Below are 56658 nucleotides of genomic sequence, written 5' to 3'. Positions count from 1 at the left end.
GCGCGGCCGCCGCCACCACCACCAGCAGCGGCACCAGGGTGAGGAAGCCGAGGGCGGCGAAGCCCATGGCCCGGTGCATCAGCTCGATCTCGCGGCCCCGGCTCCAGGCCAGCCCGGCGGGGGAGCCCAGGAACCGGTCGTGCAGCTGCCGGAGGGTCGAGGTCACACCCCATCCCCTACCCGGACGGCCCCGCCGGGTCCCGGAAGCCGCGCCGAAGTGGGGCCGAAGGGGTGGCTCCCCGCCGGCCGGCGGGGACGAGCCGGGAGGGCCGCCCCGTCGCGCCTCAGCCCTCCCCGGCGCCCTCCCGGGCCTCGCGCAGGTCCTTCACCCGCTTGATCTTGCCGACCGAGCGCTCCAGGGTCTCCGGCTCCACCACCTCCACCCCGACGGACACCCCGACGCCCTCCTTGACCGCGCGCGCCAGCTCCGCTGCCGCCGCCCGCCGCTGCCCGGCATCGGCCTCCCGGCGCGCCTCCACCCGCACCGTGAGGGCGTCCATGCGCCCCTGCCGGGTCAGCCGGAGCTGGAAGTGGGGGGCCAGGGCGGGGATGCGCAGGAGTATCTCCTCGATCTGGGTCGGATAGAGGTTCACCCCGCGCAGGATGATCATGTCGTCGCTGCGGCCCGTCACCTTCTCCATCCGGCGGAAGGCGGGCCGCGCGGTGCCCGGCAGCAGCCGCGTCAGGTCCCGGGTGCGGTAGCGGATCAGGGGCATCGCCTCCTTGGTGAGGGAGGTGAACACCAGCTCGCCGAGCTCGCCGTCCGGCAGCACCGCCCCGGTCAGCGGGTCGATCACCTCCGGGTAGAAGTGGTCCTCCCAGATGTGCAGCCCGTCCTTGTGCGAAGCGAACTCCTGGGCCACGCCCGGTCCCGTGACCTCCGACAGGCCGTAGATGTCGACGGCGTCGATGCCGAGCCGGTCCTCGATCTCCCGGCGCATCTCCTCGGTCCAGGGCTCCGCGCCGAAGACGCCCGTCCGCAGGGAGGTCGAGCGCGGGTCCACACCCTGGCGCTCCATCTCGTCGAGCAGGGTGAGCATGTAGGAGGGGGTCACCATGATGACCTCCGGCCGCAGGTCCTGGATCAGCCTGACCTGGCGGTCCGTCATCCCCCCGGAGGCGGGGACGACCGTGCACCCCAGCCGCTCCGCGCCGTAGTGGGCGCCGAGGCCCCCGGTGAACAGGCCGTACCCGTACGCGATGTGCACGATCTGCCCCGGCCGGGCGCCCGCCGCGCGCAGCGACCGCGCGACCACGTCGGCCCAGGTGGCGAGGTCCCCGTCGGTGTAGCCCACTACCGTCGGCCGGCCGGTGGTGCCGCTGGAGGCGTGCAGTCGGCGGACGTCGGGGCGGGGGACGGCGAACATCCCGAAGGGGTACTGGCCGCGCAGGTCCGCCTTGGTGGTCAGCGGGAAGAGCGCGAGATCGGCCAGGGAGCGGCAGTCGTCGGGATGCACCCCCGCCTTGTCGAAGGCCTCCTGGTAGAAGGGCACGCGGTCGTAGACCCGGTGCAGGGTAGCCCGGAGCCGCTTGAGCTGGAGCGCCGCCAGCTCGTCGCGGCCGAGCCGCTCTCCTTCGTCGCCGTCGGCGGCCCCGTCGGGACCGCCGTGATCGTCGAGATCCGTGTACGCCGCCATTGCCGTCACCTCATCAAGGACCGACCCAATCCAACCGAACGTTCATTCGGTAGAGTGCCGGACCCCGACCCGCAAATCAATGACTCGAACGAGTGATCGTCTGTTGGGATGGGGTCCATGCATGTATTCACCACCTACGACGGAACCGAACTCGCCCACCACGTCCAGGGTGACGGCGAACCGCTGGTCTGCCTGCCCGGCGGGGCCATGCGGGCGTCCCGCTACCTCGGCGACCTCGGCGGGCTGGCCTCCGGGCGCCGGCTGATCCGCCTCGACCTGCGCGGCACGGGCGACTCCGCGCTCCCGGCGGACGAGTCCACGTACCGCGCCGACCACCAGGTCGCGGACGTCGAGGCGCTCCGCCTCCACCTGGGCCTGGAGCGCATGGACCTGCTGGGCCACTCGGCGGCCGGAAGCCTCGCCATGATGTACGCGGGCGCGCACCCCGAGCGGGTGGGCCGCCTCGTCCTGGTCACCCCCGTCCCCTGGGCGGCCGGCCTCCCCGTCACCGCCGAACAGCGCCTGGGCGCGGCCCGGCTGAGGGCGGGCCGCGAACCGTACGACACGGCGATGGAGGCCTACGGGCGGATCCTCGCGGGCGCGGACCGGGACGGCGACTGGGACCTCACGGCCCCGCTCTTCCACGGGCGCTGGGACGCGGCCGCCCGGGCCCTTCACGCGGCCGGGGCGGCCGAGCGCAACGCGAAGGCCTCCCTCGCCTTCGCGGGCGAGGGGGCCTTCGACCCGCCGGCCCTCCGCGCCGCGCTGGCGCGGTTCACGGGGGAGGTGCTGGTCCTGGCGGGCGAGCTGGACGGCAGCCCGCCGCCGGAGGTCGCGGCGGAACTGGCGCGGCTCTTCCCCGCCGGGGTCCTCGACGTCCAGCCCGGCGCCGCGCACTTCCCCTGGCTGGACGACGGCCCCCGCTTCGCCGCCCGCGTCGAACGCTTCCTGGCCACGGGGGCGTGACGGGGGCCTGGCGGGGGCCTGACGGGGCCTGGCGGGGCCTGGCGGACGCCTGACGGGGCCTGGCGGGGGTCTGGCGGGGTCGGGCAGGGGTGAACCGGGGCCCGGCCCCCGCCGACCCGCCGGGTGCGGGCGGCGCGGGGGCGCCCGTCCGTGTCCGGCGCCCGCTCCGGCCGCCCCTATCCCCGCCCCGCCGCATCCGCCTCGGTGGCCACCGCCTTCGCCCAGCGGTAGTCCGCCTTGCCGCTCGGCGAGCGCTCGATGGACGGGGCGATCACCAGCTGGCGCGGGATCTTGTACCCCGCCAGCCGCGTCCGGCAGTGCCGCTGGATCTCGTCCAGCGAGGGCTCCGGCGCGCCCGCCCGCACCTGCACCACCGCGGCCACACGGCTGCCCCAGGTCGGGTCGGGGACGCCGGCGACCAGGGCGTCGTACACGTCCGGATGGGACTTCAGCGCCTGCTCGACCTCCTCCGGATACACCTTCTCGCCACCGGTGTTGATGCACTGCGAACCGCGCCCGAGGACGGTGACGATGCCCTCCTCGTCGACCGTCGCCATGTCACCCAGCAGCACCCACCGCTCCGCGCCCTTCCGGAAGAAGGTCTCGGCCGTCTTCACCGGGTCGTTGTAGTAGCCCAGCGGAACGTGCCCGCGCTGGGCGAGGCGCCCCGGCACACCCACCGCCACCGGCTCGTGCGTCACCGGGTCCACCACCTGCGTACGGTCGTTGACCTGGAGCCGGAACCCCTTCTCCGGTCCGGAGTCGTCCGTGGCCCGCCCGTTCGAACCCGACTCGGACGAACCGAAGTTGTTCAGCAGCACCACGTTCGGCACCAGCCGCCGGAACTCGGCGCGCACCGATTCCGACATGATCGCCCCCGAGGAGGAGACGCTGAACAGCGAGGAGAGGTCCGTCCCCTTCAGCGGTCCGTTCAGGGCGTCGATCAGCGGTCGGAGCATCGCGTCGCCCACCAGCGACACGCTCGACACCTTCTCCTTCTCGATCGTGCGCAGCACCTCCTCGGGGACGTACTTGCGGTGGATCACCACCCGCTGCCCGTAGTTGAAGGCGATGAACGAGGTCAGCGTCGACGTTCCGTGCATCAGCGGGGGAGCGGGGAAGAAGGTGAGCCCCGCGCCCCGCGCCGCGACCCGCTCGGCCAGCTCCTCCGGGCGCTTGACCGGCTCCCCCGAGGGCTCGCCGCCGAACAGGCCCGCGAAGAACAGGTCCTCGGCCCGCCACATGACCCCCTTGGGCATGCCGGTCGTGCCGCCGGTGTAGATGATGAACAGGTCGTCGGGGCTGCGCGGCGGGAACCCGCGCTCCGGCGACCCGGCCGCCTCGGCGTCCGCGTACGCCACGGGCGCGATCGCCGGCTCCGGCGCGCCCGGCGGCGTGGCGCCGACCCGGACCAGGTGGCGCAGCCCCGGCGTCTGCGGCAGCGCCGCCGCGACCCGCTCCGTGAACTCGCCCTCGAAGACGAGCGCGGCCAGGTCGGCGTCGTTGTAGAGGTAGACGAGCTCCTCCTCCACGTAGCGGTAGTTGACGTTCACCGGCACGAGCCGCGCCTTGAGGCAGGCCAGCACGGTCTGGAGGTACTCGACGCCGTTGTAGAGGTGCAGCCCCACGTGCTCGCCGGGCGCCAGGCCGCTGTCCGCCAGGTGGTGCGCGACGCGGTTCGCGGCCGCGTCCAGCTCCGCGTACGTCAGGCGGCGCTCGGCGCCGGTCCCGGGGTGGTCGACGTACACCAGGGCCTCGCGGTCGGGGACCACGTCCACGACCGATTCGAACAGGTCGGCAAGGTTGTACTCCACCGTTCCTCCTCCTGACCCGGACCGGGCGGCCGGTCTGCTCGGCGGTCATTAGAGCGCCGCCCGGCGCAACTGGGAAGGGCGCCCGCCAAGAAAACTGACTGGTCGTCAGAAAACCCTTGTACTGCACCCGGCCCTCCTGCAACCTGTTCTAGGTCTCGAGACGGGAGGACGGCAATGGGTGGGACGGAACACCTGACCGTGGACCGCCACGGCGCCACGCTGGTGCTCACCATGAACAGGCCGGAGGCGAAGAACGCGCTCTCGCTTCCCCTGCTCGTGGGGCTCCACGACGGCTGGCTGGAGGCGGACGCGGACGACGGGATCCGGTCGGTGGTCCTCACGGGCGCGGGCGGGGACTTCTGCGCCGGAATGGACCTCAAGGCGCTGGCCGGGCAGGGCATGGCGGGCGACGCGTACCGGGACCGGCTCAAGGCCGACCCCGACCTGCACTGGAAGGCGATGCTCCGCCACCACCGGCCGCGCAAGCCGGTGATCGCTGCGGTGGAGGGCCACTGCGTGGCCGGCGGCACCGAGATCCTCCAGGGCACGGACATCCGGGTCGCCGGGGCCGGGGCCACCTTCGGCCTCTTCGAGGTCAGGCGGGGGCTGTTCCCGATCGGCGGCTCGACGGTACGGCTGCCCCGGCAGATCCCGCGCACGCACGCCCTGGAGATGCTGCTCACCGGACGCCCCTACTCGGCCGAGGAGGCGGCGCGGATCGGACTCGTCGGGCGGGTGGTGCCCGACGGGACGGCGCTGGAGGCCGCGCTGGAGACCGCCGAACGGATCAACGCGTGCGGGCCGCTGGCCGTCGAGGCGGTGAAGGCCTCCGTCTACGAGACGGCCGGCATGACGGAGAGGGAGGGCCTGGCCGCCGAACTGGCCCGGGGCTGGCCCGTCTTCGACACGGCCGACGCGAAGGAGGGGGCGCGGGCCTTCGCCGAGAAGCGGGCCCCGGTCTACCGGCGGGCCTGACCCGTGGCCGGGCGCGGCCGCCGATGCGGGTCCGGTCCCCCACCCGCCCGTCCCCGTTCCCCGGAGCTGCGCCCGGGACCTCCGGCCCCCCGGCCCCCCCGGACCTTCCGGACGCCCGGACGCCCGGACCCCCGGACCTTCCGGACGCCCGGACCTCCGGACCTTCCGGACGCCCGGCCCCCCGGACCTTCCGGCCCCCCGGACCTTCCGCACGCCCCGCCCCCGGACGCCCGCCCCCCCCGGGACGCCCGGAGAGGCGCGCCCCGGCCCCGGGCGGGCGCCCCCCTCTCCGGGGCCGCGCCCCGCCCTCCGCGCCCGCGGCCCGAACCCAGGGGCTGCGGCCGAGCCGCACGATCCCACCCCCGGGGACCCGCCTGCCGGGGCCGTGCCCCGAGCGAGCCGCCGGGGCGCGGCCCGGGGTCGTGCACCGGCGCGGTCCCGGGCCTTCCGTCCCGTGTCCCGTACCACCGTCCGAGCATCGGAGACCCTCCATGACAGCCGCGTCCCCGCCCGAGGTGCTGCGTGCGCCCCTCGTCGTCGAGTTCCCCTTCACCCGCTCCCTCGGGCCCGTCCAGAGCGCCTTCCTCACCGGGCTCCGCGAGCGCGTCGTCCTCGGCGTGCGGACCTCCGGCGGCGGCGTGATGGTGCCGCCCGTCGAATACGACCCCGTCACCGCCGAGGAGCTCCGCGAGCTCGTCGAGGTCGCGCCCACCGGGACCGTCACCACCTGGGCCTGGAACGGCGAGCCCCGCCCCCAGCAGCCCCTCGCCACCCCCTTCGCCTGGGTGCTGGTCCGGCTCGACGGCGCCGACACCGCCCTCCTGCACGCCCTCGACGCCCCCGGACCCGACGCCGTGCGCACCGGCATGCGGGTCCGCGTGCGCTGGGCGGCCGAACGCACCGGGGCCATCACCGACATCGCCTGCTTCGAACCCGACGCGGAGACCGGTCCCGAAGGGACCGCCGCCCCGCACGACGGCGCCTTCGCCGACCCCGTCACCGGCATCGTCGCCGCGGCCCGCCTGGACTACACCTACAGCCCCGGCCGCGCCCAGACCGCCTACATCAACGCCCTCTCCGAGCGGCGGACCGTCGGCGAGCGCTGCCCCTCCTGCCACAAGGTCTACGTCCCCCCGCGCGGCGCCTGCCCCACCTGCGGGGTCGCCACCACCGACCGGGTCGAGGTGGGCCCGGCCGGCACGGTCACCACCTTCTGCATCGTCAACATCAAGGCGAAGAACCTCGACATCGAAGTCCCCTACGTCTACGCCCACATCGCCCTCGACGGCGCCGGCCTCGCCCTCCACGGCCGGATCGGCGGCATCCCGTACGACCAGGTCCGCATGGGCCTGCGCGTCGAACCCGTGTGGACCGACGGCGGCCGCTACCCCGACCACTACCGCCCCACCGGCGAACCGGACGCGGACTACGACGCGTACAAGGAGCTCATCTGATGCCCGGGAGCACGCGCCACGCCCGCGAGGTCGCCGTCGTCGCCTTCGCCCAGAGCGACCACCTGCGCCGCACCGACGAACTCAGCGAAGTCGAGATGGTCATGCCGGTCCTGCACCGGGTGCTGGCCGACACCGGCCTGAAGACCGGCGAGATCGGCTTCACCTGCTCCGGCTCCAGCGACTACCTCGCCGGCCGGGCCTTCTCCTTCACCATGACCCTCGACGGCGTCGGCGCCTGGCCGCCGATCTCCGAGTCGCACGTCGAGATGGACGGCGCCTGGGCCCTCTACGAGGCCTGGGTCAAGATCCAGACCGGCGAGGCCGACACCGCGCTCGTCTACGCGTACGGGAAGTCCTCCCCGGGCTCCGTCCGCGACGTCCTCACCCGCCAGCTCGACCCGTACTACCTCGCACCCCTGTGGCCCGACTCCGTGGCCCTGGCCGCCCTCCAGGCGCAGGCGCTCATCGACGCGGGGGAGACCGACGAACCGGCCCTCGCCGCCATCGGCGCCCGCAGCCGGGCCGCGGCCGCCGCCAACCCGCACGCCCAGCTCCGCGGAGCCGTCCCGCAGGGCGGCTACCAGGTGGCGCCCCTGCGCACCGGGGACTGCCCGCCCATCGGCGACGGGGCGGCCGCCGTCGTCCTGGCCGCCGGCGACGCCGCCCGCCGGCTGTGCGCGCGGCCCGCCTGGATCACCGGCATCGACCACCGCATCGAGGCCCACGGCCTGGGCCTGCGCGACCTGACCGACTCCCCGTCCACCCGGACCGCCGCCGAGCACGCCGGGCTCTTCGACGCCCCGGTGGACACGGCCGAACTGCACGCGCCCTTCTCCTCGCAGGAGGTCGTCCTGCGCAAGGCGCTCGGCCTCGGCGACGGGGTGGCCGTCAACCCCTCCGGCGGCGCCCTCGCCGCCAACCCCGTCATGGCCGCCGGCCTGATCCGCATCGGCGAGGCCGCCGCCCGGATCCACCGCGGGGAGTCCGACCGGGCCGTCGCCCACGCCACCTCCGGGCCCTGCCTCCAGCAGAACCTGGTCGCCGTCCTGGAAGGGGACCGAGCATGAGCGGACCGGGCACCACGGGCAAGGAGCCGGTGGCCGTCGTCGGCGTCGGCCAGACCCGGCACGTCGCCGCCCGCCACGACGTCTCCCTCGCCGGCCTGGTCCGCGAGGCCGCGGTCCGCGCGCTCGCCGACGCCGAACTGACCTGGGCGGACATCGACGCGGTCGTCATCGGCAAGGCCCCCGACTTCTTCGAGGGCGTGATGATGCCGGAGCTCTACCTCGCCGACGCCCTCGGCGCGGTCGGCAAGCCGATGCTGCGCGTGCACACCGCCGGCTCGGTCGGCGGTTCCACCGCGCTCGTCGCCGCCAACCTCGTCGCCGCCCGCGTCCACCGCACCGTCCTGACCCTGGCCTTCGAGAAGCAGTCCGAGTCGAACGCCATGTGGGGGCTCTCCCTCCCCGTCCCCTTCCAGCAGCCCCTGCTGGCCGGCGCCGGCGGGTTCTTCGCCCCGCACGTGCGCGCGTACATGCGGCGCACCGGCGCGCCCGACACGGTGGGCTCGCTCGTGGCGTACAAGGACCGGCGCAACGCGCTGAAGAACCCGTACGCGCACCTGCACGAGCACGACATCACCCTGGAGAAGGTCCAGGCCTCGCCCATGCTCTGGGACCCGATCCGCTACTCCGAGACCTGCCCGTCCTCGGACGGGGCCTGCGCGATGGTCCTCACCGACCGGGCGGGCGCGACCCGCTCGCCCCGGCCCCCCGCGTGGGTGCACGGCGGAGCGATGCGCAGCGAGCCGACGCTCTTCGCGGGCAAGGACTTCGTCTCGCCGCAGGCGGGCAAGGACTGCGCCGCCGACGTCTACCGGCAGGCCGGGATCACCGATCCGCGCCGGGAGATCGACGCGGTCGAAATGTACGTCCCCTTCTCCTGGTACGAGCCCATGTGGCTGGAGAACCTGGGCTTCGCGCAGGAGGGCGAGGGCTGGAAGCTCACCGAGGCCGGGGTCACCGAACTCGACGGCGACCTCCCGGTCAACCCCTCCGGGGGCGTCCTGTCCACCAACCCGATCGGCGCCTCCGGCATGATCCGCTTCGCGGAGGCGGCCCTCCAGGTCCGGGGCCTGGCGGGGGAGCACCAGGTGCCCGGCGCCCGCCGGGCCATGGGCCACGCGTACGGCGGCGGCGCGCAGTTCTTCGCCATGTGGCTGGTGGGCTCCGAGCGGCCGGGCACCTGAGCCGGGCCGGACACGGGGCCGCGCACCGGACCGTGCGGGTACGCGTACAGGACCGCATGCGCACCGGACCGCACGCGTACGCACGCGTCCGGCCACCGCACGCGTCCGGCCGCCGCGCACCGCACGCGTCCGGCCGCGGGGCCGGATCCGCCGCACCGGCCACGGACACCCCGCCGTGGTCTGTGCGGCGCCCGCCGCGATGGCTACCCTGGGCCCCCGGACGACGACGTACCGGGAGGAGCAGGCAGATGGCCGAGAGCACGACAGCGCGGACCCCCGCTCACTGGGGCAGGCCCGACCTCGATCTCAGCGGGGCGGACTGGCAGCCGAGCAGCCGGGGCGCGGGCGACCTCCAGGTCGCCTTCGTGGAGGGCTTCATCGCCATGCGCGACAGCGACCGCCCCGACGACCCGTCACTCGTCTTCGCCCCGAACGGATGGCGCAAGTTCGTCCTGGGCGCCCGGGCGGGCCGCTTCGACCTGGCCTAGGCCGGCCCGCCGGTCCGGCCGCCGGGCGCGTCGTCCCGGGCGGTCAGTCGCAGGGCGACCTGGACCTCGTGCTCCCCGGAGACCGTGCCGAGGTGCTCACCGGCGAAGGCCTCCTCCAGGACGGCGCGCACCTGGCGCACCGACGCGGCGGCACCGTCCAGCTCGGCCCTCACCGGTGAGGCCGGCCGGGCCCCCGGGCCCCCTCCGGGCGCACGGCGGCGGACGTCCACCGTCACCGCCCAGATGCTCGGGTCCACCGCCGGACCGGCAGCGGCCCGCGCCGGCGCCGGCGGGGTCATACCGGGGAACGCCCGCGCCAGCACGTCCAGCACGGCCCCGGCACCCGCCCGGTCGCAGTGGCTGACCAGGACGCTCACCTCCGCCGAGGACCCCTCCGCCGCGGGCGCCGCGGCCACCCGTACCGGATCGGCCGGGGGGCCCGCGCCCGTCCCCGTACGGGAGGGCGTGCCGGGCGCCCGGCCGTGCTCGTCCACCATCGCCCCCGCGTCCGGGAGCGGCACACCGCGCCGCTCCGCGTCCGCCCGACCGCGGTTCGTGTCCATTTCTCGCCTCCGGCTCGGGGCGCGGCCCCGCACGGTGCCCGGGGCCGGCCGTTGACCGGCACGTCAGGGTGCCTCACCTGGCGGCTGTCCGCGGAAGGCCGCGCCAAACCCGCCACGGGCCGCCGACCGCGCCGCCGGGCCGCCCCCCGCCGCGACCGGGGCGCGGGCGGCCGGGCGAGGTCCGGAAGAGAAGATCAGATTCTTTCCCGTATAGCGGCGCCCCGGCACGCGCGCGGGCGTAGGCTGAACCTCCGAACCGGCCTGGGGGGTACGAGCCATGACGGACCGCCGGACCCGCACACGGCGCTCGCTCTTCGAACGCGAGACCGAACTCGCCGGCGTCGACGAGGCCCTGGACCGGCTCACCGGCACCGGACCCGACGCGGCCGGCGGCCTCCTCGCCCTCTCCGGTCCGGCCGGCCTCGGCAAGACCACCCTGCTCGCCGAGGTGCGCCGGCGCGCCCTCGCCCGCTCCTGCACCCTCCTCGCCGCACGCGGCGGCGAACAGGAGCAGAGCCAGCCCTTCCACGTCGCCCGCCAGCTCATCCAGCCCCAGCTGGCCGGCCGCCCCGAGGCCGAGCTGCGCGCCGCACTCGGCAGCTGGTACGCCATCGTCGGCCCCGCCCTGGGCCTGTGCGCCCCCGAACAGGGCGCCCCGCCGGACCCCCAGGGCCTGCGCGACGGACTGGACTGGGTGCTCACCCACCTCACCGTCCAGCGCGCCCCCGTCGTCCTCGTCCTCGACGACGCCCACTGGGCCGACCCCGAATCCCTCGGCTGGCTCGCCGCCTTCGCCCCGCGCGCCGAGCACCTCCCGCTGCTCCTCGTCGTCGCCTACCGCCCCGACGAACTCCCCGCGCACGCCGAGGCCTTCCGCACCCTGCCCGGCCGGGCGGGCCGGCGCCCCCTCAGCCTGGCCCCGCTCACCGAGGCCGCCGTCGCCACCCTGGTCCGCGAGACCGTCGGCGCGCACGCGGAGGACGCCTTCTGCCACGAGGCCTGGGCCGTCACCACCGGCAACCCCTTCGAGGCGGTCGAACTCACCGCCAAGGTCCGCGCCCGGGGCATCACCCCCGTGGAGTCCAGCGCCCCGCTGCTGCACGACCTCGCCGCCGCCCAGCGCGGCAGCGGCCTCGTCGCCCGCCTCCACAGCCTCGGCCCCTCCACCGTCCGCTTCGCCTGGGCCTGCGCCGTCCTGGGCACCGCCATCCCCCGGCAGATCGCCGCCCGCGTCGCCGGACTCGGCGTCGAGGAGGCCGCCGGCGCCACCTGGCGGCTGCGCGACGCCCGCATCCTGTCGGCGGCCCCGGCGGACGCCGAGGACGCGGACACCGGGCTGGAGTTCGTCCACCCCCTCATCGCCACCGCCATCTACCGGGCCATCCCCGACGCCCTGCGCGTCGCCCTGCACGGCAAGGCGGCGGCCGCCGTCGTCGACGCCGGACTCGGCTCCTCCGCCGCCGCCCGCCACCTCCTGGAGACCCACCCGGAGAGCGACCCCTGGGTGGTGCGCACCCTGCGCGAGGCCGCCGCCGAGAACCTCCGGGCCGGCGCCCCCGAAGCCGCCCGCCGCCAGCTCGCCCGCGCCCTCCAGGAGCCACCGGACTTCGGCGAACGCGCCGCCGTCCTCTACGAACTCGGCTGCGCCTCCCTGCTCACCGAGCCCGCCACCACCGTCAACCACCTGCGGGCCGCCCTCGCCGAACCGTTCGACGATCCCGCGCTGCGCCAGGGCATCGTCATCCGGCTCGCCCAGGTCCTCGCCCACAGCGACCACCTGCGGGCCGCCTCCGAACTCCTCGCCGGCGAGATACCGCGCGCCCACGACCCGCGCGCCCGGCTGCGCCTGCAGTCCGAGCAGTTCATGTGGGACGCCTTCGACGCCGCCGAACCCGACTCCCCGGCCCGCTCCCGGCGCCTCGCCAAACTCGCCGACCGGCTCACCGGCCGCGACCTCACCGAGCGCTACGTCATCGGACTGCGCGCCTGGGACGCCTGCCTGCGCGGCGAACCCCTCGACGTGGCCCTCCACCACGCCGGGCGGGTCCTGGAACAGCCCTTCAGCTGGGCCCATGAAGACCGCGGCTTCGAGGTCCCGGTGCTCGCCGCGATGGTCCACATGTACGCCGACGCGCCGGGCCGCGCGGAGGAGCTCTTCGAGGCGGGCACCGCCGAGTTCGAACGCCAGGGCTGGCACGGCGCCCACCTGTCCTTCGCCTACAGCCTGCGCGCCTACATCCGCTACCGGCGCGGCCGCCTCGCCGAGGCCGAGGAACTGGCCCGGGCCGGCCTGCGGCTCGCCGAGCGCGTGGGCCGCCGCACGCCCGTGCACTGGTACGCCATCACCATCCTCCTCACCACCCTGCTCGGCCGCGGCCGGACCGAGGAGGCCTGGGCGCTGGCCCGGGAGCACGCGTACGGGGAGCCCTTCCCCGCCGCCGTCGTCTTCCCCGACTCCCAGACCGTCTACGCCGAACTGCTCCTGGCCGCCGGGGACCGCAAGGCGGCCGCCGTCGAACTGGAGGCGGTGGACCGGCGGCTGACCCCGCGCGGGATCCAGAACCCCGCCTGGTGCCCCTGGCGGCTGCACCTGGCCCTCGCGGTGGCCCCCGAGGACCCGGCCAGGGCCCGCGCCCTGGCCGCCGAGGCACTGCACCGCGCGAGGGCCTTCGGCGCCCCCTCCGCCATCGGGCAGGCCCTGCGCGTCTCGGCCGCGGTGGCCCCGCCGGAACAGCGCGCCGCCCTGCTGGCCGAGGCCGTCACCCACTTGGAGGACTCCCCGGCGGCCTACGAGCTGGCCCGCGCCCTCGCCGCGCTCGGCACCGAGCTCCGCGACCCCGACCTGCTCACCCGCGCCCACCTGACCAGCCGCGCCTGCGGTGCCGACGGCCTGGAGGCGCGGACCGCCGAGGCCCTGAGCGCGTTCGCCCCCGGCCCGAGCTGAGGCACCGTCCGCCCTCCCGGGGCAGGGTGGACCCCATGGACCACCCCACCAGGCTCAGCGTCTTCCGCAGCGAGGCGGCGGCCTTCGACCGGGCCCTGCGGCGGGCCGCCGACGGCGGCCGGGACGCACCCCCGGTCCCGTCCTGCCCCGGCTGGTCCGTCGCCGGCGTCGAACAGGCCGTCCACCGCTGGGACGCGGAGTCCGTCACGGGCACGCCGGCCCCCTTCGACCCGGCCTTCGCCGCCGACGCGGTCGCCCAGACCTTCGGGGCCGTGGTCCCCGCCCGGCGCGGCCGGAAGCCGGCCCCGGCCGGTGCCGGCGAGCGCTACCGCTTCCGCCGCAGCGACGGCCCCGGATCCTGGACGCTGGAGTTCACCGGGGACCGGGTGCGCCTGGAACCGGGCGGCACCGGCCGGGTGGCCGTCGAAGCGGCGGGCACGGCCTGCGACCTCACCCTGTTCCTCCGGCAGCGCCTCCCCGCGGCCGGCCTGGAGGCCACCGGCGACCCGGCCCTCCTCGACCGCTGGTCCGACCTCGTCCCGCCGGTCTGAACCGGGACGGGAGGACCGCTCAGCGGCGCACGCCCTCCGGCCGGACCGGCGGGTCCGGCCGGGTGCGGAAGGAGGAGACGACGGGGGAGCGGCGCAGGGCCCGGGAGACGGCCACGAGGTCCGGGGTGCCGGCCGGGCCCGCCCCGGCGGCGGCCGTGCCCTCCGCCCCGCCGCCGGGCCCGGCCGCGAGGCCCAGGCGCAGGCCGCGCACCGCCGCGACCACCGCCACGGCGTCGGCGGTCGCCGCCGCCCGGGCGGGTGCCTCGTCGCGGGCCAGCGCCTCGGCGAGGGCCCGTGCGCGGACGTCCGGGTCCATGTACGGCTGGAGCCGCAGCAGCCCGTCGCTGATCTGCGTCCGGCGCTGGACCAGGCGCCGGCTCACCGGGGTGCGCCGGGGCAGCCGCAGCGGGGCCTCCAGCCCGTCCAGCTCGCGCACGAACGGGGCCAGGGAGCGGTACTGGCGGTAGTCCGTCCACAGCGCCTGCGCCGCCTGGCCGGCGTGCGGGAGGATGAAGCCCACGGCGATGAACAGGGCGCACACCGAGGCGATGGGCGGGGCGACGTACGTGCTGAGCCAGTCCAGGTCGTGGCCGGTCCAGCGGGCGGCCACCGCGACGAGCTTCACGGTGTCGTAGCAGAGGTTCAGGAGGAACCCGACGACCAGGAACACCAGGCCCGCCCGCAGCCAGCCGGACACCTCGCGCAGCCAGGTCCAGGTGACCGCCGAGGTGACCAGGCAGGCGGCCGTGTGCGCCCCCAGGTAGAGCAGGATGTGCTCGCGCATCCAGGGGGTGTTGGCGTAGTAGGTGTCCAGGTCCCGCAGCCGCTCGACCGGCACGTCGGCGAAGGCGAAGGTGATCCACAGCCCGGCGACGACGGCCGCGTAGAGGGCCCCGATCGTCCAGATGGTCCGGCGGACCCGCCGGGGATCGCCCCCGCGCCAGTGGATGATCATGATCAGGCAGGAGGCGCAGAACAGCGTCAGCAGCGAGTAGACCAGCGGCGCCGCGAAGTTGCTGACGCCCGTGGAGCTGTTCAGCAGGGCGAGCGTCTTGGGGCGGCCGAAGTAGAACACGGCCGAGCCCAGCAGGAGCAGCCCGCCGAGGGAGCGCACGTTCGGGTCGATCCGCCAGAACCTCATGATCACCGGCAGCCGGATGGCGAAGGCCAGGGTGAGGATCGCCGCCGGGATGAGGTACGGGATGTAGAACCTGTCCGAGGTCAACGTCAGCCGACCGGTCCGCGGTAGCCGAGGGCGTTGCCGATCCGGCCCGCCACGCCGTTCCTGCGCCCGGCCCCGGAGGACTCCCCGCCCGCCAGCCACGGCCGGCACCGGTCCCCGAGCATCAGCCCGAACCGCTCGGCCTCGATCTCCTGGGCGTCCTCGTAGTGGGACCGCGCGGCGACGCTCGCGTACGTCAGCGAGGAGGCGTCCGGCAGGGAGCGGGCCGCGTCGGCCGCCCGGTGCCCGTGCTCGCCGCAGTGCCCGGCGTTCATGTGCCACAGCTCGTGCCCGAGGATGACCAGTTGGTGGTCCGGGGTCGTGTACTTCTCCACGACGACGATGTCGTACTTCTCCATGTTCAGCCACAGGCCCGAGGTGGTCAGCTCGGTGGGGAAGCGCTCGAAGCGCAGCACGATGGGGCGGCCGCCCCGGGTCCGGCTCATCGCGTCGCACAGGGCGCGGAAGAGGGTCTGCGGATCGGCCGGCGCCTCCAGGTCGAGCGAGGACGTCAGCGCGGTGCACAGCTTGCGCATCGAACGGGACAGGTTCACCGGGCCGCCCCGGCGTGCCGCTCGGCGGAGAGCATCCCCGTGATCATGCCCAGCAGCAGGGTCTCCTGCGTGCGGGTCAGGGGTCTTCCCCGGGTGGAGACGGAGACCAGGCCGTACTGGTCCACGAGGTCGGCCATCAGGTTGCCCGATCGGTAGTCGAGGGATTCGAGGGTGGGCCGCAGGGCCCGGCTCACCGCCTGGGCCGGGGTGTCCGTCAGGAAGGAGGCCTCGCGGCCGAAGAAGGCGGCGAACGCCGTGCAGTACCGCAGGTGCGGGGGCCTGCGCCCGGACACCAGGGCGTCGACCCAGCGGGCCGGGGCGCCGATCGCCGCCGCGATGTCCGCGACGCGGTAGGGGCGGCCGTGGACGTCGCGGGAGACCGCGTAGAGGAACGCCGCCCGGCGGCGGACCCTCTCCCCGGTCGCCCCGGGCCCGGGCCCCTCCTCGCCGCGCAGCAGGGCCGCCGTCACCTCCGGGGGGACGCCGGCCCGCTCCGCGAGGGCCCGGGGGTCCAGGATCTCGTCCAGCTCCAGCCGCCCCTCCTCGGCGAGCGCCCGGATCCGGTCGAGCGTCACGGCGAGGGGAAGCGGCGGATCGCCAACAGACACGGTCATCCGTCTGTGCTCCCATGCGTCCGAGGCCGTCTGCGCACCCGGGATGGCGGTAGGCCCCCCGGCCATCGAGATCCCCACCTTCGGATCGTAGCCGCCGATTCGAAAACGATCGCGGACCGGTGGCGGGGACGGACAGCAAGATACAGCCAGGAGGGCTGGTGGTGGCAGAAAAAGGAGCACGACGAAGGCTGCCCGGGCCGGTAAGGAGCACGGCGCGAGCACGCGCCGTACCCGCAGGTCCGCGATCTCCGCGGCCCCCCGGCCCGCCCCGGTGGCGGGGGCACCCCGGGGCCGGAAAACCTGCGCGGCCACGTACCATGGGCCGCATGTCCTTCCTCCGCCGCCACCGCGCCGCCACACCCGCCGGCCCGGACTTCGACGTCCTGGCCATGGACCCGGGGGACTGGCCGGGCAACCTCGGGGCCGGGCTGCTGCCCGCCCCCGACGGCAGCTGCCAGGGAGTCTTCCTCCGCTACGACCTCTTCGGCGGCCGCGGCCCCGCGATGATCATCGGCAATCTCCCCGAGGGGTCCCCGGCCCGGGACCTCGCCGAGGGCCAGGTGCCCTTCGAGGTGGCCCAGCTCCTCGACGCCCTCGAGAACGACGAGGAGGTCGAGGTCACCGGCACCGAGGACTGCCCCGTCATGCAGGGCGACAACCTCCTCATCGTCCGCAAGGTCAAGCTCTCCGAGAGCCGGATCTCCTGCGTCCAGTTCGACCGCAGCGACAACGTCCTCGTGACGATCGCCAGCTGGGACCGCCCGATCACCGACGACCTCTACGCGCTGCTGAAGCCGCTCCCCGCCGAGCTCTTCCAGCAGGGCTAGGCACCCCGGCCCGCGTGCCGCCCGGCCGTCAGGCGCCGTCCGCGATGTCGTTCGCCGCCACGTAGCCGAACGTCATCGCGGGCCCGATCGTCGACCCGGCCCCCGCGTAGCTGTGGCCCATCACGGCCGCGCTCGCGTTGCCCGCCGCCCACAGGCCCCGGATCACCGAGCCGTCCGCCCGCAGCGCGCGGGCCCGGGCGTCGGTGACGATGCCGCCCTTGGTCCCCAGGTCGCCCGGCACGATCCGGAAGGCGTAGAAGGGCGGGACCCAGATCGGGGCCAGGCAGGAGTTCGGCAGCACGTTCGGGTCCGTGTAGTAGTGGTCGTACGCCGTGTCCCCCCGGTGGAAGTCGGGGTCGGAGCCGCTCCACGCCTGGGCGTTGAACCGGTTCAGCGTCGCCCGCAGCGCCGCCGCCGGCACCCCGATCTGCCCCGCCAGCGCGTCCCAGGTCCAGGCCTTCTTCGCGGCGCCCGCCTCGTACCAGGCGTCCGGGAAGGGCAGCGTCGGCAGGATGTCCTTGAACAGGTACCGGTTGCGGTAGTTCTGGTCCACGATCAGCCACGCCGGGATGTGCGACCCCGTCGCGCCCCGGTCCTTCTCGTACATCACGTGCACCACGTCGCTGTACGGCGCCGCCTCGTTCACGAACCGCGTCCCGGCGCGGTTGACGACCAGACCGCCCGGCAGGGTCCGCTCCGCCAGGCAGAAGTACGGCTCCCCGGGCAGCGGGATCGTCGGCCCCCACCAGGCGTCCTCCATCAGCGCCAGCGCCGCGCCCGCCCGCTGCCCCGCGAGGATCCCGTCGCCGGTGTTCTCCTTGGCGCCCACCGACCACTCGGTGCCGATCGGCTGCTGCTGGTAGCGCTCCCGCATCGCCGCGTTGTGCTCGAAGCCGCCGGAGCCGACCACCACGCCCCGGCGGGCGCGCACCACGCCCCGTACGCCCTCCTTCTCCACCACCACCCCGGTGACCGCCCCGCCCTCCTGGACCAGGTCCACCAGCGGGCTGTTCAGCCACACCGGTACCCCCGCCCGCATCAGCCCGGCCCGCAGCCCGGCGGCCAGCGCCTGGCCCATCGTCAGGGGCTTCTGCCCCAGCAGCGCCGCCTTCGTGCCGCGCGCCAGGCACTCCGTGGACACCGCGAGCCCCTTCGCGGTGACCGCCGCGAGGTTGAGCCACTTGTAGTCCTGGCTGAACACCACCATCCCGGCCGGCACCGGCATGTACGCCGGGTTCAGGTGCGCCAGTTCGGCTCCCAGGACGTTGCCGTCGATCTGGTCCGGCTCGATGGAGCGGCCGTTCGGCAGCCCGCCCGGCAGGTTCGGGTAGTAGTCGCTGTAGCCGTCCATGAAGCGGAACCTCAGCGGGCTGTTCGCCATGACGAAGTCCAGCATCCGCGGGCCGTTGGCCAGGAACGCCCGCTGCCGGTCGGCCGGCACCTCGGGCCCCACCACCGCCGACAGGTACGCCGCCGCCTTCTCCGGGGTGTCCGCCACCCCCGCGCCCAGGATCACCGAGTTGTTCGGCAGCCAGATCCCGGCCCCCGAGCGGGCCGCCGAACCGCCGAAGGTCGGGGCCTTCTCCACCACCAGCACGCTCAGCCCCCGCCCGGCGGCGGTGAGGGCGGCGGTCATCCCCGCCGCCCCCGACCCGACCACCACCACGTCGTACTCGCCGAACGCCGCCCCCTCGGCCCGGGCCGCGGCGGCCGGCAGCACGGCGGCGGCGAGCACCCCGGCCCCCGCCCCGGCGAGGACCGTCCGGCGGGAGGGCGGGGCGGGACGCGCGGCGTCAGGGCTCGCGGACAGGGACACGGCCTCGGTCATGGGCGGGCTCCAGGGGTGTGGAAGGGGCGGGCTCCGGATTCTGATGCTGAGTCAGAAAAGGTGTTCGGAGGATCATGTGATGTCAAGGCACGCGCACCCGGGCGATCCGCCCCGGACAGGCCGAATCCCGTGGCCCCCACCAGGTGGGGGGCCACGGGATTCCGGCCGCAGGGCGCGAGCGGAGGTCAGCGGGTGCCGACCGCCGCCCGGACCGCTCTGCGGGCCATGCCCGCGTCGTCGTGGAGGCGGCGCAGCAGCAGGCGCTGCTCCTCCCCCGAGGACAGGGCCCCCGCGGGCAGCGGCCGGCTCGCCGGGGACGCCAGCATCGACCGCTGCACCGCGGTCTCGCACATCCGGATCTCCCTGGTCAGCACCAGCATCAGGTTGACCAGGAAGGCGTCCCGGGAGGCCGCGCCCGCCGACTGCGCGAGCCGGCTGATCTGGCTGCGCGCCGCGGGGGCGTCGCCCAGCACCGCCCACAGCGTGGCCAGGTCGTAGCCCGGCAGGTACCAGCCCGCGTGCTCCCAGTCCAGCATCACCGGCCCGGCCGGGGACAGGAGCAGGTTGGACAGCAGCGCGTCACCGTGGTTGAACTGCCACGGGATCCCCGCCGGCCGCAGTCCGTGCAGCAGCTTCTGCAGATCGCCGAAGTCCCGGTCGGTCAGCAGCCCCAGGTCGTGGTCCCGCGAGATCCGCCGCGCGTAGTCCACCGGGTGCCCGAACAGGTCGGCCGACGGACGCCACTGGTTGACCCGGCACACCGCGCCCAGCGCCGCCCGTACGTCGGCCCTCGGAGGCGCCTCCACCGGGTGCCGCTGGAGGGCGGCGACCCGGCCGGCCATCCGCTCGACGACCAGGACGCAGTTCTCCGGGTCGGCGGCGATCAGGCGGGGCACCCGGACCGGCGGGCGGTGCCGGACGAAGGTCCGGTACGTCGCTATTTCGTGCCGGTACCGCTCGCGCCACTCGGGCGAGTGGTCCAGTAAAACCTTCGCGACCGCGGTCATCCGTCCCGTCGTCCCGACCAGGAGGACCGACCGGCCGCTGCGCCGCAGCACCTGGACCGGAGCGAACTCGGGACAGATCCGCTGCACCGACGCGAGCGCGGCGCGCAGCTGCGCCCCCTGCGGCCCGGACAGGTCGATTCTTCCGCTGAGCGGCTGCGATCCGGCCGCCGGCATCCGCCGCGCCCGCACGGCGCCCTGCGCCGGGACCGGCTGGCGGCCGGTTTCGAGGGGGATGCCGCCGCCCCCCGCCTGGAGGGTTCGGTGGGGGCGGACCGGGGCGGACACGGAGGACGTGGCTGCGTACATGGCGTTTACGGTTCCCTTCGTGCGCCGACGAGTTGCGTACGCCGCCCCGCCGGATCCCGTACTTCACCCTGGGGAGCTCCGCCGGTGAACCGGGTCGGGGAGGCGCATTCCTACCTGACACCCGGCGGCAGGTGGCGAACCACGGGGCGTGCCCTGGCGAACCCTGGCGAATAGTCCACGGGGAACTGACAGGGGGTTACTGTCAACTCAGCCGAGAACCTGGGGGCTTGACGTGAGCAAGGGTCCAAACACCCGTCTGAACGACCTGTTCGGCCTGGCCGGCTGGTCGAAGGGCGAACTCGCGAGGATGGTCAACCGGCAGGCGGCCGCGATGGGCCACCACCAACTGGCCACCGACACCTCGCGGGTGCGGCGCTGGATCGACATGGGGGAGACCCCGCGCGAACCGGTGCCCACGGTACTGGCAGCACTGTTCACCGAGCGGCTCGGTCGTGTCGTGACCATCGAGGACCTCGGGTTCGTACGGCAGCGGCGCACCACCAGACGGCAGCCCGACGGGGCGAAGGAGAACCCCGACGGAGTGCCCTGGGCGCCCGAACGCACGGCCGCGGTCCTCACCGAATTCACGGGAATGGACCTCATGCTCAACCGTCGCGGCCTGATGGGCGCGGGAGCCGCGCTCACCGCCGGCTCAGCCCTCAGCAACGCCATGTACGACTGGCTGCAAGGCGATCCCGCCACCGCCAAGGACCCGCAGCGCTTCGGCGACCCCTACCAGGCCGACCCGGCGGGCTACGACCGCTACGAGGCGGCCCCCATCGGCTCGCAGGAGATCGAGGCCCTGGAGCGCTCGGTCGAGGTCTTCCGGGCCTGGGACGCCTCCAGAGGCGGCGGGCTCCAGCGCAAGGCCGTCGTCGGCCAGTTGAACGAGGTCGGCGGCATGCTCGCCTACCACCACCCCGACCACCTCCAGCGCAGGCTGTGGGGGGTGGCGGCCAACCTGGCGGTCCTGGCGGGCTGGATGTCGCACGACGTCGGCCTGGAACCCACCGCCCAGAAGTACTTCGTCATCGCCGCGCACGCGGCCCGCGAGGGCGGCGACCGCCCCCGCGCCGGCGAGGCGCTGTCGCGGGCCGCCCGGCAGATGGTCCACCTGGGCAAGCCCAACGAGGCCCTGGACCTGATGAAGCTGGCCCAGGCCGGCTCCGGGGACCAGACCCTGCCGCGCACCCGCGCCATGCTGCACACCATCGAGGCCTGGGCCCAGGCCGCCATGGGCAAGGGCCAGGCCATGCGCCGCACCCTGGGCGAGGCCGAGGACCTGTTCGTGTCCGACAAGGGCGACGTACCGCCGCCGTCGTGGATGCAGCACTTCGACGAGGCCGACCTGCACGGGATGCAGGCCCTGGCCTACCGCACGCTCGCCGACCACGACGCCTCGGCGGCGCCGGTCGCCGCGCGGCACGCGCGGGAGGCGCTGCGGCTGCGCGGCGACGGCTACCAGCGCTCGCAGATCTTCGACTACATCTCCATGGCCTCCGCCTGCTTCATCGCGGACGAGCCCGAACAGGCCGACCGTTACGCCCGCCTGGCCCTGGTCTCGATGAACGAGACCTCCTCGCACCGGACGTGGGACCGGCTCCGCGAGATGTACCGGCTCACCGGGCAGTACGCCGGGTACGCGCGCATCGAGGACCTGCGCGAGGAGATCGAGCAGGTGCTCCCCGACAGCCCCGCCCCGCGCGCCGCCCGCGGCACCGGCGTCTAGGGGGCCGGTGTCGCGGACCGTGTCGACGGACGGGGACGGGAGCAGACGACGGACGGGGCCGCGCCTCGGGCGCGGCCCCTCGGACCGATCGGGTGCGGCCCCTCGGACCGATCGGGTGCGGCGGTGGTCAGCCGCCGATGCGGGCCACCAGCACGCAGGCGTCGTCCTCGCGCCGGCCCTCGCCGAACTCCTGCGTCACCATCCGCACGCAGTCGCGAGCCGACCGCGCGGCCGAGAACCGCGGCGCCAGCGCCAGCAGTCGCCCGGTCCCGTCCGCCCGGCCGAACTCGACGCCGCGCGGGGTCAGCCCGTCGGTGTGCAGGACGAGCACGTCACCCGGTTCGAGGAGCTCCTCGGCCTGCCCGTAGACGGCTCCCGAGGTGGCGCCCAGCAGCACCCCCTCCGGCGGCTGGAGCGCACGCCCCTGGCCGCGGCGGAAGAGCAGGGGTGCGGGGTGCCCGGCCTGCGCCCAGGACAGCAGCCGGCGGGCGGGGTCGTAGCGGCAGCAGACGGCCGAGCCGAGGGCCGGCTGCGCGGAGGTCTCCAGCAGCTGGTTGAGCCAGCCCATCAGCGGGCCCGGCTCGATGCCGGCCATGGCCATCCCGCGCAGGGCGCCGAGCAGCATGGCCATGCCGGAGGTGGCGCTCACGCCGTGCCCCGTCAGGTCGCCGACCGTCAGCAGCGAGCGCCCGTCGCCCAGTTCGAGCGCGTCGTACCAGTCGCCGCCGATCAGCGTGCTGGTCGCGGAGGGCAGGTAGTGCGCGGCCACGTCCATCGCGCCGGCGTTGTCGTGCGGGAACCGCAGGGAGCCGCGCCACGGGGGGAGCACGGCTTCCTGCAGCTCGACCGCCAGCCGGTGCTCGGTCTGCGCGATCTCCCGCCGGCGCAGGAGCGAGTCACGGGACTCGCGCTCCGCGCGCTGGCTCCGGCGCAGTTCGCTGACGTCCCGCAGCAGGGCCCACATCGAGGCCGTGCAGCCGTCGGCGTCGAGTACCGGCTCGCCCCTCATGTGCAGCGTCCGGACGCGGCCGTCGGCCCGGACGATGCGGAACTCGCCGTCTATCGGCTTGCCGTCGACCAGGCAGTCGGTGACCATCGCGGTCAGCAGCGGCTGGTCCTCGGAGAACAGGGTGGAGCCCAGCTCGTCGAGGGGGAGCGGGCCCGCCTCGGGGGAGCGGCCGAAGATCCGGAAGAGCTCGTCGGACCAGGTGACCTCGTCCGTCAGCAGGTTCCACTCGGCGCTGCCGACGCGGGTCTGGCGGTCCTCGGGCGCGGCCTCCGGGGGGACCGCGGGGAGCTCGTCGTCGTCACGGGTGGGCGGCAACCCCTCCTTGAGCTGGCCCAGGTGCTGGCCCAGGTCGTCGAGGTGGTGTACCGCGAGGTCGCACAGCGCGCGCTGCCAGCGGCCCTGGGCGTCGTCGTCGTCCACGACGGTGTCGCGGCGGACCGCGTCCACCTCTCCGCGCAGCCGGCGGGTCTGCGAGATCAGCGCGTCCACGGATCCCGGCTCGGGCGGCTGCGCGGAACGGTCCGCGTACAGGTGGGACGGCATGAGCACTCCGATACAGGCGCGGCGATACGGGCTCGGCACGGCCAGGTCTGAAAGAAGGACCGCTCACGACTGTGGCACAGCGGGAGACGGCCTGTAAGGCGTTTGGCAACATCCGTAACGTTCTTGCATACGGCATATGCCGAAGGCCTCCCGGCCGCCTCCCGTCCGTGCGAACATTTCCGGTCGGCCGCGGTGGCCGCTCCCGCGGCGGCCCTGCCGCCCCGCCCGTTCCGCGGCCGGTCGCCGCGCGTGCCGGAGTGCCGGCCGTCAGACGCTCAGCGGCACCGGGTGGATCTCGTCGGCCGGGTGCCCCGCCCGCTCGTGGACCTTCTGGACCGCCGCCGCCGAAGGCGCCTCGGACAGGCAGTAGACCTCGCCGGACGCGGGGTCGGCCCAGGCGCGCTGGAACGTGACCTTCTCTTCCGACTGGATCGCGAGGTCCGCCCGGTGGGCTTCCATCAACTGGTCCGCGGTAATGCCCTTCATGCCGTGGTGGACATCCATGAACTGGCCCATCTCCGCACACCTCCTCGTGCATGGCAAACGCGTACGGATCTGCTTCCATCGTCCGCCCGCGGCCGGAAATCGGCCTTCCGGGCGGGGCGGCTCGATCGTACGGGCGAGGTGTGCGACGCCCCGGGGCCGGCACGGTCACCCGGAAGGCGGGCCGGGTGACCCACCCGAACGAAGGACCCCGTCCGTCCCTTCCGCTTCCCAGCCCACCCGGTGATCGCTACCCTACGTGTCGGTAACGAGCCGGGGCGGTCCGCTGGACGACGGCGGGCCGGGGAGGGCGGGGGACAGGTCCAGATGGCCGAAGAGAGCAGCACGGCGACGGGGCGGGACACGGGCGGCGGCAGCCGCAGGTCCTTCCTGACCTACCTCGTCGCGGCCCCCACCCTGGCCCTCGTCACCCGCGCCGGGGCCGACGCCCTGGCCCCGCAGCCCGCGCACGCGGTGGTGCCGAGCCTGCCCGAGGTGGCCGACCTGATCGACCTCGGGGACCTGTTCATCCTGGCCGGGGCCCCGACCTCCGCCCTGCTGGTGCTCGTCGTCGAGGAGGACGGCACCCTCCGCTTCCGGCTGCCCCGCGAGGAGGTCGGCCAGGGCCTCACGACCGCCGTGGCCATGCTCGTCGCGGAGGAGCTCGACGCGCCCCTGGACAGCGTCCGCGTGGAACTGGACGACGCCCGGCCCGAGCTGCTGTTCAACCAGCTCACCGGTTCCTCCAACTCCATCCGCTCCCTGTACGGGCCGGTCCGCCAGTGCGCCGCCACCGCCCGGGCCCGCCTCGTCGCGGCCGCCGCCGCCCGCTGGAACCTCCCCGCCGCGTCGCTGACCACCGCGAACGGCTCCGTACGGGCCCCGGACGGGCGCACCGCCGGCTACGGGAGCCTCGCCGCGGCGGCCGCCGCGCCCGGCCTCGTCGTCCTCGGCGCCACGCCCAAGCCGGTCGGCCGGCACTCCCTCGTCGGCACCCCGACCAGCCGCATCGACGCCCGCGCCATGGTCACCGGCGCCCAGCGCTACACCCTCGACCTCGACGTGCCCGGCGCCAAGCCCTGCGTGGTGCGCCGCCCGCCCAGCCTCGGCGGCACCGTCCGCTCCGTCGCCAACCGCGCGGCCGTCCAGGCGATGCCGGGCGTCCTGCACGTGGTGACGGTCCCCACCGGGGTCGCCGTCGTCGCCGAGACGTTCGGGCAGGCCCTCGACGCCAAGGCCGCCCTCCAGGTCGACTGGGGCCCCGGCCCCGCCGACCAGCTGTCGGACGAGCAGATCCGGGCCAGGCTGCGCGCCGCCACCCCGGCCCCGCTCCTGCCGCCGCTGCTCACCCCGTACGTGGACGCCGAGTTCGACTTCGCCTTCGTCAGCCACGCCCCGATGGAGACCAACTCGGCCGTCGCCGACGTCCGCGACGACCGGGCCGAGATCTGGTCGGGCCTGAAGTCCCCCATCGTCGCCCGCGAGACCATCGCCGCCGACCTCGGGCTCCCGCTGGACAAGGTGAAGGTGCACGTGGTCCAGGCCGGCGGCTCCTTCGGCCGGCGCCTGTTCTTCGACGCCGCGCTGGAGGCCGCCCGCGTCTCCAAGGCCTGCCGCCGCCCGGTGAAGCTCATGTGGACCCGCGTGGACGACACCCGCCACGGCCGGATGCGCCCCGCCACCCACCACCGGATCAGGGCCACCCACCTGCTCGGCGAGGTGCTCGGCTTCGAGCACCGGGTCGCCGCCGCCGAGACCGACTTCCGCCACGGGCTCGGCGAGATCATCACCGCCACCGCCGCCAGCCTGCCCTCCGGCATCGGCAACGCCACCCTCGCCCAGACCCTGTTCCTCACCACGGTGAAGTCCCCGTACCACTTCGGGCTCACCACCCAGGCGCTGACCGAGGTGCCGACCGGCATCCCCACCGGTTCCTGGCGCTCGGTCTACTCGGCCAACACCCGCGGCGCCGAGGAGGTGATGGTCGACGAACTGGCCGCCGCCACGGGCAAGGACCCCTACCGCTTCCGGCGCACCTTCCTCAAGACCGACGCCCAGCGCGCCGTCCTCGACAAGGCGGCCGCCGAAGGGCAGTGGGGGCGCGCCCTGCCGGCCGGCTGCGCACAGGGCATCGCCTTCCACGAGGAGTACAAGTCGCGCACCGCCTGCCTGGTGGAGATCGACGCCCGCGACCCGGAGCACGTCCGCGTCACCCGGGCGGTCATCGCCGTCGACGTGGGCCTGCCCGTCAACCCGCGCGGGCTGGAGGCCCAGATGATCGGCGGGCTCACCGACGCGATCTCCACCACCCTGCGCGCCGGGCTGCACCTGGACAGGGGGCTGCCGCTGGAGGGCAGCTACAGCCAGTTCCACTGGGCGAAGCAGCGCGACACCCCGCAGGACGTACGGGTCTTCGTGCTCCCGGCGACCGGCACCGAGCCGGGCGGCGCGGGGGAGCTCGGCGTGCCCGCCGCCGTGGGAGCCATCGCCAACGCCTGGGCCCGGGCGACCGGTTCCAAGCCGCGCAGCTTCCCCCTCGACTTCGACGTCGACTTCACCCCCTACCCGCGCTGACCACCGGAGTACCCCGCCGTGCCCTCGCACACCTTCACCGTCAACGGGCGGAGCGTCACCGTCGACGCGCCCGACAACCTGCCCCTGCTGTGGGTGCTCCGCGACATGCTGGGGGTCACCGGCCCCAAGTACGGCTGCGGAGTGGACGTCTGCAAGGCCTGCACCAGCCACCTCGACGGGGTGGACGTCCGCCCCTGCGTGGTACCGGTGTCGGCCTGCGCGGGCCGGGCGGTCACCACCATCGAGGGGCTCGCGGACGGCGACCGGCTGCACCCCGTCCAGGAGGCCTGGCTCGAACAGGACGTCGCCCAGTGCGGCTTCTGCCAGCCCGGGCAGATCATGGCCGCCGTGGCCCTGCTCCGCCGGACCGCCGAACCCACGGACGAGGACATCGACGCCATCGCCAACATCTGCCGCTGCGGCACGTACTTCCGCATCCGCGAGGCCATCCACGCCGCCGCCGCCCGGATGCGGGAGCGGGGCTCCCTCCCGTAGGGGCCGTCCGGGACCGCCCCTGGGCCGTACGGGGGACGCCGGCCCCGCGGAGTACCGCGCGTGGACGCCGGAAAACCGCGGGACATTGATATCCATCGCGGAATGAGGCGAATCAATGCGAAACGGCTGCTGGTCGGTGAGCCCCTCGACACCGCGCGCCTGGGCGAGACGCTGCTCCCCAAACGGCTCGCCCTGCCCATCTTCTGCAGCGACCCGCTCTCCTCGGTGGCGTACGCCACCGAGGAGATCCTGCTGATCCTCGCCCTCGGCGGAGTCGCCCTGCTCCACCTCGCCTGGTACGCGGCCGGCGCCATCGTCTTCCTGATGGTGGTCGTCGTCGCCTCCTACCGGCAGACCTGCCACGCCTACCCCGGCGGCGGGGGCGCGTACGTCGTCAGCTCCGAGAACCTGGGCGCCACCGCCGCCCTCACGGCCGCCAGCGCCCTGCTCGTCGACTACGTGATGACCGTCGCCGTGTCCGTGGTCTCCGGGGTCGCCGCCATCACCTCGGCGATCCCCTCCCTCAGCGACCACCAAGTCGCCCTGTCCGTCGCCTTCGTGGTGCTGCTCACCGTCATGAACCTGCGCGGGGTGCGGGAGTCGGGGCGCGTCTTCGCCGTCCCCACCTACGGCTTCGTGCTGGTCGTCTACGTCATGTTCGCCGTCGCCGCCGTCCGCCTGGGCACCGGCGCCACCATCCGCGCCGAGTCCGCCGACCTGCCGATCGAAGCGACCGGCACCTACACCGGCATCGCCGTCGTCTTCCTCGCCCTGCGCGCCTTCGCCTCCGGCTGCACCGCCCTCACCGGCGTCGAGGCCATCAGCAACGGCGTGCCCGCCTTCCGCAAGCCCAAGGCCAGGAACGCGGCGACCACCCTCGCCGCGATGGGCGCGCTGTCCGTGACCATGTTCGCCGGCATCACCGCCCTCGCCATGGTCTACCAGGTGCACGTCGCCGCCGACCCCACCGAGCTCGGCCTGCCCCCGGGCACCCCGATGTCCACCGCCCTCGCCCAGATCGGCCGGGCCACCTTCGGGGACTGGCACCTCCTCTTCTACCTGCTCCAGGCCGCCACCGCCGGAGTGCTGATCCTCGCCGCGAACACCGCCTTCAACGGCTTCCCGATGCTGGCCTCGATCCTCGCCAAGGACCACTACGCCCCGCGCCAGCTGTACAACCGGGGCGACCGGCTCGTCTACTCCAACGGCGTCGTCCTGCTCGCCCTCGCCGCCGTCACCCTCATCGTCGCCTTCGACGCCCAGCTGACCCGCCTCATCCAGCTCTACATCATCGGCGTCTTCGTCTCCTTCACCCTCTCCCAGGCGGGCATGGTCCGGCACTGGCGGCGCGAGCTCGCCTCCCCCGACACCCCGCGCGCCGGGCGGGTCCACATCCACCGCCGGCTCGCCATCAACGCGGTCGGCGCGGTCATGACCGCCGTGGTCCTGGTGATCGTCCTGACCACCAAGTTCACGCACGGCGCCTGGCTGGTCGTGATCGCCATGCCCCTCCTCTTCCTCGGCATGAAGTGGGTCCGCCGCCACTACGACCGGGTGGCCGGACAGGTGGCCGTCGCCCCCGGCGAGCGGCCGCGCAAACCGGCCCGCCACCACGTCGTCGTCCTCGTCGCCAACGTGCAGGCGCCGACGCTCAAGGCCCTCGGCTACGCCCAGGGGCTGCGGCCCGACACCCTCGGCGCGCTCTCCGTGGCCGCCGACGAGCAGGAGGCGCGGGGGCTGCGCGAGGCCTGGGCCGACATCGACCCGGGCATGCCGCTGAAGGTGCTCCACTCGCCCTACCGGGAGGTGGTCGGCCCGGTGGTGGCCTACGTGGAGGAGGCCGCGGCCGCCGAGGGCACCGACATGCTCTCGGTGGTCATCCCCGAGTACGTCGTCGGGCACTGGTGGGAGCAGCCCCTGCACAACCAGAACGCGCTGCGGCTCAAGGCGCGGCTGCTGTTCACCCCGGGGATCGCGGTGATCGACGTGCCGTACCTGCTGGAGTCGGCCCGCCCCCCGCAGCCGCGGGCCCGGGAGGCGGCGCGGCCGTAGCGCGCTGGGCCACCGCCGCGTGGGCCAGCGCCAGTTCCACCACGTGCGCCGGGTCCGACAGGGCGCGGCCGGTGAGCTGCTCCAGGCGCCGCAGCCGGTTGGAGACGGTGTTGCGGTGGCAGTAGAGCCGCTGCGCGGCGTACGTGGTCGACCCCTGGCAGGCCAGCCAGGTGCCCAGGGTGAGCAGCAGCACCCGCGCCTCCTGCGGCGGCAGCGCCAGCACCGGGCCCAGTACCACCTCCCGCAGCCGGGCCGCCAGTTCCAGGTCGGCCGCGACCAGCGCCGCCGGGATCCGCTCGTCGAGCAGCGTGACGCCGGCCCCGGACGGGGGCGGCGCGGCCCGCAGCGCGAGCGCCGCCAGCCGGCGGGCCCCGGCCAGCTCGCCCGGGGACCCGACCACCGGGCTGATCCCGGCGCGCACCGCGAGCGGGGAGAGCAGGGCGCCCAGGGCCTCCAGCGGGTGGTGGCCCAGCTCGGCGAGGCCGGTCTCCCCGTCGGCCCGGATCCGCCACAGCACCCGCGGGGCGTCCGGCCCCGCCCCGGTCCCGCCGCCGGAGGAGCCCGGGCCCAGCACCACCACCGCGAAGCGGCCCCGTTCCGGCAGCCCCAGCCGCTCGGCGGCGGAGGCCGCCGACTCCGGTGTCCGCGCGGCCGCCGCGGAGTCGTCGAGCAGCGCGTCCAGCAGGGCCGCGCGCCGCTCGCGCTCCCGTTCCCCGCGCTCGGCCTCGGCCCGGTGGTACGCCTCCGACGCGGCGTCCGCCAGCTGGTCCAGTACGTCCCACAGCGCGCCCGCCCCGGCCAGCAGCCGGGGCAGCGCCGCCCGGTCGTGCGCCGCCACCGCCTCGGTCAGGCACTGCCACACCAGCCTCCCGCCGCGGCGGTAGGCGCGCCGCAGGGAGGCGAGCGGCAGGCCCTGCCCCGCCCGCAGCGCGCCCGTGGCCCGGGCGTCCGCCAGGTCCACCGGCTCCCCGCGGGAGGTGCGCACCAGGCCCTCAACGGCCTGGTGCAGGGTGTGGTGGATCCGCTCGCGCAGCTCGGCCCGGCCGAACAGGGCGGCGTAGGCGGGGTCCTCGGTCAGGGTCCGGTCCGTGAGCCGGTCCGCCGCGACGGCGATCCGGCGGTTCAGGTCCTCGCGTATCTCCTCGATGATCCGCTCCATGACGGGCAGGGTGACACGGGGGAGGGGGCGGTGGGGAGGGCCCGGAGCGGGCGGGTCCGCTAGCGTGGTCTGAGCACTGCACCCGCAGTGCTCACACCCGGCCCGCCGCCCGACCCAGGGGAACCGCCATGCGCCAGAATCCGGAACGCCGGGCCGCGCTGCTCGACGCAGCCATCGAGGTCCTGGCCCGCGAGGGCTCCCGGGGCCTGACCCTGCGCGCCGTGGACAAGGAGGCCGGCGTCCCGACCGGCACCGCCTCCAACTACTTCGCCCACCGCGGCCAGCTGCTGGCGCAGATCCTGCGCCGCACCCGCGAGCGCCTCACCCCGGACCCCGCCGAGCTCGCCGGCCCGCTCGACACCGTGGAGCTGCTGCGCCGGCTCCTGGGCCGGCTGCGCCGCGAGCCCAGCGTGCAAATAGCCGTCCTGGAGCTCCGCCTGGAGGCCACGCGCCGGCCCGAACTCCGCGAGGAGCTGTCCGCGTTCCTGGCCGCCGAGCTGGAGGCGAACATCGCCGGTCACCTGGAGGCGGGGCTGCCCGGGGACCGGCAGGGCGTGGAACTGCTCTACTTCGCGATGCAGGGCTTGATCGTGGACGACCTCACCGTGCCCGCGCTGCTCGACGCCCACCCCGTGGAACCCCTCCTCGGGGTGATGGTGGAGCGCCTGCTCGGGGTGATGGTGGAGCGCCTGCTCCCGCGGCGGCCCGAGGAGTGACCGGCGCGGCCGCGGGTATGGCTCGGGGACGGGCGTTCGGGACAGGCGTTCGCACCGGACGTTCCCCTTCCGGTGCGTGTGACGGGCACGCGACGACACTCTTGATCAAAAACGAACGGGTTCAGGCCAAGCTGTCATGCGCGACCGCGCATGTTCCAGCGGAAAATGCCAGAACACCCTTCCACAGTGTGGAACTTGAGTAAGTTCCCTCCTGTCACGCCGTACGACGACCGTGCGCCCAGCACGTCCGGCCGGGAGGGGAGCCCGCGTGCCCGGGATCGACGAATGCCTGCTCGAAGCCATGGCCCTGCCGGGTGCGCGGGGGGCCGCGCTGGTCGACTGGAGCAGCGGACTGGCCCTGGGCACCGTCGGGGAGTCCCCCGTCGGCGACCACGAGACCACCGCCGCCGAGACCGCCGAACTGGCCCGGGCGGCCGCCGAGTACGAGTCCTTCGCCCAGCCCGCCCCCGTGGGGGTCCCGGCGGGGGCGGGACCCGCGGGCCCGCCCGTCGAGGACCTGATCGTCACCACCCGGACCGGCTACCACGTGCTCCGTTTCGTCGAGACCAGCTTCGACAGCAGCGTCTTCCTCCATCTGTGGCTGGACCGGGCCGAGGGCAACCTCGCGCTGGCCCGGCTCAGACTCCGCACCCTCGCCGAAGGGCTGGTGCTCCGGTGACCGCCGCTCCCGTGCAGGGCCTGGCCGCCGTCTCGCCCCTGCTGACCCGGCTCGCCGCCGAGCGCGCCACCGGCGCCCTGCTGCGCGACCGCGGCACCCTCTTCCTCGAGGACGGCCGCATCGTACACGCCGAGAGCCCCTCCACCCCAGGGCTGGACGTCCTGCTCACCACCGGCGGCGGCCTGGCCCCCGAACGCTGGAACGAGGCCGTCAGCGAGGCCGGGGCCACCCGCCAGGTCGCGCGGTTCCTCGTGGACAGCGGGGGCGTGGGCGACGGGGAGCTGGAGATCTGCCACATAGCCGCAATATTCGACGCCGCCTTCTTCGCCCTCTCCCCGGGCAGCGGGCCCTCCCGGTTCCGCCGCGGCGCCACCCACTGGATCGGCTCCGTCCGCTCGGTCCCCGCGGCCGCCGTGGAGCGCGAGACCCGCCGCCGCCGCGAGCTGCTCGACGCGGTCTGGCCGTATCCGCGGCTCGACACCGCCCCGGTCGTGCCCCGGGCGGCCGCACCCGGACAGATCGTCACCGCCCGCCAGCGCGCCCTCCTGGCCCAGGCGGACGGCGTACGGACCCCCGCCGACCTGGCCTGGGTGCTCGGCCGGCCCGCCTTCCACACCCTGCTCGACGTGCGAAGACTCGCGGCGGCCGGACTCGTCGAGACACCGCACACCCCGCCGGCCCCGCCGCCGGCCGCACCCCTGCCCGACTGGATGATCCAGGCCCAATCCCCGGACGTGGCGCTGCTCCGCCGGTTACGCGACGCACTGGAGGCAAGCCTGTGAGGCTCCCGCTGCGACCGGTTCTGCGAGCCGACCGCTCCGAGCGGAGGCCGCCCGAAGGGAGGAAGGCCGACATGAACACCGTGATGGTGCCCGCCGAGGCCGAGGCCGAGATACTCGCCGAGCTCCGCCGGCTGCGGGCCCGGGTCCCCCAGCTGAGCGGGGCCCTCGCCGCGAGCGTCGACGGCCTGGTCCTGGCCCAGGACAGCGCCGCCACCGAGGTCGAGTCCGTCGCCGCCCTGACCGCCGCCGCCCTCGGGGTGGCCCAGCGGCTCAGCGACTGCACCGGCCAGGGCGGCTTCCGCGAGCTGCTCGTACGCGGCGAGCACGGCTACATCGCCACGTACGCCGCCGGGGAGGCGGCCGTCCTCACCCTGATCGCCGAGCCGCGCGTCAACGTCGGCCGCCTCCACCTGGAGGCCCGCCGCTCCAGCGTCCGGATCACCGAGCTCATAGAGCACAGCCTGGGGCGCCGCTCCGGTCCCGAGGCGCCGCCGCCGGACCGGACCGACCGCCCCTGACGGAAACGACACATCAAGCCAATCGCAAACGACTGCAAAGGAAGACTCATGGTCAACGTGGAAACCGCCCTGAAGGAAGCCACCACCAGCATCGAAGGCGCGATCGGCGCGGCCCTCGTCGACTACGGCAGCGGCATGGCGCTCGGCCACGTCGGCGGCGGCAAGGACCTGGACCTGACGGTCGCCGCGGCCGGGAACACCGACGTGGTCCGGGCCAAGGTCCGCACCATGGAGATGCTCGGCCTGAAGGACGAGATCGAGGACATCCTGATCACTCTCGGTGGCCAGTACCACCTGATCAGGCTGATGAAGGGACGCAACAGCGAGGGCTTCTTCCTCTACCTCGCACTCGATCGGGGCCGGGCCAATCTGGCCATGGCACGCCATCAGCTGAAGAAGATCGAGGAGAGTCTGGAGGTCTGACGGTCCTCACGGCGGTCCCGCGGGGCTCGCGACGGCACGGTGGCGGGCGGCTGAATTCTTTGCCGTCCGCCCCGGCGGACCGAGCGATATGTCCGAGATGGGTCAGCTTTATCATCCTGTTACCGAGTAAGATGCTGTAATTGGCTGATCATCAACCCGGTCGACACAGATAAATACGCTGGAGAACCCGTCACCCATGCCCCCGCGCCTGAGCATCGTCGTACCCGTGTTCAACGTCGAGCTCTACCTCGACGAGTGCCTCGAATCCCTAGCGGCTCAGACGTTCGACGACTTCGAGGTCGTCATCGTCGACGACGGGTCCACGGACAGCAGTGCGGTCCTCGCGAAGGCCTTCGCCGAGCGTGACAAGCGCTTCCGGGTGGTCCTCCAGGACAACGCCGGTCTCGGCGCCGCACGGAATGTAGGCTTCCGGCACGCCTCGCCGGGGACCGAGTACGTGGCGTTCGTCGACAGCGACGACACCATGCCGGCCGACGCCTACCAGAAGCTGATCGAGGCCCTCGACACCACCGGCTCCGATTTCGCCGCCGGCAACGTCAAGCGCTTCCGCTCCGTCGGTGCGCAGCAGTCCTGGGGCCACCGCGTCGCGTTCGCGAACACCCGGCTGAAGACCCACATCTCCAAGTTCCCGGCGCTGGTCACCGACCGCACCGCCTGGAACAAGGTCTACCGGCGCGACTTCTGGGAGGAGCACGGGTTCCAGTACCCCGAGGGCATCCTCTACGAGGACGCCCCCGTCAGCGTCCCCGCGCACTACTTCGCCAAGAGCGTCGACGTGATCAGCGACGTCGTCTACCACTGGCGCGTCCGCGAGACGGGCGAGCGCTCGATCACCCAGCGCTCCACCGACCCGGTCTCCGTCATCGACCGCGTCACCTCCGTACGCCTGGTCCGCGAGGCCCTGCTCGGCAAGACCGGCGAGAAGTACGCCCGCTACCTGCGGGACTACGACCACAACGTGCTGAGCGAGGAGCTCCCGCTCATCTACAAGTACGTCGCCGAGGGCGGGGACGACTTCCGCGCCGCCTTCGTCAAGGAGGTCGGCGGCCTCATCCGCGAGATCGGCACCGACCCCTGGACCGACCTCACCGTCGCCGACCGGCTCAAGGCGTACCTGGCCCGCGAGGGCCGCGTCGAGGAGTTCATCGCCCTCCTGCACCACCAGCGGGACTTCTCCTACAGCGTGCCGGTCAAGGGCCTGGCCCGCCCGCAGGCCGACTACCCCTTCCTCAAGGCCCCGGTCCCGCCGAAGCTGCTGACCCTCGGCCCGCGCGAGCGCCGCGTCGTCAGCCGGCTGGAGCAGGCCGTCTGGAGTGACGGCAAGCTGCTGCTGCGCGGCTACGCCCTGCCGGGGCACATGGGGGCCGAGAGCCGTCTGGGCTCCCGCAAGATGCTCGTCTTCCGCGAGCAGGGCAAGCGCCGCCGCACCGTCGTACCCACCCGTACCGTGGCCTCCCCGATGGCCACCGTGCTCTCCCCGCACCTCGCGCTGCGGCACGCCGACTGGGCCGGCTTCACCGCCGTCGTCGAACCCACCGTCTTCCAGACGGGCGGCAAGTGGCGCGAGGGCATATGGACCACCTCCATCGCCGTCACCGGCCCCGGAGGCCTGCACCGGGCCCGCCTCAAGGGCGGCGACCACGACAGCGGCATGAACCCGCCCGCCCACTGGGTCACCCCCGACGTGCGCATCCTGCCGACCGTCGCCGGCGCCCTCACCGTCCAGGTCGAGGTCGTCCGCGCCCGCGTCCTGGACGTCCGCCCCGCGGGCGCCGACGCCCTGGAGCTCGCCGGCGAGCTGGCCGCCGGAGCCGGCGAGGGCGTCACCCTGCGCGCCGAGCACACCGGCAGCGGCAGCGGCAGCGGCTTCGAGGTCCCGCTCACCCTGGGCACCGCCCCGGCGGGCGGCCGCGTCCCCTTCACCGCCGTCGTCCCCCTCGCCGGACTCGGCGCCATCGCGCCCGCCGTGCGGGAGCCCGGCGAGTGGAGCCCCCAGGTGTGGACCCTGACCGCGGTCCGCCCCGACGGCACCCGCCACCCCCTGGTCCACGACGAGCGCGGCGGCTTCGCGGGCCTGGCCGCACTGCTGCCCGGCGACGACACCGACCTCGCCGTCTTCGCCAAGCGGTCCAAGAGCGGCCACCTCGTCCTCTCCGTCCAGCCCTCCCCGCCGCTCGTCGACGCCGTCTGCGCCGAGGCGGGCACGCTGACCCTGCGCGGCAGCTTCCACGCCCCCGCGGACAGCGCCGACGAGCCCTACGAGCTGGTCCTGCACGACCACCACGGCACCGAGTTCAGCTACCCGGTCACCCGTGACGGGGACCGCTTCGAGGCCTCCTTCGAACCCGTGCTCCCCGAGCCGTACGCCGGCCGCACCACCCTGCCGCAGGGCCGCTGGTGGCCCACCCTGCGGCCGGTGAGCCAGGGCGGCACCACCGCCGGCCTGCTCGGCGTCGACCGGGGCGCCCCCGTCCAGCTCGTCGGCCCCGCCCTGAACGCCGGACCCCACGCGGTCACCGTGCTGGGCCGCCGCATGCGCGTCGAGGCCCGCCACCACGACCGGATGGCCCTGGTCAGCGACCCGCTGCTGAGCCCGCACGACCGCTCCCGCTTCGCCCAGCGCGTCGCCCGCGACGTGACCTACCCCGAGCAGCGCCGGCTCCCGGTCAAGGACCTGGCCGTCTACGACACCTTCCGGGGCAACGGCGCCGGCGACGCCCCCCGCGCCATCCACGAGGAACTGCTGCGCCGGGGCGAGCGGCTGGACCACGTCTGGCTGGTCCGCGACGGCCGCGCCGAGGTCCCGCCGACCGCCCGCGCCGTCCAGTACGGCAGCCTGGAGGCCTGGGACGTCCTGGCCCGCGCCCGCTACTACGTCGTCAACGACAGCGTGCCGTCGACCTTCCGCCGCCGCCCCGGCCAGACGGTCGTCCAGACCTGGCACGGGACGCCGCTCAAGCAGATCGGCTACGACTTCGTCCACGACTACTACACCAGCCCCGAGGTCCTGGAGGGCCTGGCCCACGACAGCGCCCAGTGGACGCTGCTCGCCTCCCCGAGCTCGTACGCCACGCCCATCCTCAAGCGGGCCCTGGGCTACGAGGGCGAGGTCGTCGAGTCCGGCAGCCCGCGCACCGACGCGCTGGTACGGCCCGACGCGGAGCGGATCGCGGAGGTCCGCCGGCGGCTCGGCCTGCCCGAGGGCAAGAAGGTCGTCCTCTACCTGCCGACCTGGCGCGAGAACCGCGAGGGGTGGAGCGGCGGCTACAAGCTCGACCTGCGGATCGACCTGGACGAGGCCCGCCGCGAACTCGGCGAGGACCACGTCCTGCTCGTCCGCGGCCACCACCTGGTGACGGAACAGGTCCGCGACGGCGTGCGCGACGGCTTCGTCGTGGACGTGTCCCGCTGGCCCGACACCACGGACCTGCTGCTCGTCGCCGACGTGCTGGTCTCGGACTACTCGTCCGCGCTGTTCGACTTCGCGCTGACCGACAAGCCGATCCTGCTGTTCACGTACGACCTGGAGCACTACCGCGACACCCTGCGCGGCTTCACCTTCGACCTGGAGGAGAAGGCCCCCGGCCCGCTGCTGGGGGACTCCGCGAGCCTGATCGCGGCGGTCCGCGACGCCGACGCCGTCGGCGCCCGGTTCGCGCAGGCGCGTGCGGCGTTCCGCGCCGAGTTCTGCGACCTGGACGACGGCCGCGCCGCCGAGCGGGTCGTCGACCGCATGCTCCGGAAGTGACCGCGTAGCCCGGACGGGTGAAAAGTACGGACCTGCCCCGCGCCCACCGATGAGTTTCGGGCGCGGGGCGGGTCTGTAGGTGAGGGACGGCCGCCCGGCCCCCTCATCCACCGCCTGGAGGCATCAGCGATGACCAGCAACGGCTTCACCACGTGCCTGTGGTTCGACGGCGACGCGGAGGCCGCCGCCGACTACTACCTCTCCGTCTTCAAGGACGGCCGGATCCTGCGCACCGGCCGCTACACGGACGCGGGCCCCGGCCCGGCCGGCGAGGTGATGGTCGTCGAGTTCGAGATCAACGGCCAGAGGTTCATCGGCCTCAACGGCGGCCCCCAGTTCCCCTTCACCGAGGCCATCTCGTTCCAGATCCACTGCGCCGACGAGGCGGAGGCGGACTACTACTACGAGGCGCTGACCGGCGGCGGGGGCCAGGAGTCGGCCTGCGGCTGGGTCAAGGACCGGTTCGGGGTCTCCTGGCAGGTCATCCCGCCCGGCGCCATCGACCTGATCACCGACCCGGATCCGGGCCGGGCCGCCCGGGCCACCGCCGCCATGATGCGGATGAAGAAGCTCGACGTGGCGGCCATGCGCCGCGCTGCCGACGACGGGGGGACCGCCTAGGCGAAGCGGGCCAGCAGGGCGGGGAGGGCGGTGCCGATCGGCTCGCGGACCAGCTCGTCGGCCAGGGAGTCGTACGGGGTCTCCTCCGCGTTGACGATGATCAGCCGCGCCCCGGCCTCGGCAGCCATCCCGGCGAGCGAGGCGGCGGGCTGCACCTGGAGGGTCGTCCCGACGGCGATGAACACCTGGCACCCCTTGGCCACGGCCACCGCCTGCGCGAGCACCTGCGGATCCAGCCGTTCCCCGAACATCACGGTCGCCGCCTTGAGGATCCCGCCGCAGGCCAGGCAGGCCGGGTCGGGCTCCCCGGCGGCGACGCGGGCCAGCGCCCCGTCCATCGGCGAGCGGGCGTGGCAGCCGGTGCACACCACCGACCGGGCCGTCCCGTGCAGCTCGAACACCTTCCGCTCGGGCATCCCGGCCAGCTGGTGCAGCCCGTCCACGTTCTGGGTGATCACCCGCACCGGGGTGCCGCCGCGCTCCAGCCCGGCCACGGCCAGGTGGGCCGCGTTGGGCCGGGCCGCGAGCGCCCCGATCTCGGCGCGCAGGAGCCAGGAGCGGCGGCGGATCTCCGGATCGGCCATGTAGTTCGCGTACGTCACGAGCTTCTCGGCCTCCGGGTCACGCCGCCACAGCCCCTGCGGCCCCCGGTAGTCCGGGATCCCGGAATCGGTGGACATCCCGGCCCCGCTGAACACTGCGACAAGCTGCTTCCCCATGCGCCGACCCTAGGTGGAACCCTCCCCGGCCGGCGAACGAATTCCGCCGTGGCCCCGGCGCGCACCCGGGGCCGGTCGGCGCAAGCGGAGGGGCGTTCCTGCGGTGAATCTCCACGCCCACCGGAGTGAGAACGCGCCGCGTCCCGGCAGACCACCGGGGCCGCCGGTTACAAACCCGACATGACGCTCACCCCGCACCGCTCCGGCGCCCTGCTGCTCGCGGCCGTGTCCGCCCTGATCCCCCTGGTCGCGTCGTCGGCACCGGCGGCCGCCCTCGCCGACCCCCACCCCGTCCGGCACCACCGGCACACCCGTGCCGACCCCCAGCCCCGCTGGTACCAGAGGCACACCACGGAGGAGATCACCCGCTTCCTGCGGAGCTTCTACGGCAGCCACGGCCCCTCGGACCAGGACCGGGTCCAGCGGGTCTCGCAGCTGCTCCGGGACAAACAGGCGCACGCCCCGGAGACCGACGTGCTGCTCTGCCAACCGGGCACGCCGCAGTCCGTCACCGTCGGCCAGGCCACGGCCATGCCGGCCGCGTTCGTCGGCTGGGCCACCGTCACCACCACCTGGGCCTCCGGGGCCACGGACACCTTCACCGCGTACGTCCGCACGGACTCCCGTCCGATCACGCTCGACGACGTGATCTGCGCGGGGTGATTTCCGGGGTAGAACACCCGGCATGACGCGATTCGAGATCACCGGCGCGAGCGCCGCCGACATGGAGATGCTGCGCACCTGGGCCGACGAGGAGGGCTGGAACCCGGGGGACGGCGACCGCTACGCCTTCGCGGTCGCCGACCCGGAGGGCTTCCTCGTCGGCCGGCTCGACGGCGAACCCGTCGCCTGCATCTCCGCCGTGCGCTACGGCGGCGGCTTCGGGTTCATCGGCTTCTACATCGCCCGCCCCGACGTCCGCGGCCAGGGATACGGCATCCGGCTGTGGCGGGCGGGGATGGAGCGGCTCGACGGGCGGCTCGTCGGGCTGGACGGAGTGGTCGAACAGCAGGACAACTACCGCAAGTCCGGGTTCCGCTCCGCCTGGACGAACATGCGCTACGCGGGCGTCCCACGGCCCGGGGACGACTCCGGGGTGGAGATCGTGGACGCGGCCTCGCTGCCCTTCGCCCGGCTCGCCGCCTACGACCGCCGGTTCTTCCCGGAGGCCCGCGACGCCTTCCTCTCCGCCTGGACCGCCCTGCCCGGCCGGACCGCCCTCGCGGCCGTCCGCGACGGGCGGATCGAGGGCCTCGGCGTGATCCGCCCGTGCAGCTCCGCCTCCAGGATCGGCCCCCTGTACGCGGCCTCCCCGGAGGTGGCCGCCGCCCTGGTGCGGCGGCTCGCCGGGCACGCCCCCGACGGGGAGGTGGCGGTGGACGTGCCCGACGCGAATCCGGCCGCGGCCGCGGTGGCGACCGGGCTGGGGCTGGCCCCGGCCTTCGAGACGGCCCGCATGTACACCGGCCCGGCGCCGGAGCTGGACCTGGCCGGGCTGTACGGGGTCACCAGCCTCGAACTGGGCTGACGGGCAGGGCCCGCGGGGCCGGGCGGCGATCGGCGGCGCCGCCCGGCCGCTCCGCGGGGGACCCGCCCGCGCGCGGCGGCCTCAGATGCCGAAGAGCACGCCGGTGCTGCTGCGCAGCCCGCAGGGGTTGCCGAAGGTGTACGTGTAGGTCATCCGGCGGCCCTGCCACACCCCGTCGGCGGTGACCGTCACCGGGTTCCACTCCCGGGTGCAGGCCGTGTCGGGGCGCGGGGCGGCGAGTGCGTCCAGCGAGCGCCCGTTGGCCTTCAGCTCCGCGCAGGCCGCGGCCGGCGACGGGTGCGTGCCGCCCGGGCGCGGGGCGCACACGAGGGTCACGGCGCGCAGCACCGTTCCGTCGGCGGCGTTCTGACCGGCCGTCACGCTGACCACGAGCGCGGACGGGGCGTACAGGCTCTGCGTTCCGGTCGGTGCCGCGTCGGCGGCTCCGGTCCCGGCCAGGGCGGTGAGGGCAGTGAGCGCCATTGCTCCGGAAGCCAGTCCCAGACTCCTGGTGATGGACCGCATTTCGAACACTCCTCGGGTCGGTGTTTCGGATAGCGGACGCGAGTCTTGCCCATCCGGAGCGGGAACGCCCGTTCGTACCGCGATTTCTCGTCACCGATCGTGAGCGCATGAGTGCACTCCGCAGCCACCTCCGCCGCCGTGACCTGTGGGGGAGGCCGTCCGGGAATCGGCCGAACACGCCCCCCGCACGGCGCCGGAGCGGAGTGCGGGGGGCGTGCCGCCGGGTCAGCGGGTGGCCGTGGTGCGGGGGGCGTAGAGGTCGAGGAGCCGCGTGCGGGTCTGCTGGAGCCGTACCGCGAGGATCCGCGCGACCCAGTGGCCGACCGCCGAGCCGAAGGCCGGGTCGGCGTCCATGAGCATCCGGACGGCCGGCCCGTCGAACTCGTAGGCGCGTACGGGCGTCATCGCCTCGGCGCTCAGCTGCCAGGTGTACGGCGGGAACAGCCAGGACCAGCCGACGAGCTCCCCGGGTCCGAGGCTCTCGACGGGCACGGCGCCCCGGTGGCCGCCCGAGGGGAGCGGGACCTCCAGGGTCACCGTGCCCGAGCGCACGATCCAGAAGGCCTCCGCCCGGCCGCCCTCTTCGAAGATCCGCGCGCCCTCGGGGAAATTGACCTCACGTGCGTAGGACATCAGCCGGCCGCGGTGTTCGGCGGACAGTACGGCGGCGATCCGGATGGGGGAAGGTGTGCTCACGACGGCCTCCGTTCAGGACCCCCCGCAACCTTCTGCTCCCCCCAGTGTCGCCGACCGGGGCCGGATCGCCGCACACCACGGGAAGGCGGCTGCGCCGGCCGGGGCGCCCAGGTGCCTTCCCTCCGGTACGACCGGCCGGTAACTTGTGCGCCGCAGCCACCCGGAAGGGGCGGCCGACACGGGTGGGAGCCAGATGAAGAGCCTTGTACGGGTGCTGCTGAGCGTGCTGCTCCTGGGGGGCGGCGGTATCCTGCCGGCCGCCGCCCCCGCCCTGGCCGCCGAACCGGCCGCGCCGCCGGCCCCGCAGTCCGCCGCCCCCGAGACGTGGACGCCCCCGCTGTCCACCCGGGGCCGGTACGTCGTCGACGCGCAGGGCAACCGCTTCCGGCTGCGCTCCGGCAACTGGGACGGCGCCCAGGGCTCCTGGAGCGGCTCCGGCGACCGCAGCGACCCCGCCACCCACCACGCGGGCCAGGACTCCCACGGCGTCCCCCTCGGCCTGGACCGGGTCGCGCTGCCCGCGCTGCTCGCCGACTTCCGCGCGCTCGGGCTGAACAGCATCCGGCTGCCCTTCTCCAACGAGATGCTCCACACCACCGCCCCCGTGCCGGACGCGGCGGTGGCCGCCAACCCGGCGCTGCGCGGCCGCACCCCGCTCCAGGTCTACGACGCCGTCGTCGCCGCCCTCACCGACGCGGGCTTCGCGGTCATCCTCAACAACCACACCGGAACCACCCGCTGGTGCTGCGGGCTCGACGGCAACGAGCGCTGGAACAGCACGCGTTCCACCGCCCAGTGGGCCGACGACTGGGTCTTCCTGGCCCGCCGCTACCGCGACAACCCCCGCGTGGTCGGCGCCGACCTCTACAACGAGGTCCGCCGCGACACCTGGGACGACCCCAACTGGGGCCTGGGCGACGGACACGACTGGCAGGCCGCCTCGCAGGAGGCCGCCGACCGGATCCTGACCGAGGCCAACCCGAACCTGCTCATCGTCGTCGAGGGCATCAACTGGACGGGCATCCCGGCCGACGGACTCCCGCACGGCCGCCCGGCCCTCACGCCCGTCCGCACCCTCTCCCACACCCTGGTCGTCTCGAACAAGCTGGTCTACTCGGCCCACTTCTACGGCTACACCGGCCCCCACCACAGCGGCGCGACGGGCCTCGGCGAGACCCATGACCCCCGCTACCAGGACATGAGCCGGGCCCAGCTCGAACAGACCCTCTACGACCAGGCCTTCTTCGTCTCCGCCGAGACGGGCGCGCACTTCACCGCGCCGGTGTGGATCAGCGAGTTCGGCATCGGCGCCGACGAGAACGCAGCCGCGCCCCGCACCTGGTTCCAGAACATGACCGGCTACCTGGCCTCCTCCGACGCCGACTTCGCGTACTGGCCGCTCGTCGGCTGGAGCACCACCGCGCAGGGCGCCCCCGGCGGTGACAGCTGGGCGATGCTCCGCTACGACAACACCGGCCGGCGCAGCGGCGTCCTGGACCCCGCCGACTGGCGCACCGCCCCCTGGACCGCGCTGACCGCCTCCGCCGGCCGCACCGGCCCGGTCCCCGCCACCCCCTCCTGGTACCAGCTCAGCACCGACCACCGCGACCACGACGCCTCGCTGCTCAGCCGCGCCGCCGGGGACTGGGACTCCGGCGCCCGCAAGGCCGTCTGCCCCGACGGCTCCCGCCTGGCGGGCCTGAGCCACACCGGCGGGCGCGGGCTGTGCTCCACCTCGGACCTGCGGGCCCCGGGCGGCGCCCGGACGGTGGTCCGCGACGAGTCGTACGTCCCGCAGGGCGGCGACTGGGCCACCGGCTACACGAAACTCCAGTGCCCGGCCGGACAGTTCCTCATCGGGTACAGCCTGCGCGGCGACCGGGTCTCCGCCGCCCTGTGCGCCCCCTCCCGCCTTCCGCTCGCGGGCGCCGGCCGCACGGTCTGGTTCGACCGGGGCGACGACCGCCCGGCCGGGAACCCGGGCGCCGACTTCGCCTCCGGCCACTACAAGGGCCAGTGCCTGCCCACCGAGTACGCGGCGGGCATCGCCTTCACCGGACGCGTCGGGTTCCGCCCCTCCCCGGCGTCCCTGCTGTGCCGGGTGCTGCCCGCGGGCTGAGGCGGCCCGGGCCCGGGCCCGGGGGAGGGGCGCGGACCTCCCCCGGGCCGGCGGCCGTCCGGCATTCGTCCGGTCGGCCCTGGTGACCGCGGGGGCGATCCGACCTAGGGTGCGCCCTTACGGACAACGGACACCGAACTGGGGGGTTCATGCGTAGATCCAGAGGGCCGGCAGCCGCTCTCGCCCTGTGCCTGGCCGGCACCGGCGCGTTCCTGGGGCTCGGGCCCGTCCCACAGGCCGCCGCCATCACCCCGCCCGTGGCCTTCACCGCCGACGCGCTGCCCACCTGGCAGCCCAACGGCATCGTCTGGGCCCTCGCCGAGGCCGGGGGCACCGTCTTCGTCGGCGGGACCTTCTCCGCCGTGCGCCCGCCCGCGGGCGGGGCGGGCGGCGAGCAGTCGGCCGTGAACTTCGCCGCCCTCGACGCGGCGACCGGCGCCCCGACCTCCTGCACCCTGTCCTTCACCGTCGGCAGCGGCACCGCGACCGTCCGCGCGCTGACCCTGTCGCCGGACAAGAAGACGCTCTACGCGGGCGGCTACTTCGGGGCGGTCAACGGCAATCCGGTCTCCAGCATGGCCGCCGTCGACGTGGCGACCTGCACCGTCAAGCCCTCCTTCCGCCCCGCCTTCGCGGCCACGGTGCGGGCCATCGCCGTCACCGGCGACACGGTCTACGCGGGCGGCGACTTCCTCACCGTGAGCGGCCAGCCCCGGCAGCGCTTCGCCGCCGTCGCCGCCGGGGACGGGGCGCTGCGCCCCTTCCGGGCCGACGCCGACGAGCCCGGCCGCGCCGTCGAGGTCACCCCGGACGGCGGGAACGTCCTGCTCGGCGGCGACTTCTTCACCGTGAACGGGACGAACACGCACGCGCTGGCCGTCGTCGACGCCGCCAGCGGCGCCCTCACGAAGGGCTACCCCGGCTTCATCGAGACCAACTCCGTGGTCAAGGACATCGCGACCGACGCCACGGGCTTCTACACCGCCAACGAGGGCACCGGCGGCGGCGTCTTCGACGGACGCATCGCCCTGAACCTCTCCGGCTTCGACCAGCGCTGGCGCGACACCTGCCTGGGCGCCACCCAGGCCGTGCTGCCTTACCACAACGTGCTCTACAGCGCGTCGCACGCGCACGACTGCTCCAGCGTCGGCGAGTACCCCGACGGCCAGCGCCACCACCTGCTGGCCCAGCCCACCACCAGCGTGGGCAAGCTGGGCTGGGCGCCCGACACCAACGACGGCGTCGGCGAGGGCATCGGCCCGCGGGTGATGACCGTCGGCTCCAAGGGCGGCACCCCGTACCTGTGGGTCGGCGGCGAGTTCACCACCGTCAACGGGGCGGCGCAGCAGAGCCTGACCCGCTTCTCCTCCACGGGCGACACGGGCGCGCCGACGGTCCCCGTCGCCAGCGCGGCGAGCGTCAGGCCGGGCGAGGTCCAGGTGCGCTGGCGCACCAGCCTCGACCTGGACGACAGTGCGCTCACCTACCGGATCTACCGCAACGGTGCGGCCTCCCCGATCGGGACGGTCACCGCGGACTCGCTGTTCTTCAAGCGCCCGCAGGCCTCCTGGACCGACACCACCGCCCAGCCGGGCCAGTCGTACACCTACCGGGTGACGGCCACCGACGCGGCGGGCAACACCAGCGCCCTCTCGGCCCCGGCGGGAGTGACCGTCCCCACCTCGGCGGAGGCCTACGCGAACCAGGTCCGCGCGGACGGCGCCCAGCTCTACTGGCGCTACGACGACACGGTGCTGCCGTACGTCGCGGACTCCTCGGACGGCGGCAACCAGGCGGGCGTGCACCACTACGCCCCGGCCCTGCGCCAGAGCCCGGGGGCGGTGGCCGGCCCGAGCACGGCGATCGGCTTCAACGGCACCGACGCGCACGTCTACGCGGACCGCCGCCAGACGGTGGGCGGCACCTACAGCATCGAGACCTGGTTCAAGACCGGCACCACCCGGGGCGGCAAGCTCGTCGGGTTCGGCAACCAGCAGACCAACGGCAGCAGCCAGTACGACAAGCACGTCTACATGACCGATGACGGCCGGCTGGTCTACGGCGTCTACACGGGCGCCACCCGCACCATCACCACGGCCACCGCGTTCAACGACGGCAAGTGGCACCACGTCGTCGCCACCCAGGGGCCCGGCGGGATGGCCCTGTACGTGGACGGCGTCCAGCGGGGCACCCTGGGCGTCACCACCCACGAGAACTTCGCCGGCTACTGGCGCGCCGGCTTCGACGGGCTCGGCGGCTGGCCGGACCGGCCGACGAGCGAGCACTGGGCGGGCCTGCTGGACGAGACCGCGATCTACCCCACCGTCCTGAGCGCGGCCCAGGTGCAGAACCACTTCGCCCTGGCCTCCGCCCCGGCCGACCAGGTCGTCCAGGTCACCGCGGCGCAGGACACGTACGCCAACGCGGGCGCTCCGGGGACCAACTACGGCACCTCCGGCTCCCTGGCCGTCCGCGGGACCTCCCTGTACACGAGCTACCTGCGCTTCGACCTGCCGGCCGCCCCGGCGGGCACGGTCCTCAAGTCGGCCGCGCTCAGCGTGAAGACGAGCACCATGGCCGGCGCCGGCACCACGGACACCGTCTCGGTCGTCCCGGTCACCGGCGCGTGGACCGAGGCCGGGACCACGTACGACAACCGCCCGGGCACGGGCGCTCCGGCGCTCGGCGCCTTCCCCGGGATCCCGGACGGCTCGGCGGTCCACACCGCCGGGCTGGACGCGGCGGCCGTCGCCGGCGCCCTGGGCGGCCCGTACAGCCTGGCGCTGACCAGTGCGGGGACCGACGCCCTGTGGCTGTGGTCCTCGGAGGCGGCGGCCGGCGAGGCGACACCGCGGCTCGCGCTCACCTTCGGGGCGCCGTGAGCTACGCCCGGCGCCCGTGGTGCACGTGCTCCAGCACCTGTCGCAGCAGGGCCGTGACGTGCTCGTCGTGCAGCTCGTAGACCACGCTGCGCCCGTCGCGCCGGCCGGCCACGAGGTCGAGGTGGCGTAGCAGGCGCAGGTGGTTGGAGACGGTGGGCTGGCCGAGGCCGAGGGCCTCGGCCAGCTCCCCGACCGAGCACGGTGCGTGCAGCAGCCGGGCCAGGATCCGGATCCGGGCGGGCGAGGCGAGGCCCTGCATGACCTCCGCCACGGCGGCGGCGTCGGGCTCGGTGAGCTCGTGTTCCATGGCCCCACCCTAGATCCTCATGACATATTTCAATGTCTTGATATATTGATGTCATGGACGTCGTGACGAAGAAGGCCGGAGAGCGCGCGGAGCTGGTCGGCGCCGCGCTCGCCCTCACCGTCTACCTCACCGGACTGACCCTCCAGCTGACCGGCAACGGCGGACCCGCCGCCCAGGCCCTCTTCGCGGCCGCCTACGCGTTCGGCGGCCTCTCCGCCCTCCGCGAGGCCGTCGGCGCCCTGCGCCGGGGCCGCTTCCAGGTCGACTTCCTGATGCTCGTCGCCGCCGCCGGCGCCGCCGCCATCGGCCGCTGGGAGGAGGGCGCCGTCCTCCTGGTCCTCTTCAGCCTCGGCCACGCCCTGGAGGAGTACGCCATGGGCCGCGCCCGGCGCTCCATCGAGGCCCTCGGCGCCCTCGCCCCCCGCACCGCACTCGTCCGGCGGGCCGCGGACACCACCGCCGAGGTGCCCGTGGAGGAGCTGGCCGTCGGCGACACCGTCCTGGTGCGCCCGCACACCCGGGTCCCGGCCGACGGGTTCGTCGCCGCGGGGGCCGGCAGCGTCGACCAGTCGCCCATCACCGGCGAGAGCGTCCCCGCCGACAAGACCCCGGTGCCCGACCGCGCCGCCGCCCTCGCCGACCCCGCCGGCACCGACCCCGGAAGCCGCGTCTACGCCGGCACCGTCAACGGCTCCGGCTCCCTCGACGTCGTCGTCACCCGCCCCGCCGCCGACAACACCCTCGCCCGCGTCGTCCGCATGGTCCGGGACGCCGAGGAGCGCACCTCGTCCACCCAGCGGTTCACCGACCGCTTCCAGAAGGTGTTCGTCCCCGCCGTCCTCGCACTCGTGGCAGCCCTGCTCGGCTACGGGGCACTCGCCGGCGAGCCCTTCACCGACAGCTTCTACCGGGCCATGGCCGTCCTCGTCGCCGCCAGCCCCTGCGCCCTGGCCGTCGCCACGCCCGCCGCCGTCCTCAGCGCCGTCGGCCGCGCCGCCCGCGGCGGCGTACTGGTCAAGGGCGGGGCGCCGCTGGAGGAGTTCGGCCGCCTGCGCACCCTCGCCTTCGACAAGACCGGCACCCTGACCGAGGGCCGCCCCCGCCTCACCGACGTCGAACCCGCCGACGGGGCCGGCCGCGAGGAACTGCTGCGCACCGCCGTCGCCGCCCAGCGGCTGAGCGACCACCCCCTCGCCCAGGCCGTCGTCCGCGACGCGCCGCCGCAGCCGGCCGGCGCCCCGGCCGCCGAGGCCGTCGGCCTCCGCGCCGTCACCGGCCGCGGGGTCACCGCCGAGCTCGACGGCGAGACCGTCCACATCGGCAGCCTCTCCTACGCCGACACCCTCGCCGGGCCGCCCGTGCCGCCCGCCCTGCGCGACCGTACGGAGGAACTCGCCCGCACCGGCCGCACCACGATGCTGGTCCGCCGCGGCGACCGCTGGCTGGGCACCCTCGGCCTGATGGACGCCCCCCGCCCGGAGGCCGCCGAGACCGTGGCCGCCCTGCGCGCCCTCGGCGTCACCCGCACCGTGATGCTGTCCGGCGACGACCAGCGCGTGGCCGACGCCGTGGGGAGCGCGGTCGGCGTGGACGAGGCGCTCGGCGGCCTGATGCCGCTGGACAAGGCCGCCGAGGTGGCCCGGCTGCGCCGCGCGGCCCGTACGGCCATGATCGGCGACGGGGTGAACGACGCCCCCGCCATGGCCGGGGCCACCGTGGGCGTCGCGCTGGGCGCCGCCGGCTCGGCGGTGGCCCTGGAGACGGCCGACATCGCCCTGATGTCCGACGACCTGCGCCGCCTGCCCTTCATCACCGGCCTCAGCCGCCGCGCGAGCCGGATCATCCGGCAGAACCTGTGGCTGAGCCTCGGCATCGTCGCCGTCCTCGTCCCCGCCACCGCCCTCGGCCTGGGCATCGGACCGGCGGTCCTGGTCCACGAGGGCTCCACCCTCCTCGTGGTCGCCAACGCCCTGCGCCTGCTGCGCCACCGCGACGCGGTCTGAACCGCGGCGCCCCCCGGCGGACGCGCCTCACCCCCCGGGGTGGGGCGCGCGCACCTCCAGGTACCGGCGCCCGCGCGGGCCCCGGTACAGCAGGCAGTCCCAGCCGTGGCGCTCCAGCTCCGCCGCGCAGGCCGTCAGCCGCTCCTGTTCCTCCCGGGCCGCCCCGCTCCCGGGCGGGCCGGGCCAGCCGACCTCCACCAGCCCGTCCGTCCCGGCCGACACCCGGTAGCCGGTGCGGCTGCGCCGGCCGTCGGCGTCCACCGCCGACGGCGGGAATCCGGCCGCCTCCAGCACGAGGGCCACCGCGCGCGGCGCCCTCCGCAGCTCCCACGGGGCGGGCGCGCAGACGCCGCCGGTCAGCAGGCGGCGGATCTGCACCATCCCCTCGTACGCCGTGCGCAGTTCGACGTCCCGTCCGGCGCCCGACGGCTGCGGACCGTCGCCCGTCGCGGGTTCGAAGCCCCACTCCTGCGGATCCGCCACCACGCCCGCCCTCCGTGATCTGAGTACCCCGGGTCCAACGGCCTGAGTACCCGAGCCGATTCCCCGGCGCGGCGCCGCTGCTGGAATGACCGCATGACCTCGACGACCCCCCGCCCGCACCTGCGCCGGGTGACCTGCGCCGGCTCCGCCCTCGCCGTGGCCCTCGTACCGCTCGTGGCCGGGGTCCTGGCCGCCAAGGGCCTGGGCGCCGACCCGCACGCCCCCGTCAACGCCCTGATCGCCGGAGGCGGTCAGCGCGCCGGCCTGCCGCGCGCCGAGTGGAGCCGGCGCGGCCACGGCGCGGTGCGCCGGCTGCGGACGGCCCGCCGGACGGTCCGCAGCCGGTGCGGGGCCCTCAGGAGGCCGCCGGTCCGGGTGCCCCGCTGACCCGCCGCTCCGGCTCGCGGTCCGCCGGGCGGCCCGGCTCCCCCCTTCCGCGCGGGTCAGTGGCCGTACTGGCGGACGCACAGGTCGACGACGGCCGGCGGGACCGTCCCCTCCGCCGCCTCGCACAGCTCCTCCCCGCGCGGGAGCGGCCGCACCGCACGGCGCGGGGGCGCGGGCTTGGGGGGCCGGGCACGGCGGGGCGGGGCGGGCTTCACCGGGCGCTCGGCGGGCGGCCGGACCGTGCGCACGGGCGCGGCGGGGGCCGGGTCCGGGTCGGGTGCCGGGCTCGGCTCCGGAACCTCGCCCAGGGGGAGCGGCAGGTCCGGCGCGGCCACGGAGGGACGTGCCGGGTCCGGGGCGCCGGCGGGCGGTGCGGAACCCCGGGCGGGCCCCGGGGCACCGGGCTCCGGGCCGACGGAGACGCAGCCGGCGCTCGCCAGGAGGGCCAGGAGGGAGAGGGGCAGGGCGGCGCGGCGTAACAGCACCCGACCACCATGCCGCAGTCCGGGGCCGCCCGGCCGCGAAGCTCACGCTTCCGGGTGATGGAGGCGGCGGAGGGGAACGGCCCGACCACCCCGGCGAACCGATTCTCCACAGGGCCGGCCGGAAAGGGCACCGGCGGCCGCAGAATGGGCACGAACGCGATCGGCACGGCACGGCAGTGCGGGCGACGGGGGAGGCGCGACCCCCGGGGCCCGGTGTCGCCGTGCCCCGTTCACCGTCCGCCCGCCACCACCCCGTACGGAGTGCCGAGCATGACCGAACCAGCCGCGTCCAGCGTTCCCCGACCGAGTGACCGCCCCTGGCAGGGATGGGCGGCCGTCGCCGCCGTCTCCCTCGGGATCTTCTGCCTGATCACCTCCGAGCTCCTGCCCGTCGGACTGCTCACCCCCGTCGGCGACGACCTCCGCGTCTCCGACGGCACCGCCGGCCTGATGGTGACCGTCCCCGGACTCGTCGCCGGCCTCTGCGCGCCCCTCGTCACCGTCGGCGCCGCCCGCCTCGACCGGCGGCACGTGCTGTGCACGCTGATCGGCCTGACGGCCGCCGCCAACCTCGCCGCAGCGCTCGCCCAGGACTTCGCCGTGGTCCTGGCCGCCCGGCTCCTGGTCGGGGTCGGCGTCGGCGGGTTCTGGGCCGTCGCGGGCGGCCTCGCCGTCCGGCTGGTCCCCGCGCACCGCGTCGGCCGGGCCACCGCCTTGATATTCGGCGGCGTCCCGACCGCCTCGGTGCTCGGCGTCCCCGCCGGCACCCTCCTCGGCGAACTCGGCGGCTGGCGCGCCGCGTTCACCGCCGTCGGGGCGCTCGGCGCGCTCACCCTGGCGGCCCTGCTCCTGCTGCTGCCCGCCCTGCCCCCGACCGCGCGCGTCACCTTCGCCGAACTGCCCGCCCTGCTGCGGCACAACGCGGGCGTCCGCACCGGAGTGGCCGTGACCTTCCTCGTGGTCGCCGGCCAGTTCGCCGCCTACACCTTCGTCCGGCCGATCCTGCGGGACGTCTCCGGCGTCGACGCCGGGTCCGTCAGCACCCTGCTGCTGGGCTACGGCCTCGCCGGAGTCGCCGGCAACTTCCTGGCCGGCCCGCGCGATCCCCGCCGCACCCTGCTCACCGTCAGCGCCGCCCTCACCGCGGTGCTCGCGCTGATCGCCGTCCTGCCGGGGGCCGCCGCCGGGACCGGACTGCTGGTGGCCTGGGGCCTGGTCTACGGCGGGGTCTCCGTCAGCCTCCAGGGCTGGATGCTCACGGCCGCGCCGCGGGCCGCCGAGGCCGCGTCCTCGCTGATGGTGGCCATGTTCAACCTCGCCATCGCGGCGGGCGCGCTCGCCGGCGGGCTCGCGGTGGACCGGGTCTCGGTGCCCGCCGCCCCGCTGACCGGAGCCGCCCTGATGCTCGCGGCCGCGCTCACGGTGGCGGTCCACCTCCGCCGCGGCCGGGAGGACGGAGAACGGATGGATGGGGCGGATCGGACACCCGGCTTGACCGGAGCGGCCCCGGACGGAAAGAGTCCGCTCCATAACGACCGCATGAGCCGCACTTCGGAGTTGCCCAAGATGCCGATATCCGCCCGCTCCCCGCTCACCGTGCCGGCCATCGGAGCGGGCCGGGTCCCGGCCGTCCGGCGGCGCAGGGCCTGACCGGCGGGCCGGGTCCGGTGCCGTACCTCGGCACCGGACCCCGGCCGAGCCGGGAGACGACCGTGTCCCCATACCCCGACGAGAGCGGGCCCGAGCCCGACGACCGCCTGTTCGTACGCCCCTACATCGCCGTCCCCGAGGACCCGTCCGGCTCCGCGTACCCCGCCTGGCCGACGCTCCCGGAACCGGTGGAGGAGCCGACCGAACCCCTGCCGCGCGTACCGTCCGCGCCACCGGCCCGCCCGGCGGCCACGGCGTCCCGCCGCCGCGCGCCCGAGCGGCGGCGCAGCCGGCTGCCCCTGGCCGCCCTCGCCCTGGTGGCGCTGGCCGGGGCCGGCACGCTGCTGCTCCTGCCCGACGGGTCCGACCCGGAGTCCGCGCCGACCCCGGCCCGCCCGGACCTGGCCCTGCCGGCGCTCCCCGCCCGCAGCCCGGGCGCCGGGGAACCCGAGGTGCGCAGCCAGGCCGTCACCGCGAAGCCCTCCGCCGTCACGCGCACCCCCTCGGCGTCCGCGACCTCCGCGAAGCCCGCGACGAGCCCCGCGACCGCACCCGGCAAGCCCGCGACGCAGCCGCCCACGGGCTCCGCAACCCTGCGCCCGGGCGACAAGGGGCCCGAGGTCAGGGCCCTCCAGGAGCGGCTCTACGGGCAGGGCTTCACGTACGTCCGCCCGACCGGGGTCTACGACGGCCAGACCAAGCGCGGCGTCTCCCAGCTCCAACGGGACCGCGACATCAAGGGCGACCCGAACGGCGTCTACGGCCCGGCCACCCAGGCGGCCTTCGGCTGACGCCGCTTCGGGGCCGGCTCACCGGCCGCCGGAGACCCGCAGGACCGCGCCCGTCGTGTACGAGGCGTCCGGCGACAGCAGCCACGCGATGGCTCCGGCGACCTCCTCCGGCTGCCCGGGCCGTCCCAGCGGGATGGTGCCGGCCGCCCTGGCGGGACGGTCCGGGGCGCCCATCGCGGCGTGCATGCCGGTCTCGATGACGCCCGGCGCCACGCAGTTGACCCGGATGCGGTCCGGCCCCAGCTCCTTGGACAGGCCCGTGGTGAGCGCGTCGACGGCCGCCTTGGTCGCCGCGTAGTGGACGTACTCTCCCGGGCTGCCCAGGGTGGCGGCCGCGGAGGAGACGTTCACGATGGCCCCGCCGCCCGTCCGCGCCATGTCCCGGGCGGCCCGGCGGCAGCAGAGCAGGTAGCCGAGCAGGTTCACCTCCACCACCCGCCGCAGGTCCTCGGTCCGGGCCTCGGCGAGCCGGCCCAGCGGCCCGGTCACCCCGGCGTTGTTCACCAGCCCGGTGACCGGGCCCAGCTCGGCCCCGGCGACGTCGAAGAGCCGCTCCACGTCCCGCTCCCGCGAGGTGTCGCCGGGCACCGCCACGCACCGCGCGCCCGCCGCCCGTACGCGCTCCGCCACGGCCTCGGCGGCCTTCTCGTCGCGCGCGTAGCCCAGCACCAGGTCGTGGCCCTCGGAGGCGAGCCGGACACAGGCGGCCGCGCCGATGCCCCGGCTGCCTCCGGTGACGACGGTGACGGGGCGACGTTCCATGGGTTCCTCCAAGTCGTGCGGCCGTGCGGCCGGTTGCCGGGCGCGGCGCAGGCTAACACCCCGATAACCGGTGGACCAGCGGAAATGGCGGCCCCGACAGTGGTCCGGTCACCACCCGGCCGAACCGAGGAGCCGCCCATGTCCACCCTCCGCGTCACCGTCGAGGAACTCACCGTCCACGCGCACCCGAACGCCGACGCCCTGGAGCTGGCCCAGGTGGGCCTCTACCGCGCCGTCGTCGCCAAGGGCGTATACCGGACCGGGGACTTCGCCCTCTACATACCCGAGCAGGCCGTCCTGCCGGCCGCCCTCGTCGAGGAGCTCGGCCTCACCGGCCGGCTGGCCGGCAGCTCCCACGACCGGGTCAGGGCCGTCCGGCTGCGCGGGGAGCTCTCGCAGGGGCTGGTGTGCAGGCCCCGCGCGCTCGACGGGGTCGACCTGGCGCTGGCCGCCAAGGAGGGCACCGACTTCGCGGAGGCCCTGGGCGTCGTCAAATGGTCGCCACCCGTGCCGGCCACCATGAACGGCGAGGTGGAGGCGGCCCCGCGGCTGCTGCCCTGGGTGGACATCGAGAACCTCCAGCGCTACCCGCAGATCTTCGAGCCGGGGGAGGCCGTCGTCCTCACGGAGAAGCTGCACGGCACGGCCTGCCTGGTCACCTACCTGGCCGACGAGGGCCGGGTGCTGGTCTCCTCCAAGGGTTTCGGCGCGCGCGGCCTGGCGCTCAAGGAGGAGGAGCGCAACCTCTACTGGCGGGCCGTCCGCGGCCACGGCGTGGAGCGGGCCGCCGCCCGGCTGGCGGAGCGGCTCGGCGCGAGCCGCGTCGGCGTCTTCGGCGAGGTGTACGGGTCCGGGGTGCAGGACCTGCCGTACGGCGCCCGGGCCCGGGCCGCCGACACACCGCCCGGCCTCGCCGTCTTCGACGTCTGCGCCGAGATCGACGGGCAGGTGCGCTGGCTGGACCCGGCGCGCGTGCTGGAGGAGGGCGAACTCCCGCTGGTGCCCCGGCTCTACGAGGGCCCGTACGCCCTGGAGACCGTGCTGGAGCTGGCCGTCGGCCGGGAGACCGTCTCCGGGCGGGACCTGCACCTGCGCGAGGGCGTCGTCATCCGGCCCGCCACCGAGCGCCACAGCCCGGTCGTCGGCGGCCGCGCCATCGCGAAGGCGGTCAGCCCGGCCTACCTGACGCGCAAGGGCGGCACCGAGTACGAGTGATCCCGCGGGTTCGGCCGCCGCCCGCGTTGCGCCGGGGCGCGCCGGGCGGTTCGTGGTGGGATGGGGGAAGGGGTGGTCGCACCGGTTCACCGAGAGGGCACACCCATGCCGCAGGAACCCCGGCCCACCATGAGGGCGATGGCCTACGAGACGTACGGCGGACCGGAGGTCCTGGCCGAGACCCGGCTCCCGGTCCCCAAGGTCGCCCCCGGCGAGGTCCTCGTCCGCGTGCGGTACGCGGCGGTCAACCCGGTCGACTGGAAGATCATGGCGGGCGGGCTCGACGGCCTGATGGACGTCGTGTACCCGGTGGTGCCGGGCTGGGACGTGGCCGGCACCGTCGAGCGGGTCGGCATCGACGTCCCCGAGTTCGCGGAGGGCGACGAGGTCATCGCGTACGCCCGCAAGGACTACGTGCACGGCGGCACCTTCGCCGAGTTCGTCTCCGTCCCCGTACGGGCCCTCGCGCGCAAGCCCGTCTCCCTCGACTGGCGGCAGGCGGCCGGCCTGCCGCTGGCCGGGCTCACCGCCTACCAGCTGCTGACCCGCCTGGGCACCGGCGCGGACGACACCGTCCTCGTCCACGGCGCCGCGGGCGGCGTCGGCTCGCTCGGCGTGCAGATCGCCCGCTCCCTGGGCGCCCGCGTCATCGGCACCGCCTCGCCCCGCAACCACGACCGGCTGCGCGGCCTGGGCTGCGAGCCCGTCGCCTACGGGGAGGGGCTCGCCGAGCGGGTGCGCGCCCTCGCCCCCGACGGCGTGACCGTCGTCGCGGACTTCGTCGGCGGAGTCCTGGACGTCACCACCGCCGTGCTCGCCGCCGGCGGCCGGCACGCCTCCATCGCCGACCACACGGTCCTCGGGGCCGGCGGCCAGTGGATGTGGGTCCGCCCCCTCGGCGAGGACCTCACGACCCTGGCCCGGCTCGCCGACGAGGGCAGTCTGACGGTCACGGTCGCCGAGACCTTCCCGCTCTCCGGCCTCGCCGACGCCTTCGCCCTCAGCCAGGCCGGCCACACCGCGGGAAAGATCGTGATCGAACTCTGAGCCACCCGGCCGGACCCCCGGGCACGGCATCGCGGCGTCCTCCGGGCGCCCGCCGTGCACCCCCCCGGACGCCGCGCACCGGCACGCCACGGCGGCCACGGCGCCCGGGCCCGTCCGGCGGACCACGGCCCGGGCCGCCGTCCCCGGTACGGCACCTCGCCGGGTTGCCGGAACAGCCTCAGACCAGGTCCGGGACCTCGCCGCCGTCCGCGCGGGCCGCCTCCACCCCCGGCAGGCCCGCCGCCCAGGGGGCCGTGACGGCGGTCAGGGCGGCGGCGTCCGGCGGGGCGGAACCCAGACCGACCGCGTAGCGGGCCAGGGTCGCGGAGCGCTCGAAGGGGCGGGGCCAGGCGTGGGCCTCCGTGATCCCGGCCTCCTCCAGGGCGGCGAGCAGGGCGCGCATCCGGCCCCGCGCCCGGCCCAGGTTCTCCTCGAACTCCCGCGCCGAGGCCCCCCGTACCGTCACCACCGCCCACGCCGCGTGCCGACGGTGCGGCGGGGGCGCCGTCAGGATCCCGTCCAGCCCCTCGGGCTCCGCCTCCAGCCGCTCCCAGGACTCGTACAGCTCCCGCACCAGCAGGTCCTGCAGGCCCGCCCCGACCTGGGCCGTGCAGCTGCGGACCGGCGCCGAGGGCGTCAGGACGGTGACCGGGTCCGCACCCGCACCGGTGCCGGCCGCCGGGTCCAGGGACACCGGCCGGCTCCAGTCCCAGGCGGCCCAGGTCCCGAAGAACTCCCGCCGCAGCGCCGCGGGCGAACGGTCCCCGGCCTCCCGCACCGTCCGGGCCGCCAGCACGGACCAGGCCAGGCCGGGCAGGCCCCCGAAGGGCGCCGAGTCCAGGCCACGGGCCCGCGCCCAGGCCTTGACCTCCCGGGCCAGCCGGGTGAAGGCGGGGTGCTCCGCCCCCACCGCCTGACGGACGGCCTCCGCGTCGGACAGCGCGCTCAGCGCCACCGCCTCCGCCGCGCCGAGCTCCGCCCGCCGCTCCACGGCCCCCGCCGGGTCCGGCCCGCCGGCCCCGACCACCACCAGGTCCACGTCCAGCCCCGACGCGCGCAGCCGCAGCCCCGGCACCCGCGCCCCCGTCACCTCCCGCAGCCGCTCCGCCTCCGGCAGCGCGGCCGCCACCCGCGCCCGCAGCGCCCCCGCGTCGGGCGTCCCCGGCAGCACCGCCACCAGGTCCAGGTCGGCCCCCGGCAGGGCGCAGCCCATCGCACGGGATCCGGCCGGACGCACCACCGCCTCGGGCAGCGCCGCCGCGATCCGCGCCATGAGCCCCCCGGCGACCCCCCGCACCTCGACCCCCGCCCCCGACGCCGAGGTCCCGGAGTCCCTCCTTGCCCCCTCCTCCGGGCCCGGGAGGTGCGAGGGCGGCTCGGGGTCGGTCCACCGCCAGGCGCCCGTGCCCGGTTCCACCACCGCCCGCACCCGCATCGGCCCGTCCCCGCGCCGCGACAGCACCGCCAGCTCCCCGACGTGCGCCGTGCGCGCGCCCGCCCCGAGCCGCT

Annotated in this window: 50 protein-coding genes (2 of these 50 running past the window's edge); 30 read left to right on the top strand and 20 right to left on the bottom strand. The window is 75.1% G+C overall.

The genetic code is table 11. The annotated features are described in order from the left end of the window. Together ACIRBY_RS26475 and paaK are read right to left on the bottom strand one after the other, a co-directional pair. Positions 1–166, bottom strand: partial view of a YhjD/YihY/BrkB family envelope integrity protein gene (locus ACIRBY_RS26475; RefSeq protein WP_403904795.1) — the 5' end (the start) only. It extends 689 nt beyond the left edge of the window; the window shows 166 of its 855 coding nt (coding positions 1–166); its start codon is at positions 164–166; its stop codon lies off the left edge, out of view. A gap of 118 nt (positions 167–284) precedes the next feature. After that, positions 285–1637, bottom strand: a complete 1353-nt coding sequence (gene paaK / locus ACIRBY_RS26470) for a phenylacetate--CoA ligase PaaK (RefSeq protein ID WP_403904792.1) — start codon at positions 1635–1637, stop codon at positions 285–287. 117 nt (positions 1638–1754) lie between these two features. On the opposite strand from paaK, the gene ACIRBY_RS26465 reads away from it, so the two are divergent. Next, positions 1755–2603 carry an alpha/beta fold hydrolase gene (locus tag ACIRBY_RS26465; RefSeq protein ID WP_403904789.1) on the top strand — a complete coding sequence of 283 codons (849 nt, stop codon included), beginning with the start codon at positions 1755–1757 and terminating at the stop codon, positions 2601–2603. Between the two features lie 176 nt (positions 2604–2779). Here ACIRBY_RS26465 and ACIRBY_RS26460 read toward each other — a convergent pair whose 3' ends face one another. Beyond that, positions 2780–4417, bottom strand: coding sequence for an acyl-CoA synthetase (locus ACIRBY_RS26460; protein WP_403904786.1), 1638 nt, complete (start codon positions 4415–4417; stop codon positions 2780–2782). Between the two features lie 174 nt (positions 4418–4591). On the opposite strand from ACIRBY_RS26460, the gene ACIRBY_RS26455 reads away from it, so the two are divergent. From ACIRBY_RS26455 to ACIRBY_RS26435, 5 genes are all read left to right on the top strand, one after another. Continuing rightward, on the top strand, positions 4592–5392 hold the full coding sequence (locus ACIRBY_RS26455; RefSeq protein ID WP_403904784.1) for a crotonase/enoyl-CoA hydratase family protein: 801 nt from the start codon (positions 4592–4594) through the stop codon (positions 5390–5392). A 491-nt stretch (positions 5393–5883) separates the two neighbouring features. Then, positions 5884–6846, top strand: a complete 963-nt coding sequence (locus ACIRBY_RS26450; protein ID WP_403904781.1) for a Zn-ribbon domain-containing OB-fold protein — start codon at positions 5884–5886, stop codon at positions 6844–6846. Beyond that, positions 6846–7913 (top strand): thiolase domain-containing protein, encoded by a 1068-nt coding sequence (locus ACIRBY_RS26445; RefSeq protein WP_403904778.1) that lies wholly within the window; start codon positions 6846–6848, stop codon positions 7911–7913. The genes ACIRBY_RS26450 and ACIRBY_RS26445 overlap by 1 nt, the downstream gene beginning before the upstream one ends. Continuing rightward, positions 7910–9094 carry a thiolase domain-containing protein gene (locus ACIRBY_RS26440; RefSeq protein WP_403904776.1) on the top strand — a complete coding sequence of 395 codons (1185 nt, stop codon included), beginning with the start codon at positions 7910–7912 and terminating at the stop codon, positions 9092–9094. The genes ACIRBY_RS26445 and ACIRBY_RS26440 overlap by 4 nt, the downstream gene beginning before the upstream one ends. Before the next feature lie 248 nt (positions 9095–9342). Continuing rightward, positions 9343–9582, top strand: coding sequence for a DUF397 domain-containing protein (locus ACIRBY_RS26435; protein WP_390686542.1), 240 nt, complete (start codon positions 9343–9345; stop codon positions 9580–9582). Here the strand turns inward: ACIRBY_RS26435 and ACIRBY_RS26430 are convergent. Next, positions 9579–10145 carry a hypothetical protein gene (locus ACIRBY_RS26430; protein WP_403904773.1) on the bottom strand — a complete coding sequence of 189 codons (567 nt, stop codon included), beginning with the start codon at positions 10143–10145 and terminating at the stop codon, positions 9579–9581. The genes ACIRBY_RS26435 and ACIRBY_RS26430 overlap by 4 nt on opposite strands. A 277-nt stretch (positions 10146–10422) precedes the next feature. Between ACIRBY_RS26430 and ACIRBY_RS26425 the strand changes: the two genes are divergently transcribed. Together ACIRBY_RS26425 and ACIRBY_RS26420 are read left to right on the top strand one after the other, a co-directional pair. Then, a complete protein-coding gene (locus tag ACIRBY_RS26425) occupies positions 10423–13089 on the top strand; it encodes an ATP-binding protein (protein WP_403904770.1) in 2667 nt (888 codons plus the stop codon). Positions 13090–13124: 35 nt separating this feature from the next. Next, entirely contained in the window at positions 13125–13640 is a 516-nt protein-coding gene (locus ACIRBY_RS26420; protein ID WP_403904768.1) for a hypothetical protein, read from the top strand. Between the two features lie 19 nt (positions 13641–13659). Here the strand turns inward: ACIRBY_RS26420 and ACIRBY_RS26415 are convergent, their stop codons facing one another. From ACIRBY_RS26415 to ACIRBY_RS26405, 3 genes are read right to left on the bottom strand one after another with little or no spacing between them, the layout of a single operon-like run. Beyond that, positions 13660–14865, bottom strand: a complete 1206-nt coding sequence (locus tag ACIRBY_RS26415) for an MAB_1171c family putative transporter (RefSeq protein ID WP_403904765.1) — start codon at positions 14863–14865, stop codon at positions 13660–13662. A gap of 2 nt (positions 14866–14867) precedes the next feature. Further along, positions 14868–15398: a toxin-antitoxin system, toxin component gene (locus ACIRBY_RS26410; RefSeq protein WP_403904871.1), complete on the bottom strand. Its 531-nt coding sequence runs from the start codon at positions 15396–15398 to the stop codon at positions 14868–14870. A gap of 14 nt (positions 15399–15412) precedes the next feature. Then, a complete protein-coding gene (locus ACIRBY_RS26405) occupies positions 15413–16030 on the bottom strand; it encodes a hypothetical protein (protein WP_403904762.1) in 618 nt (205 codons plus the stop codon). A gap of 326 nt (positions 16031–16356) precedes the next feature. Between ACIRBY_RS26405 and ACIRBY_RS26400 the strand changes: the two genes are divergently transcribed. Further along, on the top strand, positions 16357–16857 hold the full coding sequence (locus tag ACIRBY_RS26400) for a hypothetical protein (protein WP_344168321.1): 501 nt from the start codon (positions 16357–16359) through the stop codon (positions 16855–16857). Positions 16858–16885: 28 nt separating this feature from the next. Here ACIRBY_RS26400 and kstD read toward each other — a convergent pair whose 3' ends face one another. Then, entirely contained in the window at positions 16886–18685 is a 1800-nt protein-coding gene (gene kstD, locus ACIRBY_RS26395) for a 3-oxosteroid 1-dehydrogenase (protein ID WP_403904759.1), read from the bottom strand. A 185-nt stretch (positions 18686–18870) separates the two neighbouring features. Further along, positions 18871–19998 (bottom strand): aminoglycoside phosphotransferase family protein, encoded by a 1128-nt coding sequence (locus ACIRBY_RS26390; protein ID WP_403904756.1) that lies wholly within the window; start codon positions 19996–19998, stop codon positions 18871–18873. A 232-nt stretch (positions 19999–20230) separates the two neighbouring features. Here ACIRBY_RS26390 and ACIRBY_RS26385 point away from each other — a divergent pair, with 232 nt between their 5' ends. After that, positions 20231–21727 (top strand): hypothetical protein, encoded by a 1497-nt coding sequence (locus tag ACIRBY_RS26385; RefSeq protein ID WP_403904754.1) that lies wholly within the window; start codon positions 20231–20233, stop codon positions 21725–21727. Between the two features lie 127 nt (positions 21728–21854). Here ACIRBY_RS26385 and ACIRBY_RS26380 read toward each other — a convergent pair whose 3' ends face one another. Together ACIRBY_RS26380 and ACIRBY_RS26375 are read right to left on the bottom strand one after the other, a co-directional pair. Next, positions 21855–23279, bottom strand: a complete 1425-nt coding sequence (locus ACIRBY_RS26380; protein ID WP_403904751.1) for a PP2C family protein-serine/threonine phosphatase — start codon at positions 23277–23279, stop codon at positions 21855–21857. A 267-nt stretch (positions 23280–23546) separates the two neighbouring features. Beyond that, the gene (locus ACIRBY_RS26375) at positions 23547–23795 is read right to left on the bottom strand and encodes an SCO4226 family nickel-binding protein (RefSeq protein WP_366450539.1); all 249 of its coding nucleotides are present in this window, start codon (positions 23793–23795) and stop codon (positions 23547–23549) included. Positions 23796–24089: 294 nt separating this feature from the next. Between ACIRBY_RS26375 and ACIRBY_RS26370 the strand changes: the two genes are divergently transcribed. The 3 genes from ACIRBY_RS26370 to ACIRBY_RS26360 all read left to right on the top strand — a co-directional run bounded on the left by ACIRBY_RS26370 (position 24090) and on the right by ACIRBY_RS26360 (position 28883). Continuing rightward, complete coding sequence (locus ACIRBY_RS26370; RefSeq protein ID WP_403904749.1) at positions 24090–26336, top strand: molybdopterin cofactor-binding domain-containing protein; 2247 nt, start codon at positions 24090–24092, stop codon at positions 26334–26336. A gap of 18 nt (positions 26337–26354) precedes the next feature. After that, entirely contained in the window at positions 26355–26831 is a 477-nt protein-coding gene (locus ACIRBY_RS26365) for a (2Fe-2S)-binding protein (protein WP_403904746.1), read from the top strand. A 102-nt stretch (positions 26832–26933) separates the two neighbouring features. Continuing rightward, entirely contained in the window at positions 26934–28883 is a 1950-nt protein-coding gene (locus ACIRBY_RS26360; RefSeq protein WP_403904744.1) for an APC family permease, read from the top strand. Here the strand turns inward: ACIRBY_RS26360 and ACIRBY_RS26355 are convergent. After that, a complete protein-coding gene (locus ACIRBY_RS26355; protein WP_403904742.1) occupies positions 28792–30042 on the bottom strand; it encodes a helix-turn-helix domain-containing protein in 1251 nt (416 codons plus the stop codon). The two genes, ACIRBY_RS26360 and ACIRBY_RS26355, sit on opposite strands and share 92 nt — an antisense overlap. 128 nt (positions 30043–30170) lie before the next feature. Between ACIRBY_RS26355 and ACIRBY_RS26350 the strand changes: the two genes are divergently transcribed. The 7 genes from ACIRBY_RS26350 to ACIRBY_RS26320 all read left to right on the top strand — a co-directional run bounded on the left by ACIRBY_RS26350 (position 30171) and on the right by ACIRBY_RS26320 (position 37550). Continuing rightward, the gene (locus ACIRBY_RS26350; protein WP_403904739.1) at positions 30171–30758 is read left to right on the top strand and encodes a TetR/AcrR family transcriptional regulator; all 588 of its coding nucleotides are present in this window, start codon (positions 30171–30173) and stop codon (positions 30756–30758) included. Positions 30759–31026: 268 nt separating this feature from the next. Next, positions 31027–31437, top strand: coding sequence for a hypothetical protein (locus ACIRBY_RS26345; RefSeq protein WP_403904736.1), 411 nt, complete (start codon positions 31027–31029; stop codon positions 31435–31437). Beyond that, complete coding sequence (locus ACIRBY_RS26340) at positions 31434–32219, top strand: transcriptional regulator (RefSeq protein ID WP_403904734.1); 786 nt, start codon at positions 31434–31436, stop codon at positions 32217–32219. Before ACIRBY_RS26345 ends, ACIRBY_RS26340 begins: the two co-directional genes overlap by 4 nt. An 83-nt stretch (positions 32220–32302) precedes the next feature. Continuing rightward, positions 32303–32737, top strand: coding sequence for a roadblock/LC7 domain-containing protein (locus ACIRBY_RS26335; RefSeq protein ID WP_403904869.1), 435 nt, complete (start codon positions 32303–32305; stop codon positions 32735–32737). 48 nt (positions 32738–32785) lie between these two features. Further along, positions 32786–33160 (top strand): hypothetical protein, encoded by a 375-nt coding sequence (locus tag ACIRBY_RS26330; protein ID WP_390686525.1) that lies wholly within the window; start codon positions 32786–32788, stop codon positions 33158–33160. A gap of 196 nt (positions 33161–33356) precedes the next feature. After that, a complete protein-coding gene (locus ACIRBY_RS26325; protein ID WP_403904732.1) occupies positions 33357–36929 on the top strand; it encodes a CDP-glycerol glycerophosphotransferase family protein in 3573 nt (1190 codons plus the stop codon). Between the two features lie 129 nt (positions 36930–37058). Further along, positions 37059–37550, top strand: a complete 492-nt coding sequence (locus ACIRBY_RS26320) for a VOC family protein (protein WP_403904729.1) — start codon at positions 37059–37061, stop codon at positions 37548–37550. Here the strand turns inward: ACIRBY_RS26320 and ACIRBY_RS26315 are convergent. Further along, positions 37547–38269, bottom strand: coding sequence for an SIR2 family NAD-dependent protein deacylase (locus ACIRBY_RS26315; protein WP_403904728.1), 723 nt, complete (start codon positions 38267–38269; stop codon positions 37547–37549). The two genes, ACIRBY_RS26320 and ACIRBY_RS26315, sit on opposite strands and share 4 nt — an antisense overlap. Before the next feature lie 180 nt (positions 38270–38449). Between ACIRBY_RS26315 and ACIRBY_RS26310 the strand changes: the two genes are divergently transcribed. Further along, positions 38450–38932, top strand: a complete 483-nt coding sequence (locus ACIRBY_RS26310) for a hypothetical protein (protein WP_403904726.1) — start codon at positions 38450–38452, stop codon at positions 38930–38932. Between the two features lie 22 nt (positions 38933–38954). Then, entirely contained in the window at positions 38955–39797 is an 843-nt protein-coding gene (locus tag ACIRBY_RS26305; RefSeq protein ID WP_403904723.1) for a GNAT family N-acetyltransferase, read from the top strand. Between the two features lie 81 nt (positions 39798–39878). Here the strand turns inward: ACIRBY_RS26305 and ACIRBY_RS26300 are convergent, their stop codons facing one another. Next, a complete protein-coding gene (locus ACIRBY_RS26300) occupies positions 39879–40280 on the bottom strand; it encodes a subtilase-type protease inhibitor (RefSeq protein ID WP_403904721.1) in 402 nt (133 codons plus the stop codon). 267 nt (positions 40281–40547) lie between these two features. After that, positions 40548–41018: a Crp/Fnr family transcriptional regulator gene (locus ACIRBY_RS26295; RefSeq protein WP_403904718.1), complete on the bottom strand. Its 471-nt coding sequence runs from the start codon at positions 41016–41018 to the stop codon at positions 40548–40550. 193 nt (positions 41019–41211) lie between these two features. Here ACIRBY_RS26295 and ACIRBY_RS26290 point away from each other — a divergent pair, with 193 nt between their 5' ends. Then, on the top strand, positions 41212–43137 hold the full coding sequence (locus tag ACIRBY_RS26290) for a glycoside hydrolase family 5 protein (RefSeq protein ID WP_403904715.1): 1926 nt from the start codon (positions 41212–41214) through the stop codon (positions 43135–43137). Between the two features lie 149 nt (positions 43138–43286). Further along, positions 43287–46019, top strand: coding sequence for a DNRLRE domain-containing protein (locus ACIRBY_RS26285; protein WP_403904713.1), 2733 nt, complete (start codon positions 43287–43289; stop codon positions 46017–46019). 1 nt (position 46020) lies between these two features. On the opposite strand, the gene ACIRBY_RS26280 is transcribed toward ACIRBY_RS26285, so the two are convergent. Further along, positions 46021–46326, bottom strand: coding sequence for an ArsR/SmtB family transcription factor (locus tag ACIRBY_RS26280; protein ID WP_403904711.1), 306 nt, complete (start codon positions 46324–46326; stop codon positions 46021–46023). Positions 46327–46379: 53 nt separating this feature from the next. Between ACIRBY_RS26280 and ACIRBY_RS26275 the strand changes: the two genes are divergently transcribed. Continuing rightward, positions 46380–48329: a heavy metal translocating P-type ATPase gene (locus tag ACIRBY_RS26275; protein WP_403904709.1), complete on the top strand. Its 1950-nt coding sequence runs from the start codon at positions 46380–46382 to the stop codon at positions 48327–48329. A gap of 27 nt (positions 48330–48356) precedes the next feature. Here the strand turns inward: ACIRBY_RS26275 and ACIRBY_RS26270 are convergent, their stop codons facing one another. Continuing rightward, positions 48357–48812, bottom strand: a complete 456-nt coding sequence (locus ACIRBY_RS26270) for a hypothetical protein (protein WP_403904867.1) — start codon at positions 48810–48812, stop codon at positions 48357–48359. A 93-nt stretch (positions 48813–48905) separates the two neighbouring features. On the opposite strand from ACIRBY_RS26270, the gene ACIRBY_RS26265 reads away from it, so the two are divergent. After that, entirely contained in the window at positions 48906–49199 is a 294-nt protein-coding gene (locus ACIRBY_RS26265; protein WP_403904707.1) for a hypothetical protein, read from the top strand. Positions 49200–49255: 56 nt separating this feature from the next. Here the strand turns inward: ACIRBY_RS26265 and ACIRBY_RS26260 are convergent, their stop codons facing one another. Continuing rightward, the gene (locus ACIRBY_RS26260; protein ID WP_403904704.1) at positions 49256–49684 is read right to left on the bottom strand and encodes a hypothetical protein; all 429 of its coding nucleotides are present in this window, start codon (positions 49682–49684) and stop codon (positions 49256–49258) included. A 270-nt stretch (positions 49685–49954) separates the two neighbouring features. Between ACIRBY_RS26260 and ACIRBY_RS26255 the strand changes: the two genes are divergently transcribed. Both ACIRBY_RS26255 and ACIRBY_RS26250 read left to right on the top strand, forming a co-directional pair. Further along, positions 49955–51334 (top strand): MFS transporter, encoded by a 1380-nt coding sequence (locus ACIRBY_RS26255; RefSeq protein ID WP_403904701.1) that lies wholly within the window; start codon positions 49955–49957, stop codon positions 51332–51334. Positions 51335–51396: 62 nt separating this feature from the next. After that, positions 51397–52125, top strand: a complete 729-nt coding sequence (locus tag ACIRBY_RS26250) for a peptidoglycan-binding protein (RefSeq protein WP_403904699.1) — start codon at positions 51397–51399, stop codon at positions 52123–52125. Between the two features lie 18 nt (positions 52126–52143). Here ACIRBY_RS26250 and ACIRBY_RS26245 read toward each other — a convergent pair whose 3' ends face one another. Next, positions 52144–52887 (bottom strand): SDR family NAD(P)-dependent oxidoreductase, encoded by a 744-nt coding sequence (locus ACIRBY_RS26245; RefSeq protein WP_403904696.1) that lies wholly within the window; start codon positions 52885–52887, stop codon positions 52144–52146. A gap of 138 nt (positions 52888–53025) precedes the next feature. Between ACIRBY_RS26245 and ACIRBY_RS26240 the strand changes: the two genes are divergently transcribed. Then, on the top strand, positions 53026–54102 hold the full coding sequence (locus ACIRBY_RS26240; protein WP_403904693.1) for an RNA ligase (ATP): 1077 nt from the start codon (positions 53026–53028) through the stop codon (positions 54100–54102). Between the two features lie 129 nt (positions 54103–54231). Continuing rightward, positions 54232–55149, top strand: a complete 918-nt coding sequence (locus tag ACIRBY_RS26235; protein ID WP_403904865.1) for an NADP-dependent oxidoreductase — start codon at positions 54232–54234, stop codon at positions 55147–55149. A 178-nt stretch (positions 55150–55327) separates the two neighbouring features. Here ACIRBY_RS26235 and ACIRBY_RS26230 read toward each other — a convergent pair whose 3' ends face one another. Next, on the bottom strand, positions 55328–56658 hold the end of the coding sequence (locus tag ACIRBY_RS26230; protein ID WP_403904691.1) for a poly(A) polymerase. 1564 nt of this gene lie beyond the right edge of the window; only the last 1331 of its 2895 coding nucleotides appear in the window; the start codon falls outside the window, past its right edge; it ends in the stop codon at positions 55328–55330.

The sequence above is a fragment of the Streptomyces sp. NPDC096136 genome, assembly GCF_044763325.1.
Classification (GTDB): Bacteria; Actinomycetota; Actinomycetes; order Streptomycetales; family Streptomycetaceae; genus Streptomyces.
The sequence above is the reverse complement of the archived record's forward strand: the minus strand, read 5'-3'. Positions and strand labels throughout refer to the sequence as shown.

Bases quoted from the DNA above. Each gene is read 5' to 3' on its own strand.
- paaK (WP_403904792.1), bottom strand. From the start codon at position 1,637: ATGGCGGCGTACACGGATCTCGACGATCACGGCGGTCCCGACGGGGCC.
- ACIRBY_RS26465 (WP_403904789.1), top strand. From the start codon at position 1,755: ATGCATGTATTCACCACCTACGACGGAACCGAACTCGCCCACCACGTC.
- ACIRBY_RS26455 (WP_403904784.1), top strand. From the start codon at position 4,592: ATGGGTGGGACGGAACACCTGACCGTGGACCGCCACGGCGCCACGCTG.
- ACIRBY_RS26450 (WP_403904781.1), top strand. From the start codon at position 5,884: ATGACAGCCGCGTCCCCGCCCGAGGTGCTGCGTGCGCCCCTCGTCGTC.
- ACIRBY_RS26445 (WP_403904778.1), top strand. From the start codon at position 6,846: ATGCCCGGGAGCACGCGCCACGCCCGCGAGGTCGCCGTCGTCGCCTTC.
- ACIRBY_RS26440 (WP_403904776.1), top strand. From the start codon at position 7,910: ATGAGCGGACCGGGCACCACGGGCAAGGAGCCGGTGGCCGTCGTCGGC.
- ACIRBY_RS26435 (WP_390686542.1), top strand. From the start codon at position 9,343: ATGGCCGAGAGCACGACAGCGCGGACCCCCGCTCACTGGGGCAGGCCC.
- ACIRBY_RS26430 (WP_403904773.1), bottom strand. From the start codon at position 10,145: ATGGACACGAACCGCGGTCGGGCGGACGCGGAGCGGCGCGGTGTGCCG.
- ACIRBY_RS26425 (WP_403904770.1), top strand. From the start codon at position 10,423: ATGACGGACCGCCGGACCCGCACACGGCGCTCGCTCTTCGAACGCGAG.
- ACIRBY_RS26420 (WP_403904768.1), top strand. From the start codon at position 13,125: ATGGACCACCCCACCAGGCTCAGCGTCTTCCGCAGCGAGGCGGCGGCC.
- ACIRBY_RS26410 (WP_403904871.1), bottom strand. From the start codon at position 15,398: ATGCGCAAGCTGTGCACCGCGCTGACGTCCTCGCTCGACCTGGAGGCG.
- ACIRBY_RS26405 (WP_403904762.1), bottom strand. From the start codon at position 16,030: ATGACCGTGTCTGTTGGCGATCCGCCGCTTCCCCTCGCCGTGACGCTC.
- ACIRBY_RS26400 (WP_344168321.1), top strand. From the start codon at position 16,357: ATGTCCTTCCTCCGCCGCCACCGCGCCGCCACACCCGCCGGCCCGGAC.
- kstD (WP_403904759.1), bottom strand. From the start codon at position 18,685: ATGACCGAGGCCGTGTCCCTGTCCGCGAGCCCTGACGCCGCGCGTCCC.
- ACIRBY_RS26390 (WP_403904756.1), bottom strand. From the start codon at position 19,998: ATGTACGCAGCCACGTCCTCCGTGTCCGCCCCGGTCCGCCCCCACCGA.
- ACIRBY_RS26380 (WP_403904751.1), bottom strand. From the start codon at position 23,279: ATGCCGTCCCACCTGTACGCGGACCGTTCCGCGCAGCCGCCCGAGCCG.
- ACIRBY_RS26375 (WP_366450539.1), bottom strand. From the start codon at position 23,795: ATGGGCCAGTTCATGGATGTCCACCACGGCATGAAGGGCATTACCGCG.
- ACIRBY_RS26370 (WP_403904749.1), top strand. From the start codon at position 24,090: ATGGCCGAAGAGAGCAGCACGGCGACGGGGCGGGACACGGGCGGCGGC.
- ACIRBY_RS26360 (WP_403904744.1), top strand. From the start codon at position 26,934: ATGAGGCGAATCAATGCGAAACGGCTGCTGGTCGGTGAGCCCCTCGAC.
- ACIRBY_RS26355 (WP_403904742.1), bottom strand. From the start codon at position 30,042: ATGGAGCGGATCATCGAGGAGATACGCGAGGACCTGAACCGCCGGATC.
- ACIRBY_RS26350 (WP_403904739.1), top strand. From the start codon at position 30,171: ATGCGCCAGAATCCGGAACGCCGGGCCGCGCTGCTCGACGCAGCCATC.
- ACIRBY_RS26335 (WP_403904869.1), top strand. From the start codon at position 32,303: ATGGTGCCCGCCGAGGCCGAGGCCGAGATACTCGCCGAGCTCCGCCGG.
- ACIRBY_RS26330 (WP_390686525.1), top strand. From the start codon at position 32,786: ATGGTCAACGTGGAAACCGCCCTGAAGGAAGCCACCACCAGCATCGAA.
- ACIRBY_RS26325 (WP_403904732.1), top strand. From the start codon at position 33,357: ATGCCCCCGCGCCTGAGCATCGTCGTACCCGTGTTCAACGTCGAGCTC.
- ACIRBY_RS26320 (WP_403904729.1), top strand. From the start codon at position 37,059: ATGACCAGCAACGGCTTCACCACGTGCCTGTGGTTCGACGGCGACGCG.
- ACIRBY_RS26315 (WP_403904728.1), bottom strand. From the start codon at position 38,269: ATGGGGAAGCAGCTTGTCGCAGTGTTCAGCGGGGCCGGGATGTCCACC.
- ACIRBY_RS26310 (WP_403904726.1), top strand. From the start codon at position 38,450: ATGACGCTCACCCCGCACCGCTCCGGCGCCCTGCTGCTCGCGGCCGTG.
- ACIRBY_RS26305 (WP_403904723.1), top strand. From the start codon at position 38,955: ATGACGCGATTCGAGATCACCGGCGCGAGCGCCGCCGACATGGAGATG.
- ACIRBY_RS26300 (WP_403904721.1), bottom strand. From the start codon at position 40,280: ATGGCGCTCACTGCCCTCACCGCCCTGGCCGGGACCGGAGCCGCCGAC.
- ACIRBY_RS26290 (WP_403904715.1), top strand. From the start codon at position 41,212: ATGAAGAGCCTTGTACGGGTGCTGCTGAGCGTGCTGCTCCTGGGGGGC.
- ACIRBY_RS26285 (WP_403904713.1), top strand. From the start codon at position 43,287: ATGCGTAGATCCAGAGGGCCGGCAGCCGCTCTCGCCCTGTGCCTGGCC.
- ACIRBY_RS26280 (WP_403904711.1), bottom strand. From the start codon at position 46,326: ATGGAACACGAGCTCACCGAGCCCGACGCCGCCGCCGTGGCGGAGGTC.
- ACIRBY_RS26275 (WP_403904709.1), top strand. From the start codon at position 46,380: ATGGACGTCGTGACGAAGAAGGCCGGAGAGCGCGCGGAGCTGGTCGGC.
- ACIRBY_RS26265 (WP_403904707.1), top strand. From the start codon at position 48,906: ATGACCTCGACGACCCCCCGCCCGCACCTGCGCCGGGTGACCTGCGCC.
- ACIRBY_RS26255 (WP_403904701.1), top strand. From the start codon at position 49,955: ATGACCGAACCAGCCGCGTCCAGCGTTCCCCGACCGAGTGACCGCCCC.
- ACIRBY_RS26245 (WP_403904696.1), bottom strand. From the start codon at position 52,887: ATGGAACGTCGCCCCGTCACCGTCGTCACCGGAGGCAGCCGGGGCATC.
- ACIRBY_RS26240 (WP_403904693.1), top strand. From the start codon at position 53,026: ATGTCCACCCTCCGCGTCACCGTCGAGGAACTCACCGTCCACGCGCAC.
- ACIRBY_RS26235 (WP_403904865.1), top strand. From the start codon at position 54,232: ATGAGGGCGATGGCCTACGAGACGTACGGCGGACCGGAGGTCCTGGCC.